Source organism: Variovorax sp. ZS18.2.2, from assembly GCF_024701975.1.
In the GTDB taxonomy this organism is placed as follows: Bacteria; Pseudomonadota; Gammaproteobacteria; order Burkholderiales; family Burkholderiaceae_C; genus Variovorax.
Window position 1 is genome coordinate 1 of the sequence record NZ_JANLNM010000014.1, and the last position, 56608, is coordinate 56608.

Below are 56608 nucleotides of genomic sequence, written 5' to 3' on the forward strand. Positions count from 1 at the left end.
ACCAACCGGCTTCTCAACTCTGCGTACTGCTCTGTCATCTCTACATGTCCATGTTGCTCTACATGGGCACGTAGCCTCACAGCTCATCGTTCACCGAACAAGGGCGTGGTTAATTGACCGCGTACGATCGTGTTGGAACGCCAGCTGCGGACGGGCAGTATTTGGATGACCTCATGTCAACGGATGAGGTGCTCGAAGAGATCGGCTTCGCCGCGTCACCCCAAGTATTCGCCGTCGTGGTGAGTTCGTTCTCCATTGAAAATTGGGTTGAAGCACCAGACGGGATCTGGGGAACGCTTCCTCTTAATCGAGAACTGGATGGCGCCTGGCTGAACTTCTGCAACGTAGTTCGACACCGAACTCGGTTTCATTTCCATCGACGCACCTCCACTCATCCTGAAGATGGGATTCAACCAGCCGACATGCTTTCGGCGATCGGACACGTCATCCGCAATGCAGACCTGGTGAAGGAAATACCACCCGGGCGGGAGTTCTTCAGAGGCCGTGTTCTGAGGCCCAACGATAGTTGGTCGCCCGATGCGAATAACCTGGGGGCACCGCCGGAAAGTGTCGCGAGGTCGGGGCGCATGAATCCCACAGGCATCCCATACTTGTACCTTGCCTTTGAACTTGACACCGCCCTCGCAGAAATGGGCCCGCTCGAGGCAAATGAAGTGATCCCAGTTGCGATCTTTCGCTCGGAAGCTCCTCTACGGATCGTCGATTTCACCGATATACCGCCCATTCCTTCGCTCTTTGATCCCGAGCACAGCGCCTCATACGACCAACTGGCCTTCCTTCGAAGCTTTGTCGATGAGATTTCGCAACCCGTCGACAGGCAACGCTTGCCGGACATTCACTACGTACCGACGCAAGTGATGTCTGAGTACCTCGCCCAAGGTTTCGAGACAACCGACGACCGCCCCCTTGACGGTGTGATGTACCCGAGTGCCGCGCGCCCACGCGGCCGAAACATCGCGCTCTTTCCCTCTAGGGCGACCCCTTCTGCCCCTTTTGGGGCGGTCGCATTTGCACAAGCACTGACGTGGGCCGAAGTCCTCGAACGAGCGCTCTTGCGCGAACCAACGGCACCTTGACGGCGCCTTCAGCCTGACCGCGGTCCCGCGCAACTGGTCAGCATTGGCGATGCAAGGCTTTGGCCGATGCGGCAAGAACGAAGACGCCGAGCTACACGAGAAGCCGGACCAACCTTCCGATCGGTGATCGGATTACATTTGTGATGTAACTCGCCAGCGTTACCTCGATAGATGAGAAACCGCGGACTAGGGGCACTGCCTCAGCGCGCGCCAATGCCGGTGGCGGGATCGGGAGCGGGAGGATTGCAAACTCGCGCATGGGGCGGTTTTACGATCACTCACGGCTCATTCCGACGGGGAATTCAGAACTATGGAACTTACGCGCAATTGATTTCCGCGCTCTCGCACCCGTTCCAATTTACCTGGAAGCTCGAACTCTCGAGGGCGGGGCGTTGACTTCTCATCGCGGTAGCGGCGACTCGCCGCTATCAGCGCAATCGGCAACAGCTCAAAGCATCCATTGAAGCGGAGGTGGTTCCTTGAATGTCAGCAACGAAGATTTTCGGCAATGCGGCAAGATCATCACGCCCCACTCAGGCGACTTGCGAGTTCGCAGTGATCCGAACAACAAGATTCTCAAGGATGGCATCTACATCGTATTGCCGCGATTGAACAATAAATGGATCATGTCCATCTACCGAGACAGGTGCCTTGGCACCAATGAGCTTGAAGTCACCGTTGATCCGGTGGCAATGGCACAAATGAGCAGTGTCACGGGGATTCAAGCCAACGTCTATGGCTGGTTGGAACACCAGCGAGACCAACTCCAGAACGAGACCGCCAGGAATCGAATAAAAGATTCCAGGATCAATACATTTGACATCGGCTTCACGCTCGCTGGAGCGCAAGAGTTCTTGCGCCGGCTCGCAAAGATGCTGGAATGGCCTTTCCCAACCTGGGAAATCGACCCGGCGCACACGCGGTTCACGGCCGCCCGAAAAAGCGCGGTGGACCACATGATGGAGATGGCTTACCAGGCGGCTGCGGCAAGCGGTACCCAGCGGGTTGAGGTGGCAAAGAAAAAAGAAGTGCGCTTCGAGTCCAAAGAACAGTTCCGCGCGCACATCGAGGTTCTGCTGCGTGAGCCCGTGTGTGCGATCACGAAACTGCCACTCGACATCAGCTTCGCAGACTTGGAACTTGCGCCCTCACTGGATCGGCGCGATTCCAATGGGCATTACGAGTTGGGCAATCTGCAGGTGGTTGCCCGCTTCGTCAATCGCTGGAAGAGTGACGACGATCAAGCCAACTTCCAGCGGCTCATTGACCTGGTGCGGGGAGGTCCGGAACCGGCACCCTCCATTTCCTAGACGCTAGTGTATGTGTAGCATGAGTTGATGCATGAGGCGATTTTTTCCAGGGAGAAGCTGTGTCGACCTACCGCTACAGGCAATACCGCGCCGCGCTGAAAGTTGCCCCATTCAACGGGATGTTCATGCCGTATGGCTGGGGAGCACTTCCCCAAACACTGCCGTTCGAATGGATGCCGTATGCCGAAATGTTCAAAGAGTTCTCCCAAGAACTCGCTAACGTCATCAACGATCTGACTCGTTATACGCACCAGTTGGCGGCTTGGCGCGACGTGGTGGACAAGCTTGACAACAATGGGAAGTTCGACGTCGCCCACGAGTTCGTCAACCCGCTCGCGACCATAGCGCTCAACTTGCCCTACGTCATTCGGTCACGCTTCATCTTTGCCGCGGCGCACCTCAGCCACCAAGCAAACCAGACCAAGCTACCAGAAGGGTGGGCGGACAACCTAGCCTTAGACGACAAAATCTACTTCGCGCAGGCAGAAGTGGTCGGAGGTCCGTGGAAGAAATGGAACAAACTCAAGACGAAGCTCGAACGGATCGGTGACAAAGGCTACCAGGCAAAGACCAAGAACTTCCGCCATACCTATAACCACCGCTTCTCGCCACGGATCATTGTTGGTCAAACCAACATCGTCACGCGTAAAGTCAACGTCGAGACCAACCGGGTGAGCTACGGGTTCGGAGGCACGGGGCCGCTGACACTGAAGCTGATTGTCGAACTGCTCGAGGAGGAGTGCCAACACTGCTACAAGGCCTTCCAGGCGTTCCAGAAGCTGGTTCAAGAGCAGGAGAAGGCCATCTCCGCTGCAGCATCCGCGACCCTTGCCGCGATGGCGGCGTTGGCCAAGTCTTAGGGCACGACCTTTCCTTTTGCTTAAGGGCGTCCCACGCTCCACCCGCGCTATCGCTGTTTCGGCAAGCTCACAGTGTTCTTGCACAGCGGGTATCGATTGCACGCGAGAAATGGCCCCCACTTCCCGGGCCGCTGGACCATCGCCCCTTTTTGACACTTTGGACACACCTGCGTCGACGCGGCTTCGCCGGTGAGCGAGACGGCCTTCAAGCCTTGGTCTTTCATCAGTTCAACCACGAATGGCGAAATCCGCCTGCGGGGCGCCACCAGCGTAACTCCCCGACGAGCCCGAGTAAGGGCGACGTAGAACAAGCGCCGTTCCTCTGCGTACTCGAAATCTTCGCCGTCAGGCATGGCCAGTCGAAGGACTGGGTCATCCAGGATGTTGCTCGGAAATCCCCTGATTCCCGAGGCCATTCTTGGCAGGATCACGTAGTCGGCTTCGAGCCCCTTGGAGCCGTGCACAGTCATGAAGTTGATGCGAAGCCGATCTGCCAATCCAGTCAACGACGGCAAGAAGTTCTTGTCCTTTTGATACCGCCCAAGCACAAGCACGCTCAGGATGCCATCCTTATTGGTCGCGATCGTCCCCTCCTTGAGGTTCTTATACAAACCATCGAGCCGTCGTCGAATCGCAGTTGCGATTTCCTCTTCGTCGCCGACCTCGACGACTTCCAACGTCGGCGCGTGCTCTGTGGCATCGGAACGGACTTTCTTTTTCAGTTGACCTGGGTGCTTGAGGACAAACTGGCCTGACGCGTCGCAAAGTGATTGCGGACAGCGGAACGTGCGTTCCAGCCGCAGCACTTCAGCTTTGCCAAACCATCGCTGGAACTGAGTCATCACTGAAAGATCGGCGCCCGCAAAACGGTTGATGCTTTGCCAATCGTCGCCGACGGCGAACAGACATCGCCCCGGCTGGGCCACGAGCGCCTGAACCAGTCGCGCCCGCGCCTTGCTCGCGTCCTGAAACTCGTCCACCATCACCAATTCGAAGGGGCTTTTCCAGCGGCCAACTTCAAGATGGTCGGCTGCCATGTTCAGCATGTCCTCGAAGTCGATGGCCTTTGCCTCGATTAGCCTGCGCTCCCATCCTTGGCGGATCGCATCAAACAGCCGCAGAAACAACGCGTGACGAAAGTGGAAGCGCCCAGACGGCTCGGTCGCCAAGCGGTCCTGCAGCGCGGCGGCGTCGAGTCGGTTGCTTTTCGCGTGGCTCAAAAAGGTGCGAACTGTTTTCAGCAGATCCCCGCTGTCAACGATGCGACGCCCCTGGACTGGGCGATCAGGATTGGGATCCAGCACGATGCCTCGTGCGGTGAGCTCTTGGGCCAGATGCTTGAACGCTTCGCCGGACCACAGCTGGGCCATCGTGGTTTCGATGAGCGCGGTGTTCTGGTCGCGATGCAGCTGACGCTTCCAGCGCATGCCCTCTGCGTAGTTCACGAAGGCGTCGGGTGGATTCCCATCGGCATCGACGGCCCAATGCTCGTGAAACACGTTGATCGTTGGGTAGTAGAAATCGGGTCTGTACTGCCGGTGCCTCGGGTCGGCGGTGTCCACTGGGTAGGCGGCTTCGTACTGGTATTCGACGCCGTTGTAGAACAACCAGTCTGCGATCAACCGTTCACCCTGACTCTTCACTACCTCCCCTTGCAGGGTTCTGAAGCCTGTCTTCGTGTTGTCTTGCTGGTCCCAGTCTTCCGGCGAATCTTCTTCCTTGCCAAATGCCGGCAGATCGCGCCCGAGGACCACACGGAAGAGATCCCATTCGGCACGAAACACGGGGTCGCGGTCCTTGAGCTCATCCACGATCTCCATAAGTTGATCGGCCTCCCGGCCTTCTTCCACCCACTGCGCAACCGAAGGGCGCTTGCCGGTTGCGTCTCCAATCACGTCAAGTCCGAAGCCGTGGAAGGTCCGGGCCACGATCCGGTCCGCGTCAAGTCCGAGTGGGGCGAGTCGTTGCCGAACGCGTGCCTGCAATTCTTTGGCCGCGCTGTTGTTGAAGGCCAGCAAAAGGATCTGATCGGGCTTCATCAATTGACGATGAAGGGCATACCCCGCCTTCGCCACCATCGTGGACGTCTTGCCCGACCCGGCCGACGCGATGACCTGCACGCGGTTGTCAAAACACACGACGGCCCGAGATTGCTCCTCGGTCAACGGCGTCTTCTCTACCCGGTCGAAAAAATCTTTGCAGGCTTCCAGTTCACGCGCGAGATGGCGGTCGTTGACCCCGGCTGCGAATTTCTCGAGGGGCTGCTGCCAAAGGCCGACACCGTTGCGAATGGCTTCTGGCTGCGCCGCCAAGTGCGTCTTAACCTCAGGAACGGTCAGGAGCTCGGTCAGGACACTCGTTGGCCGTGCGCCAACCCAGCGTGCCACGAATTCGGAAGTCAGCCAGCCCTTGTTTGAAAGCTGCGCTTTCGCGGCCGCAATGAGCTGCTGAGCCCATTCAACCACCGGCTGAATGGCGGCTGGGAACGCACCAAGCAGTTTTCGAACTTCGAGGTGCTGCCGATACGCCGCGCGGGCCTGTCCCAGGGCATGGTGCAAAGCGTTCGCAGCCTCTGCCGAGAGGCCATCGAGGCCCAATGCGGCACCACCAGGCAGGATGGCATTCAGACGCGACCAGATGAACCCTCGGCTGATGGTCCAGCCTTCGGAGACCATCACGTTCATGCGCGCCGATTGCTCGTCGACGTGAAGAACGACATCAGGCTCCAGCAGTTCCAATCGCCACGAAGGCGCAGAGGTGAACGTCTTGCCCCACCACGAGGGGGCCCACGTTGTGCGACTCACCGCCCTGGGCCTGAACCAAGACGCTCATTGCGCCCAAAGCCGGGGCGCACCCAAGCGCCCCCACTCGCAGGCTCGATCAACGCTTCCAGAAAATCGGTTCGGATCATGTTTGTTTTCTCCCTGCGACGGTCCAATTCAGAACGAGCATGCGATTCGAGTTCAAAACTGCACAGTACAAATTCGGCACCTGGTCACGGCGCGATCCGGGCCACTCCGAAAGCATACGGAAGCAGCCGGGTGATGTTCCGAGCATCGTCGATGCCGCGGTGGTGCGTGCCAGAAAATGTCAATCCAGCGAGGCGAATGGCGTCGCCAAGCCCCGGCTTTTTGGCCAACCCTTGCTTCTCCGTCAGAACCCGCTTCACGTTGACGTGAGGGGCACTGATTGGATACGGTACTTTGTGGAAATCGCAGTCTTGGCGCAGCTGCTTCAGGTCATAGTCGCCCCACGAGCAGAAGACAAAGCCGGTGTAGCGATAGAGCCAATGCTTGAACTCGGCAACTGCGTCTTTGAACGAGGGAGCGAGTTCGACGTCCCTCTGGGAAATCGACGTGAGGGCTATGCAGAAGGTCGTCAGCTTCGGGTGTCGAACAGGTCGAACAAAAATCTGAAACTCATCCTCGATCTCGAACGATCGCGCGTCCACCATCACGGCTCCGATTTCGATGATCTCCATGTGCTCACGGGGCACACTTCCCGTGTCGCAGCACGTGGCCTCAAAGTCGATGACCAAGTATCGATCTGCCTGCATTTTTCCCCCGTCGAAATGTGAACTTGTCTGCGGTTCGTCTTCGCGTGCCGTCTCGACGTTCGAATGATTGTGCCAACACTTCCCTGGGAAGCGCCGCTTTTTGGCCTCAGTAGGATGGCAGCAGCGGCGTCAGACAGTCTTCGAACCCGACATGCACGCGGTTCATCCGAGCTGCCAGAACGCGGTCTCCGGTCAGTATTGCCAGCATCATCGCAGCGATCGTGACAAGGCCGTTTGAGCATTCGATCAATTGCCAGACCAACTGCACCGGAAAGCCGTCTTGGTGACGTCGCAGTGCGTGCACGCCGACATGGACGAAGGAATTCAAGGCATGCCGCTGCATGTCTTCAAATCGACCCAGCATGGCTGCAGGTGCTGCAGCGGCCGGCACGGCAATCGACACTCCCCGCAGCTGCTTGATCATTTCTCGCGCTGCCGGCAGTTTCCGCGCAGCTTCGTCAGCTGCCGCGGTGAGCGGCGCCGCAGCCAAGGCCACTTGTCCATCTGAAGCCGCAAACAGCAGCCATGCCGAGCGCGTTGTCGATTCGAACTGAAGTCGCATCAGGGGCACCGCCGACGAGACAAACCCGTCGGCAATCAGCGATCGCAGCGCGCGTGCGTGGTCGATTGAGAGAGAGGCGGCAGTGACGCTGAGTGCCAATTTTTCCGCCCCTTCACCGTGCTCGGGGTAACGGTCGAGTTCGAGCATTCGAACGATGCTGTCGTCGAGTTCATCGGATCGGCGCAAGAGGTGTTCGATGTCCATGCACCAAGGCTCGCACAAGGAGTTGGCCACTGCAACCGTCGCTGCGTTGCGAGCTGGTTCGCTCGACAATCTACGTTGTTGACCGGTTGCGAAACTGCTTCAACCCACTCAACCCTTACATCGTAAGCGTACGGTCTGAACCACATTGCGATGAGCGCCTGAGCAGGCGAGCATGTGTCCACAATGTTGAACAGCGGACACACCCCAGACTGGACTGGCCCGACAGTGGAACGGGTCATGACCAACGGCAAGCGCATCTTCACGCTGGCGTTCAGGCGCTGGCTGGTTGAGCAGACGCGCCAGCCTGGCGCATCGGTTGCAGGCCTGGCGCTGCGGCACGGGATCAACGCCAACCAGTTGCGCCGTTGGATGTCGGTGGATCACAAGCTGGCGCATGGCAACAACGAGGTCGCCTTGCTCGCGGTCAACATCGAGGGTTCTACGGCCACGTCAATGGTGGCCGTCCCCGCCTCACCGCCGCCGCCAGGTCACATCGAACTCGAGGTCTTCGGCGCGCGACTGAAGTTGCATGGAGAAGTCGATGGCCTGCGCCTGCGCGTCGTGCTGGACGCATTGGCGCGGCGCTCATGATTGGACTGCCGGCCAACACACGTGTGTGGATCGTGGCAGGGCACACCGACATGCGTAAAGGATTCAACGGCCTCGCGGCGATGGTGCAGACGGCGCTGCAGGCCAATCCGTTCTGCGGTCACGTCTTCGTCTTCCGCGGCCGGCGCGGCGACATGCTGAAGGTCCTGTGGTTCGATGGCCAGGGTCTGCTTCTCCTGGCCAAGCGTTTGGAGCGCGGCCGCTTCGTCTGGCCGCAGGCTGTGTCGGGCAAGGTCTCGCTCTCTGCGGCACAACTTTCGATGTTGCTCGAGGGCATTGACTGGCGCATGCCCACGCGCACCGACCGGCCCATGCTTGCTGCCTGAGATCGTGTGAAATTCGTCCGTTAGAGGTCTGCGTCGTGATGGCCGGGCGAGGCGACATCGCACGGCGCACTGGCATAGTCGATGCCAGTGTCGAAGACCTCTAACATGCCTCCCACCGTTGACTCGCTGATGCGAGTCGTCGAGGCCCGTGACGCCGAAGTCGCACTACTGAAGCTGATGGTCGACAAGCTCAAGATGCAGTTGCTGCGGCAACTGCGCGCGCGGTTCGGCGCCTCCAGCGAGCAACTGAACGATCCGCAGATCGCGTTGATCGAAGGCCTGCCGGTGCACGAGTTGGCGGCGGTCGCGAAAACGCCAAAGGCACCTGCGGCCAACAGCGAAGGCTTCGATCGCAGCCTGCCGGCTCACTTGCCGCGCGAGGACAAGGTGTACAGGCCCCCAGCATCGAATGCACGGCATGATGCTGACGCCCAGGCCTGTGGCTGCAACGCCTGTGGTGGGCGTCTGCGTCAGATCGGCCAGGACGTCTCGGAGCAACTCGAATACGTGCCTTCGCGCTTCAAGGTGATACGGCACGTGCGCCCCAAGCTCGCGTGCGTTGCATGCGAATCCATCTTCCAGGCGCCGGCACCAAGCCGACCGATCGCACGCGGTGTCGCTGGGCCCGGGCTGTTGGCCCACGTGATGGTGAGCAAGTATTGCGATCATCAGCCCCTGTACCGCCAGAGCCGCATCTATGCCCGAGAGGGTGTGGAGATCGTGCGCTCCACCATGTCGGGCTGGATCGGCCAGGGCGAGAGGCTGCTGGACCCGTTGGTCGCCGCACTGGGGCGCTACGTGCTGGCCGGCTCCAAACTCCACGCAGACGACACGCCAGTGGCCGTGCTGTCGCCCGGGCGCGGCCGCACCAAGACTGGACTACTGTGGGTCTACGTGCGCGACGACCGCGCATCGGGGAGCGCTGACGCGCCTGCGGCGTGGCTGCGTTATTCCCCCGACCGCAAGGGCGAACATCCTCAGGCGCACCTGAAGGACTTCAAGGGCGTCTTGCAGGCCGACGCGTATGCCGGCTTCGCCAAGCTCTACGCTGACGGCGGCATCGTCGAAGCATCTTGCTGGGCGCATGCCAGGAGGCCCTTCTGGGATCTGCATGAGAGTCAGGGGCAAGTTCCCGACTCGATCGCCGAACAGGCGTTGCGACGCATCGGCGCCCTGTATGCGATCGAGGCCGACATCCGTGGGCGATCACCCGAGGAGCGATGTCATGAACGCCAGACCCGAGCGGGACCGTTGCTCGAGGAGTTGTTCGCCTGGTTGAGGGGAATGCTCGGGCAGGTCTCGGTCAAGTCGGAACTCGGACGCGCCATTGGGTACACCCTCACTCGCCTTCGGTCATTGACGCGCTACCGTGATGACGGGACCATCGAGATCGACAACAATGCCGCAGAGCGCGCTCTGCGCGGTGTGAGCCTTGGTCGCAAGAACTACATGTTCATGGGCTCTGACGCGGGTGGCGAGCGCGCCGCGGCAATTTATAGCCTGGTGGAATCGGCCAAGTTGAATGGGATCGATCCCGAGGCGTACCTGCGCGACGTGCTGTCGCGCATCGCCGACCATCCCATCAACCGCATCGACGAGTTGTTGCCCTGGAACATTGGCGGCCAGCATGTCGAGCGGCCCAAGGAACGACTGGCTGCCTGAAGACCTCGCGTCCGGCGCCGCAAACGCAAGGAGGACGACGAAGTGAATTCGCAAGGCCCCGACGCAAAGCTGATCGATGCGCTCAACCAGGCCAGCAGCCTACAGCTGTTCCAGCTGAGCGCCATCATCGATCGCATGCTGGCCGATCCACGGCGGGTCATCGCCGTGCGGACCCACATGAACCTCGGGCAGATCGTGCGCTTCATCGACTGGCGCGACGGCCAGATGCGCAGCGGCAAGGTGGTCGCCATGAGGGACACCCAGGTCACCTTGCACGAGGACAGCACGCGCAGAGAGTGGAAGTTGCCGTACGCGGCCATCGAGCCGCCGAATCCTGCGAGCCCAGTCGACACCACGTCGGCATCCGGCGCGGCACTGCCTCAACACAGGCCTGCGCGCGGCGACTTCCATCGCGGCGCGAGGGTCGCCTTCGACGACAAGTACCTCCAGCCTCAGGTGGGCATCATCGAGCGCATCAACCAGCGCACGGCCACCGTCGACATCGGCAGCGGGCAATCGTGGCGCGTCCCCTTCCACATGTTGCGTCAGGTCGTCGACATCTGATCGCCGCCCCGAGTCAAGAGGGTAATGGGCGAACGCTTACCTTACATCGCACGAATCTTTTTGCCGTTCCCTGCGCGAGGATCGACATAACCGGGAGCAAGCTCAGCTTCGCTCCCGTACAAATCCAACGGTTCCTTGAGCCACAGCGGAAAATCGCGAGCGGCAAGGCGGTGGTCTGGAGAACAGTCCACGCACCAGCGTCGGAGCATGTAGCCCGAATGCGCAGCTCGCACACGCACCTTGAGCACACCGTCCACCATTGGGTAGTCCATCTTGACGATTTCGGGTCTGGGATGGTTCGGGTGCGCGACCAGTTCCAGCTCGATAACGCGGTTCCACAGCACGTCTTGCTCTACGGTCTCTTCCTTGAGCACAGGGCGGTCATCCAGCACCTTGGGATCTTGCATGCGCGTGAGCACGTAGTCCCGAAACTGGCGACGCTTTCGGTCGAATGCCCTCACCTGCCACATCAGACCGATGTCGACCAGCGCCAGAGGTACCAGTTCCTTGAGGGTGCGGCCACTTGCGACGGATGTGCAGTGAAGCCGCACAGCCTGTCCCAAACGGATGGCCCCGGGTGATCGGCGCGATCACGGACGCCGCTGGCAGATTCAACGCAGTCGGGTATTCGCATCGCACCGTGGGCTGGGACTGAGCACCTAGGGTCAGAGATGGGCCGAATCCGACATCCAGTCGTTTGATCAGCAAGAAACTGTGTCGGCGACGACCGAACTTGAGCAGAGCAGCCCTATCTGGAAACCCAACCGATTGAACGGTGAGTCGTCTTAGCGCCAGACGTTCGTGATCGATTCGTCAACTTGTGTGAGCGCAGACTCACTAACTACCTGAAGCACATCGCACCTGCTCAACGCGCTTTCGACCTCTTCATGGGGATGGCCGTAGACGGAGCGCTTCGCAGGCGCAATAAACAATCGCACGCCCAAGCTAAAGCACGTCATCAGGGACAACAGCGGGCTGATGCCGTCAGTTGCATAGTTGTGCCTGGACCCGTGGTGAGGCACCAGGATAGTGGAGACTCGCGGCAGTTCCGCAAGAAAATGACTTGCAAAGTCCGTGACAACAGCTTGATCAGGGAAATGCATGTCGCCTGTGCCCAGCCAGCCCACACTTCTTGTCATCTGGACAGGCTGCAACCGTGGCGTCTCCCAGTCCGGCAGACCATGAACCTGCCTGGCGAAACTAAAGCGCCCATAGTCGTTCCCCCGCTCCCTCGGGCCCGAATACATGCACAGCGACGCGCTGTTGTAGTGCTCGAGCTCTGTCAACTTGTACAGAGCTCCAATCAGCGCCTTGAGTGTCATACCGCGTTTGGCCTTCTCGCCTGTCCTGACCTGCTCGAGTGCAGCGTCGCAGTCCGCCTCGCTGACAGACGTATTCAGCAACTTATTGACTTCGCCTTTCCATGACTTTATGCCGGTGCTGCCGCCCTTGCCCAAGTTTTTGATAAGCAGTTTTAGCGCATTGAGTACCGTCAAGTTCCAGATCACGCTAGCCTTAGCACTGTCCCACTCGCGGGAATAGAAGCGGAACTGCCAGTCGACCTTCGCCAAAGTAAAAGAAGTGCCATCACCCAGCGTCGTTCCCTCTTTGGCTGTTCGAAGAACCTCTCGTACAGTTGCCGGCAGTGATAGGGCCGGTGCCTGTTGTTGCTCGTCGCCAGGCCCGTCAGTCGGACCATGGATGATCATGACTGGCCGCCCGAAAGTGCCTTTGTACAGGCCGATTGCGGTGGTGATTCCCTCCTGAATCACGTCCGCATCGCGTCCCTGGGCCAATGCGACGAAGACCATCCAGTCAAAGTATTTCTGCCGCTCCTTTGCTTTCAGGTGTGGCAGGATGACATTGGCAAAAGTCTGCTTCGATGCGTGCAGTTGAGGGACGCCACTTATATGGTCCAGGTCTAAGTGCGAGATGACAAGCCAGTCATGCTCTCTGGGGCGTTCGTCCGCGAAGGCCGCAATCACGTCCTTACGATGCGTTTCGTTAGAGCCGCCACAGTCATAGACAACGCTGAAGCCTGGCTCCTCATGCCAGCAATGAATCTGCGTGTGGTGAAAGCCACCTTGCCCAATCGGATACTGCGTCCTGTCGACTTTGAAGTTGTACATCAATTCCCTCTTTGAAAAATACGACTCTATATCCACGGGTTGGAATTCACCGCGCGCTTACCAAGCACATCGTAGGTCTGAATGTGGCTTCGCTAGCGAAAGGCTTAAAGGAGGTTCTCATTGCACTCGCTCAGTCCCAGTACGGGGATCAGGTCAACCAGCATTGATCCTTCTGCCACGGCGCGATTGCGGTTGAGTCGCTGCCCCTTACCTGCCGCGCGTCGATTCACGGCGCCGCGATGGCCAATGAGTTCGGTCGCAGGCGACGAATCAACGCGAGGGCGGCCGGGACACTGCGCCTGCAATGATCATCTTCTGAATCTCTGACGTGCCCTCGTAGATGCGCAAGGCCCTGATTTGGCGGAACAGTTGCTCGGGCTCTGAGTCCGCAACGAGGCCAGCGGCCCCGAACAGCTGCACCACGTCGTCCACGACGCGCGAAGCGCCGTCCGTGGCATGCAGCTTAGCCATGCTCGCATGGGCCGCCACATCGCGAACGCCTGTGTCGAATTCCCAGGCAGCGCGCGCCACGAGCAGTGCCGTGGTGTCGAGGTGCAAGGACATGCCGGACAGCTTTTCGATGGTGAACTGGGTCTGGATCAGCTTCGAGCCCGCCACGTTGCGCTGTCGCGACCAATCCGTGGCGCAGCGCATCGCACGGCGGCAGAAGCCGAGTGCCGCGGCGCCCACACTCACGCGGTAAAGATCGAGGATCTCGGTGGCGTATATGAAGCCCTTGCCTGGCTCTCCGATGAGCGCCGTTGCAGGCAGCAGGCACTGACTGAAATGGAGACTGGAGAACGCGCGCGGCGCGAGCAGGTCGATGCGTTCGGTACGCAATCCCGAGGTGCTGGCCGGGACCCAGAGAAAGCTAAGACCAAGTCCACCTGGTCCTTCCCCGGTGCGTGCAAGTACCGCATGGTGGTCGGCAATAGGTCCGTTCGAGATCCAAGTCTTGGTGCCGTCAAGCACATAGCCCGCGCCCTCGCGCACCGCCTGCGACTTGAGCGCTGCGAGATTGGACCCACTCTCGGACTCGGACAACGCCAACGCACCGATGCTCCGGCCTTCGCGCATCGCAGGGATGACGCAGGCTCGTTGCTCGGGCGAGCCGTACCAGGCAAGCGGTGCAGCGGCGAGGCCCTGAATCGAGAACGCGAAATCGAGTAGGTCGTCGAGGAAGGCCAGCGCTTCGCGGATCAGGCACAGCGAACGCACATCGGGGCGTTGCCGGCCACTGTCCGCCTCGACCGCGTGCCGCAGCCAACCGGCCTCGCCGAGCAGCCGTGTGTAGACGCGCCCCTTTTCCTCGACATCTAGCGCGCGATGTTCGTGCGGCAGTTGCCGATGCCGCTCAACCCAAGCTTCCAGGTCGGCCGCGAGCGCGTGGTGCCGTTCTTCGTAGAAGGGTAGTCGCAGGATGGAGGGGTCAAACAGGGTCATGGCGTACAGGCTTCTCGAATAAGGGCGTCCGCGCACTTGGTGGCGGGCGGATGAAGGCCGCCGCGTTGGCGAGTGAGCGCGCCGGCCAATCCGCTTGGCAACCCGGGGAGATCGTTGAGGGTCCACCAGCCTGGTCGTCCTTCGGCATCCGATGCACGCAGGGTCACGGGTCCTGGCTCGCAGCCGACGCTCACCGAGGCCATCGACCGATGCAGGCCTGTGCCGATGGCCTTGAGCAAGGCTTCCTTGCGCGTCCAGAACTGCGCGAGTACATGCGTTGCACACGGTTCTTTGAGCTGGCTCCAGGCCTCTCTCTCCGCTGTAGAAAGAATCATCCGGGCCAACCCGTCCTTCCGACCCGCGAAACGATCGAGGCACTCGATGTCGATGCCCACGGCGCACTCACCGACGGCGGCGGCCCAATGGCTGTCGGTGTGGCTGAGGCTGAAGCGCCATGGCAACGCATCTAGCATCGGCTTGTCCGCCGGACCGGTGACGGCGAATTTCAGGTCCGCCGGCGGCATCTCGAGTCGCTCTCCGAGCCACAGCCGAAGCGCCGCATGGCTGGCGCGGAAACGCTCGGCATCGGCCTGCCGGATGAAGCGGTTCGCACGATCGAGTTCATCGGAGGACAGAATGCGCTCGCACACCTCCAGCGGCCAGGCCTCGACATCGATGGGACGGCACGTCCAAGCTTCGATGCGCACCCTCATTCTCCCTGTCCGAGCGGTAATTCCGTATCCGGTTCAGGTTCGAACTCACCGGCGTCGCATCCCACGAGCGTGCGCCGCGCGAAGTAGGCGAATGCGGCTTCCGAACGCTTGCCTGCCAGAATCCAGTCGTGCGCCTCCCTGGCCAGCGCAGGGTTGAGTTCCTTGATCGTTCCGACCGCTTCGGCCAGCAGCTGCAACCGGGCCGCGCGTTCGCATTGAATCGCCACGACGCAGGCCTCTTCGACCGAACGCCCGGTCGCCACAAGCCCGTGGTGCGCGAGCAGTGCCGCGCGTTTGCCGCCGAGCACGCCCGAGATCAATTCGCCCTCGCTGTTGCCGACCGGCACGCCCGGCCATTCGCCGAGGAAGGCGACGTCGTCGTAGAGCATACATGCGTCCATCTGCGCGATCTTGAGCGCACGACCGACCATCGACAGCGCACTGACGTGCAGCGGATGCGTATGGACGATGCACTGCACATCGGGCCTGGCGCGGTAGATCCAGCTGTGGAAACGGTTGGCAGGGTTGGCCATGCCCGATCCGCCGAGCACCTCGAGGTCTTCATCGACGACCAGCAGGTTGGAGGGCCATATTTCGTCGAAGCCGAGCCCGAGCCGCTGCGTGAAGTAAGTGCCCGGCTTGGGCGCGCGCGCCGTGATCTGGCCCGCCAGGCCAGAGTCATGCCCCTGGGAAAACAGGATGCGGCAGGTCAGCGCGACTTTCTGCCGCAAGCTCCAGCGAGGCGATTCGAGGTGCCGCTGCATCGACGCCTTGGCACGCAGCACCAGATCGTCCTTGCCGAGGGAGAAGGTCGTGGCCATGCGCGGTTCTTTGCCTGTTCTTTCTGCGTCAGTGCGTCGGCGCCGTGGCCCTGTCGGCCGGTGCCGTTCTTGTTTGACATTGCGCCTCGATCGACTCGAAGAAATCGAGCCGCGCGTCCACCAGTGCATTGCCCGCGCTGAGCATCCGCGCAATCTGGTCGGGATTCGTGCGCGCCAATTCGACCATGATGTTCTGCATCGTGTCGGCATGGCCGTCGTCGCATTCGACATGGATGCGGAAGAACTCCACCGCATCGTCGGTGACACCGGCGGCCTTGAAGCCCTTGAGCAGGTCGGTGTAGATTGAGGGCACGAGCGCCTCCGCGCCCAGGCACAGTGCGCCGAGGCCGCGTGCCACGTTGGCGTCGCGGCAGTGATCGAACATCGTGTCGATCAGCCGGCGGGTCCCGAGCAAGGGGCGCTGGCCTTCCTGAGAAAGTTCGAAATGGATCAGCATGTTGCGATAGAGCACGCTGTGCGGCGTGGCGCTGTCCTCGGTCAGTCCGAGTTCCTCGCAAAGGTTCTCGGCCAGCCGCGAGACCTGTGTGTTGCTCGGCAGATTGGCCATCAGCGCGCAGAGGTAGCGTGTGAAGTAGCTGCTGTAGATGCCCTGCTGCACTAGGAACAGCTTGAGTTCGTTGAGTTCGACCTCTCCCTGCCGGCAACGCACGAGGAACCTGCTGTCGCGGATGCGATGGACCAGCTTCGACTTGAAATCTTCCAGCAGGGATAAATGCTCTTCCATCTTGTGCTCCTTGGAATCAGATATGGTGGGTGATCGGCGCGCGGGCCAGGTACGCCGCCACGGCCGCCTGTAGGCTTGACGAGGTGTGCACGCCGAAATGGCCGCTGCCCGGCACGCCGCGAAAAAGGGCCCCCGGGATGCAGCGCGCCACGGCCTGCGAGGTCTGGGCATGGATGATCGCGTCCTCGTCGCAATGCAGGACCAGTGTCGGCGGCCGGATGCGCGCGAGATGGCGCGACCAGTCGACCTCGAGGCATGCGGCCTGAAGCTGGGCGTAGCGGTAGGTTGACTCAGCGGTATCGAAGGGAAGCCCGTTCAGCAGCGACAGCGCGGGATTGTCGTCGCCGCCTTCGGTGTCGGCGCCCTTTTGGAGCAGTGCACGAACCAGCGCGGCATAGCGGGTGCCGCCAGTCACCACCTTGGGCCACAGCGGCAACATGGTGCGCTGGTAGTCACTCTTTTCCAGCGCGTCGGGCAGTTCGATCGACGGACTGATGAGGCACAGGCGCTGCGTATCCAGCAGCCCATTCGCCACCGCGTACGCTGCGATGTTGGCGCCCGAGCAGAAGGCCACGATCGCATGAACGGCCTTGGCTGGGCGGGGCAAAACCGCCACCGCGTCGAGCGCCTGCTGCCGGATCGACAGATCGACTTCCGGATCGAAGGCATCGAAATCCGGCAGCCCGCGCGACTCCCATGTCACGACATGATGGTCGCGCGCCAGCCGCTTGGCCAGCGCCGCCATGAACAACACCGAGATGCCCAGCGCATTCACCAGCAGCACCGTCGGCTTGCGCTCGTCGCCGGCTTCGAACACTGCGAGCCGCACGTCGTCATCCGTGGTCGCGGTGCGTTGGCGAAAGACACCCGCGCCTTCGACGACAACGGCGAGCGAGCGATGCGCTTCGCAAAGATAGGGCAGGCGATGGGTCTCGAGGGCCATGCGCGGCTTTGGCCTAGCGGACCAGTTCGGCGAGCTTCCCGGACACCGAAGCCCAGCGCTCCGCATCCGGCAACGGGTCTTTGCGATCGCAGATCATGGGCCAACTCTGCGCAAGCTCGCGGTTCAATTCCAGGTACTCGATCTGACCCGCATCGAGGCGGTCATGCGGCAGGATCGCCTGCACCGGGCACTCGGGTTCGCAGACGCCGCAATCGATGCAGACATCTGGATCGATCACGAGGAAATTGGGCCCCTCGTGAAAGCAGTCGACAGGGCACACAGACACGCAGTCGGTGTGTTTGCATTGGATGCATTTCTCGGTCACCACGTAGGGCATCGTCGTTCTCCTTGTTCAGACGCTGGAAAGGGTGCTCGGTGCACCGCGCGCCGGTTGCGATGTGGCCGCGCGCTGCCGGATCGCGAAGCGTCCCAGCAACGGATGCATCACGACGGCACCCACGGTGCACTCGCGCCGCATGTCGCCATTTCCTTCGACATGCAGAGGGGGCGTTTGCAGGAATGCGAAGCAGGCAGAGGCCGTCGCATCGGTCCCAAGCGAACGCAGCGCCGTCGTGCAGGCTTGTTCGCGTCGCAGCGACGAGGTGCGAGCAAACGGATTCAACTCGTCGCGCGAATGAAAATCGGGATGCAGGAAATGATTTGCGTGAACACAAGAAGTCTTGTGCTCGGTGACGCGTACCGAATTGAGGATGTATTCGACCACCACCAGACGGCGACCATCGGTGATCATGAGCGCGCGCGAACTCGCGAGCGGCAGTTGCCGCAACAGTGCAATGCATTCGTCCACGCTCGCGCATTCGTCGAGCAGGTGCCGTATCGCCATGTAGCCCGGAATGCCAGGTTGCCAGTCGCCGCCCAGCACAAGGTTGAGGCCGATCGCGAGGCCACGGTCGTTCATCCCTAAATAGCCGAGCAGGCCGGTGAAGCTCGCCATCAACAGTCGCCTACCGGACGCCGCGTGAGTCAAGTCCAGCACGCACAGTTCGGCATGGAGGTCGCCATTGAGGTCGATGGTTTGGCCCAGCACCGTCGATGTGCCGCCGAGACGGCCGAAGGTCGTGCAGTCTCCGGCGGCGGGCCGCACAGACTGGTAACCGGTGAGTTCGCGCCGCAGCTGCAGCAGATAGGCATCCGACACCGAGATTTCCGCGCCGTGCGCGAGGCCATTCAGTTCCTGCGCCATACCGGGCAGCGATCGCTCGATCACCCGCATGTGGCGACCGATCTCGCGCCGTAGCGCCTGCACATCCCCCACATGCGCGGCAAGCACCTCAAGCCCAGCGAGGCGGCGGCCGAGGAAGCGGTGGATCGCGCCGCGTTGCGCGGTGCCGATCTGCACGCCCAACTCGAAGCGACTGCCGCTCGCACGCACTAGCGTGCCCGGCGCAAGTTCCGACGCGACAGACAGCAGGGGAGCCGCCAGCGCACTTTCAGTCACCGAATCGCTCCGTGCGCAACCGCGGCCACTCGGATTTCAGGATGCTGTAGTAAACCGCATCGCGTCGGCGCCCGCTTGGCATGTAGTTGAAGCTGCGGAAAGTGCCTTCCTCGGTCGCACCGATGCCTTCGAGACCACGCCGGGCGCGCGTGTTGAGGATGTCGGTCTTGAACTCCACGCGCTCACATTCGAGCGCACCGAAGGCGTGTGCAAGCAGCAGGCCTTTGACCGAGCGATTGAGGCCAGTTCCGCGGTAGGCCTCGCCGAGCCAGGACCAGCCGATTTCCAGCCGACGGTCAGCGCCCGCGAGGTTGCCGAACGAAGTGCTGCCCGCGATCTGGCCGCTGCGCTTGTCGATGATCGAGAACACGATGCGCGTGCCGTTGAGCGTCTCCTGGATGCCCTTCTCAACAAAGGCGTCGAGGCTCGCCTCATCGGTGATGGTGGAGACGAAGTAGGTCCAGATGCCGGGGTCGAAGGCAATCCGGGCATAGCCCGGTTTGTCGTCGATCGCGATGCGGCGCAACCGCACGATCTCGTTCTCGAGCGTTGCGTCGCGCAGTGTCTGGTGGTTCCAATCCATGGGGGCTCCCTTCAAGTGGTGGTTCAGGCAGTGGCTCTGGTGGACAGCGTGACGAGGATGTCGCGCGGCGTCTTCATCTTTCCGATGTCATCCTCGGCGAGCTCGGTCAGGGGGATTCCGGCTTCCGCGCAGGTGCTGCTCATGAGCATGATCATGTCGAGCGAGGTCAGGCCGTAGCCGTACGTCAAGTCCTCGTCCATGTCCAATTGAAAGGCTGGGTTGTCCGCCTGCTTGAGCGCCTTGGTGAGGTTGGAGCGGACGATGGCTTCGAGGTTGTGATTCATGGGACGGCTCCGTACAGGTTCTCGATGTCGCGTTGGAAAGACTTGTAAATTTCCTTACGACGGGGCTTGAACTGTGAGGTCAGCAAACCGCTCTCGACAGTGAGCGGCTTCGGCAGGATCAAAGTCTTCATGACGCGCTCGTCAGGCGCCAGCGTCTCGTTGATGGCACGCACATGGCGGTGGATGGCCTCGCTGTCGGCGGGCGTGACCGCCGGCGACACCACGGCCACGAGGTAGGCCTTGCCGGAGCCGTACAGCACGCACTCGGCGACCTCGCCGTTTTCCTTGATGCGCTCCTCGACCTTGCGTGTGGACACGTTGCGCCCGTTGGCCAGCACCACGAGGTCGTCGGCACGCCCGAGGATGTAGAGGAATCCGTCCTCGTCGATGCGCGCGAGATCGCCGGTGCGCACCTCGCCGTCGGGCATGAAGATCTTCTCGCTGTCGCCTGGCTCGCAGTATGCGTAGGCGGTGTTGACAGGATGATCGCTGCCGACGACCAGCACACCGTCGTCGTCGATCCGGACGCGCTTGCCAGGCAGTGGCTTGCCGACGCTGCCTACCCGCTCGCTACCCGGATGGTTCTTCGAGACGATGCAGGTCTCATTCATGCCATAACCTTCGTAAAGCGGAAAGCCGACTTCGTTGAAGAACTGCAGCGTCTGCGGGTTGGCGGGCGCCGAGCCGGTCCACATGTAGCGCACTTGCCGGCCGAGCACGGATTCGATCTGCGCGCGCCGCGCCGCGGGGTCACCGGCCTCGAGGCATTCGCGCTCGATCAGCCGCCTCAGACTTTCGTAGAAGCCCGGCACGCCCATCACGACGGTGGGATCGGTCCTGCGGGCCGCATCCAATGCGAGTTCGAAAGGCACGACCGTGACGTCGTGGCCGAACGTCAGTGCCGAGTAGATCCAGTAGCGCTGCTGCAGCAGCGACAGTGGCATGAAAACCAGGATGTTGTCGCCGTCGCGGTGGTGGTACATCGCCTGCACCGCAGAGAGCGAGGCATCGATGCTGCCGACAGTGGCTTCGAGGCCCTTGGGCTCGCCGGTGCTGCCGGAGGTGAACTTGATCGTCGTGATGTCCTTCTGCGCGTAGACTGCGGTCTGCTCCCCGCGGTGCGGCGACGGATCGCTCTCGCCCACGCGCAACAGAACTTCCGCGAGCAACGGACGAAGGTCGCGCGTGCCGGCCAAGTCGATGGCGACATCCGCCGGCGCATCCGAATAGAAGCCTTTGAGCCTGTAGCGATCGGCAAGCGGTGCAACGGAAGGAAACTTGCCAAACTCGAAGCCCGCCGTCACCAGACCGAGCTTGATCGACGCAAGATCGAGCAGCACCCATTCGATGCCGTTGCGAGCCAGCACGCCCACGCGGTCGTGACGCTGGAAACCCACGTCCTGCAGGGCACGGGCCAGCCGCTGGGCTAGCGCATCGAGTTGCGCCAGCGTGAGGTCGACGAGCGCACCCTTGCGGAAGTAACGGATGTGATGCTTCACGCTCTTGTCGCCCGTGCGCGCCACCGCACCGACCGCACCCACCAGCGGAACGCTTTCGCCGGAGGCAGCCATTAGGCCTGGGCCGCCATCAAGGCGGTCTTGGCGTCGGAGACGGGGGACGTCGCGCGGATCTGCCCGCCGCTCGCGCCCGACTGCACAGCCTGCGGCGCGGGAATGTCCCAGTAGGTGCCGGCCTGGAAGCCTGTCCGCACCAACCGTTCAGCCCCAGGACTCATCAGGTAGTGCGACAGTGCGGCATAGAGGGCCTCGAGCCACAACGTACGCCGACGTACGCGCAGGATGTCGCCGATCTCGAACTCGTCGCCCTCCATGCGGACCACCCGGACGTCGTAGAAGCCCCGGTAGTAGCGGCTCGCGATGTTCAGCGATGGGCGCGACATGTCGGGCCCCGGGCTGCGGATCGAATACTTCACGCGCGCCCGGTTGTGCGCCGCGCGATGCATGTCCGAATGGATCGCGATGTCGGGAATGAGTGGCGGGTAGTACCAATGGCGCGACTTGAGGATCAGCGGCCGGTCGAGGTTGCCGGGAATGAAATGCCAGCGGTTGAACTGCATGCGCTTTTGCACCGACGAGGCGATCACTCCGGCCTCGGCTGTGCCCACGCGCTCGACCAGCTCACGCGAAACGAAGCAGGTGAAGAAGTCGGCCGGCGTCATCGCATGGATGCTCGCGATCAGCGCATCGTCGTCGTAGGTGACGAGCCGGCCGATGTCTCGTATCGAGCTCGACATGCCGTAGTCGGCCGAAGCGGCAACGACGGCGGAGCCGACGATGCGCTCCATGAGGTATTCGACCCAGCCTGTCACTGCGACGCTGCCACAGTTGCATCGCATACCGGCCGCGTCTCGCGCAATGGCGGCCTGCGCCAGTTGGGACATGCCAGCATGCTCCGAAGGAACGAAGGCGTCCGCGGGGCCGACCATTAAGCGGTAGTCATTGCGAAACTCGGTCCACCAGACGTCGACCGGTTCGTCCGACTCGGAGTGCTCGAGGATGCGCTCGACTTTTTGGAAATTAAGGCCGTAGATCCACCGGTAGCGCAGCCATGGCTTGCCGACCGCATGCAGTGTTTGCTCGCGAATGCGTCGAGCCCGATCGAATAGACCCAAATCGGGCGGCACCTGGATTTCGTTGCCGGCGGCGCTGTAGGCCTGCGCCAGTTCGTCGAGTCGCTGCAGCAGCCGCTCGGCGGCCAGCAGCGTGCCATTGAATTCCTCGAAGCGCACCGAACGGCCCGAGAGGAAGAGCGCATGCAGCGAGGCGACCGCGAGCGACTCCTCGGTCGTCCACTGTTCGAAATTCTTCTCGCGCAGCAGGCTCAGGAAGCCGCGGCTGCGTTTGTCATCGATGAGATTGGTGTAGCGGTCCATCAGTGCGAAGAATCGGTCGCCGAGGTAGAAGCAGACCGACTCGACGTGCTCAACGTGGTCGATGACCTCATCGAGCACGTGTGCAATTTCGCCGCTGCGCTGCAGTTCTTCCAGCGCTGCTCGAATGACGCCATGAGCTTCAGCCTCGCGCTGTTGAAGCAGCGTGTGCGCAGCCTCGATCTCCTCGAGGACCGCCGCGCCAGCGTCGATGAACCCCAGGTCTTCGCAGTGATCGCCGGCCTCGTAGCTGATGCGCTCCTGCGATGCCGGTCGCAGATGCAGCCTGCCCAGCGTGTTGACGTAGAGTACCAGCGATGCTTCGGTGGGCTGGATCTGCAGTTCGCGATGGCGCTCGAGCACCGACAGCGCCGCGCGGTCGCGCAGGCCGATTGCGTTGATGGCATGTTCGATCGGATAGATGCCCCCATGGGTCAGCGCGCGCACCGCCGCATCGTGCGCACAGCCATGAGTGGGACTGTCCGCGACCACGTAGTGGCGCATGTCGAAGCCATAGAGGCTTCCCGGTTGGCCCTGCTGCGTCGGCGCATGCGCTCGTGGATCCATTGCCGTTTCTCCGTGGGTTGAGGTGCGGATATGGCACGGAGCGATGACTCTCTCCGGCACCGATGAATCCATCCACCAGACTGCATTTCATGGGGGACGGCCGCTTCGTACAACTACCAAGTTTCGTAGGCGATGCGTTTGAATGCTTTTTCAGATTTTTTCCGCGTGCGCGTTGTGCGCGGCTCGCCCTTCGGCAGCCACCGTTGCAGCGGCTGAGACTGCGTTGGCTAGCTCAAGAGCCCGAGCATTGCCGCGCGCACCACTGCGGCCGTCTTGTTTGGCACGCTGAGCTTGGTCAGCGCGTTCTTGACGTGGAAGTTCACCGTATTCACCGAGATGATCAGGATCGTCGAGATCTCGTCAGAAGTCTTGCCATCGGCCGACCACTTGAGGATCTCGATCTCGCGTTCCGTCAAAGTCTGCGAGGGTGGCTCCGGAAGATCGGCCGTGAGCACGCGCGAGAAGGCCTGGTGCGCGATGTTGGCAAGCCAACGCATCTTGATTTCGTTCGCGTCGAGCTCCGCGGCCGTGAGTTCCCCAGTCGAACGCGCGAGCGTCAGCATGCCGCGCATGGCGCGGCTGTCGAGGCTCGATTGCGCCCACCCCACGCGCAGACCAAAAGATCGTGCCTCGTCCCACAGCGCGGGCGCACCGGCGAACAGCACATCGCTCCAGACTACCGGGCTGAGTCTGTGCAGGCCGTGCGCCACTGTGGGGTCTTGCCGCAGGTAGTCGGCCTCGGCATAACGCGCCTGCCATGCCACAGGATAATCGTTGCGCATCACCGTCTTGGGACGCGACAGGGGCAACGACATCCGCATGCCATACGCGCAGTAGTCGAAGCCTAGGTCGCGCGACACGGCGGACAGTCGGTCGAAGACCGACTGCTCATGCTGCGCGCCTTCGAATCCATCCAGCCATTCACGCGCCCAATCCCTCATGCTTTTCTCCCAGGACTATCGACGTTCGTTGGTCTTGCCGCTCACAACACCGGGTCGCGGCATCGTAGTGAAAGTACCCGTTCTCGCGTCCTCTATGCCTGCGCGTCGCAGGGCCATCACGCCAGAGCCGGTCTCGGAGTCTTGCGAATTTCAGTACTGCCAAGTGTGTGAGGACGTGCTCTTGTTTATGAGTCGGATCTCCGTTCGCAGGTTCGTGGCACAAGGCCCTAGCTTCGATAGACCGGCTTCAGCGCTTCATAGGCCGCCACGTAGCGCCGCATCATTCGTCGATAGCGCCCGGCCATCGATGGGTCGGGCACGAACACGCGCTCGACGCGCACCAGGCGCTGCACTCCCTGCGCGAGGGAATCGAAAATGCCGGCGCCCACGCCGCCCATGATCGCGGCCCCCACCACGCCGGTGTCGAGGCAGGCCACGCGCTGCAGCGGCACACCGAGCGCATCGGCGCGAAGCTGCGACCAGAAGTCCGAGCGCGCGCCGCCACCGCCGAGAAAGAGCTGGGGGCAACGAGCGCCCGCGGCCATCTGCAGTGCATCGAACACCAATCGGGCCGAACAGGCCACGCCCTCGAGCGCCGCGAGCGCGAACTCGGGCATGCCGGTGCCGGCGTTCATGCCCAGAAAGCTGCCGCGCGCAGCCATATCCCACAGCGGCGCACGCTCGCCTTGCAAGTGCGGCAGGAACAGCAGCTGCTCGTGCGGCTCGCGCGAGGCCGACTCAGCAGCTTTGAGCACCGCCTCGGGTGTCTGCCGCAACAGCGTCGCGAGCCAGCGCAGCGTGTCGCCACCGCTTTGCGTCGGTCCGGCCTGAACATGCAGGCCGTCAACCGGCAGGAAGCTCACAATACCCGGCGCGCCGCTCGGTGCGCTGCTGATCTGCGCCAGGATCTCGCTGGTGCCGCTGGTGTAGGCTCCCTCGCCCGGCATCGATGCGCCCGCGCCGAGCAGGCCGCTGAAGGCGTCCATGGTGCCGGTGACGAACAGCACTGATGAACCCGCCAGCCGCGCATGCGTGCCGAACCCCACCACCGCGCGGTAGGGCGACAGCGGCGGCAGGCGCTTGGCCGCGCCGGGCACCAGAGCGATCAGTGAGTCGATGGCACAGCCTGCGCCGTCAACGAAATCGAAGCAGCTCAACGGATCGGCGGTCCAGCGGCCCGTGAGATGGCGCAGCACGAAGTCCTTCGGCGACACGACCATGGCGGTACGCTGCCAGACGTCGGGCCGATGCTTACTCATCCACTCCATACGCGCGAGCGTGTGGCTCGCACTCACCGTCATGTTCGACTTCCACCAGCGCTCGCGCTGCGCAGGGTCGATCTGCGCGTCGAGCGCCGCCGCCGCGTCAGTGGCGCGCGTGTCCTGCCAGACGATGGCCTGCGCCAGCGGCCGGCCATCGGCATCGACGAAGGCATGGGTGTTGACCTGGCTGCAGGCACCCACGGCGGCCACGTCGCGCCACGAAAGACCATGTGCGAACAGGCGATCGACCACGGTCCACACGCCGTCGAGCCAGTCCTGCGGATTTTGTTCGACGTGACCAGGGTGCGGCCGTGTGGTGGGATAGGCGACGCTGGCCAGTGCGATCGCTTCACCCGATGCACTGAACAGGCCGCCCTTGATCGACGTGGTGCCGATGTCGATGCCCATGAGGCAGCCCTGCAGCGGCGTCTTGCGGTGGGCCGTCTCTTGCATCACGCGCTTCCGTTGCTTCTCGCTGCCATCACGCGCCGACCAGCCGCAGCAGCAAGGCGTGCAGCTGTGCCGCTTCCTTGTCGTTGAGTGCCGACTGAATCGCGCGGTCGGAACTGGTGGCCGCGCGCACCAGCCGCGTGAGCAACTTTCTGCCCGCGGGTGTCACGTCGACGAGGTAGGCACGGCGGTTGTTGGCGTCGTGCCCGCGCTCGACCGCATCGATCTTCTCGAGTTCGTCGATCAACAGCACCATCGTCGTGCGGTCGAGCGCAAGCGCACTGCCGATCGCAGTTTGCGACTGCGGGCCACGCTCGGCCAGATAGCACAGTACGGTGTAGTGCTTGGCGTTGATGCCGTGGGTCGTGAGCCGCGCGCGAAAGTCGTCGCGTGCCACGGCGGCGGCCCTCCCGAGCAGGAAACCGGTGGATTGCATCAGCACGGGCGGCATATCGAGAGGATTCACGCTCGTCCTTCAGGAAACGGCAGGCGTCGTGGGTTCGTTCGATTGGCTGCATACAGCGGGTTTGCCGCGGTTGCGACCGACACTTTTCATCTTTATTATCAGCATCGCTGACGATATAGACAAGATGACATTCCTTCCCCCTCCCATCGAAGTCGACACGCGCCTGTCGATGGACATTGGTGCGGGTGCCGGCGCATAGCGCGTCCCCGCATCAATCGGGCCGCACCATGTCGCTGCACGTTGCCGATGTCAGCAAGCGCTTCGGGCTGACGCAGGCACTCGACGCGGTCACGCTCGACATTCCGGCAGGTTGCGTCACGGCATTGATCGGCGAGAACGGTGCCGGCAAATCGACCCTCATCAAGATACTGACAGGCGCCTATGCAGCCGACAGCGGTGCCCTGCGCTGGAGCGGCCGGCCCCTGAACCTGCGCGGCCCGCTTGACGCGCGTGCGGCGGGCATCGCGGTGCTGCACCAGGAGCCGCAACTGGTTGATTCGCTCGACGGCGTCGAGAACCTCTTCATGGGCCGCAGCGATTTCGGCCACTGCGCCGGCATCCTCTCGCGCCCCGCGCTGCGCCGCCGTGCGCAAGCGGTGCTCGATCGCCTTGGCTTTGCACTGCCGCTTGATCGGATGGTGCGCGACATGTCGCCGGCGCAGCGCACGCTGCTCGCGCTCACACGGTGCCTGCTCGAGACGCCAGTGCTGCTGATTCTCGACGAACCCACGGCTTCGCTGACGGCCGTCGAAGCCGCGTGGCTGGCGCGCGCGGTGGAGGGAGTGCGTGCCAAGGGCACTGCCGTGGTGTTCGTGTCGCACCGGCTCGACGAGGTGCTGGCGATGGCAGACCGCGTGGTCGTGATGCGCAACGGCCGCGTGGTGACGGCGCTTGACTGCGCGGGCCAGACCCACGATTCGCTGATAGCGCTAATGTCGGGTCCGCAGGCTGCCGCGTGCCACGGCGCCGAGCCGCGGCACGCAGGTGGCTTCGGCGCCTGCCGCCTGGCGGTCGATGCGCTCGCCACGCGCGATGGTCGCGTGCGCGGCGTTTCGCTGCGGGCTCACGCGGGCGAGATCGTTGGCCTCTATGGGCTTGCAGGTGCAGGCCGCACCGAACTGCTCGAAGCCATCTACGGCGCGCGCACGCTCGCCGGCGGCATGGTCGAGGTCGATGGCCAAGTACAGCGGCGCATGTCGCCGTCCGCGTCACTGCGTGCTGGCATGTGCCTCATCCCTGAAGACCGCAAGCGCCATGCGTTGATGCCGCAGCGCTCGCTGTTGCACAACTTGAGCTTGTCGCACATCGGCCGCTTTGCGCGCGCCGGCCTCGTGAGCACGCGGCGCGAGCGCGCGGCCGGTGATGCCGCCGTGGCGCGCCACCAGATCCGCGCCACCAACCTCGAACAGCCAATCGGCGAACTCTCGGGCGGCAACCAGCAGAAGGCAGTGTTCGCGCGGGCCATTGGCATCGCGCCCGGCGTGCTGCTGTGCGACGAGCCCACGCAGGCGGTCGACGTGCTGACGCGGCGCGCGATCCACGGGCTGATCCGCGAACACGCCGCGCGCGGCGGCACTGCGCTGGTCGTGACCTCCGACCTCGACGAACTGGTGGGCCTGGCCGACCGCGTGCTCGTGATGCGCGAAGGCCGCATCGCGCAGGCGTTCGATACGGCGCCTTTTTCCACAGCATCGATCCTCCACGCCTGCTTTGCCGCGAACCGCGCGGCGCCCGGAGCCACTTCGCCATGACCCCCTCGACGACTTCCGCCGCGGCGACACGGGGCGCGCTGCAGCGCCGCCTGCGCGCCTACAGCGCGCTGATTGCGCTCGCGGCGATCTGCATCGTGTTCGGCGTCCTGAGTCCCGACGGCTTCGCCACCCTCGGCAACGCGGCGAACGTGCTGCGGCAGATTTCGTTCCTGGTGCTGGTTGCGGTTGGCGCCACCTTCGTGATGTCGGTGTCGGAGTACGACCTGTCGGTGGGCGCAACCGCCAGCCTGGGCGGCGTGCTGGCCGCCAAGCTGGCGGTAGCCGGCGTGGGCGTGCCCGCGCAGCTGGCGATCACGCTGGCGGCCGGTTTCGGGGTCGGCGTGTTCAACGGGCTGGTGGTCACGCGCTTTCGGGTGTTGTCGTTCATCACGACGCTGGCCACGGGCACGCTGATCGGCGGCGCGATCTTCTGGATCACCGACGGCGCCACGGTGTTCGAGAACATCCCCGATGCCTTCGGCGTGCTGGGCCGCGGCGAATGGTTGTCGCTGTCGTATCCGGCGTGGATCATGCTGGCCACTGCGGCCGGGGCCGCCTTTACGATGCGTCAGACGGTGTTCGGCCGCCAGCTGCAGGCCATCGGCGGCAACACCCAGGCCGCCTTCCTGGCCGGCATCCACGTGGCACGCTACAAGACGCTGGCCTTCGGCCTATGCGCGGCGCTCTCGGCGCTGGCAGGCCTGTTGCTGGCCTCGCGCCTCGGCTCAGCGCAGCCAACGGGCGGCAATGCTTTGTTCCTGCCGGCCTATGCCGCGGTGTTCCTCGGCGTTGCAGCGAGCCGCGAGGGCGTGCCCAACGTGGGCGGTGCGCTGGTGGGCGCCGCAATCCTCGGCGTCCTGGCCAACGGGCTCACGATCCTCAACAGCCCGACGTACCTGCAGGACATGCTGACCGGCGCAATCGTGATCGGCGCGGTCATCTTCCAGCAGATTGGACGCGAGCGCTGAAGAACAGCACGACTCGCCGCCTTCCCACCACCCTTTGAGGAGTCGTCTCATGAAACGCCACAGTCTCGACCGCAGAAACCTCGCCTTGCGCCTCGGCGCGGTGCCGCTCGCCATGCTGGGCGCCGCATGGTCGCTTCCAGGCTTCACCGCGCAAGAAGGCAAGCGACTGGCGATCATCACGCCCTACCAGTCGTCGCCCACCACCACCGAGATGATCAAGTCGGTGGTGGCCTATGGCGCTACGCAGGGCTGGAAGACCAACGTCGTCGACACGCGCGGCGACATGGGCCAGATGGTGGCGCGCTTTGAGGACGCGGTGTCGTCGAAGGTCGATGCCATCGTCGTCGTGAGCATCGACGCAGCGCGCATCAAGGCCCAGGTGAAGGCGGCGCAGGCCGCGAAGATCGCGGTGTTCGGCTGTGATTCCACCTACGTGACCGGCATGACCGCCACCGCGGTAAGCGACGACGCGGCCATGTCGCGCCTCATCACCAACCGACTGTTCGAGGCCATGGGCGACCAGGGCAACGTGGTGGTGTTCACGCACCGGCCGCATCCGGGTGTGCTGCTGCGCACCAACGAGTTCTTCGACTTGCTCAAGCAGCACCCGAAGATCAAGCTGCTGACCGAGAAGCACGTGGACGTACCCGGCCCGATCGAGAGCGCGCGCAAGTCGATGGAAAGCCTGTTGCTCGCCAACCCGCAGAAAGGCTCGATCGTCGGCGTGTGGACCGCCTTCGACGACGCGGCCATCGGTGCCACGCAGGCCATCATGGCGGCCGGACGCAACGAGATCGTGGTGACCGGCGTCGACGGTGCCACGCAGGCGGTCGACCTGATCCGCAAGAAGTCGCCGCTGGTCGCGACCGTCAAGCAGGACTTCGTGGAAATGGGGCGGCGCGTCGGCGAGCAGATCACGCGCAGCTTTAACGGCCAGCCGGCCACGGCGACCCGCATCGATGTGCCGGCCAAGCTCTTGACGGCGGCTAACCTGTCTTGAATCTGCGGCCCCGGCCGGCGCCTCGCATCCGCCCTGCCTACCAATTCTGGTAGTTACGCTACACAGGCCAAGCCTGTGCAATGCGCCGACGTCTGTCACAAGGGAGAGGCGCCGTGGAAATTCTTGCAGGTAGGGCCGATGCGCTGGCACCGGGGCTGATGAGCGGGCTTGCGCGCTACCGCCACCGCGTGTTCGTCGAGAAGCTGGGCTGGAATCTCGCTTGCCCCGACGGCGCCGAACTCGACCAGTTCGATCGTGCCGACACCCTTTACCTGGTCGCTCGCCGGGACGACGGCGAACTGGTGGGCACCGCACGGCTGCTGCCGACGCATCGCCCTTATCTGCTCGGCGATGTGTTCCCACAGCTCATGGGTGCCTCGCCGCTGCCGAACACGCCCGACGTGTGGGAGCTCTCGCGCTTTGCGGCGGTTGACTTCGATGCCAGAGCCGCCGGCCCACTGAGCCAGTTCTCGTCGGTGATCACGATCGACCTGCTGCGCAAGGCGCTGTCGCTGGCAGCGCGCAAGGGCGTGCGGCGGCTGATCTCGGTTTCGCCACTGGGCGTGGAGCGGCTGCTGCGCACCGCCGGTTTTCGCGCGCGGCGCGCGGGGCCGCCGCTGGTGATCAACGGACAGTCGATCTTCGCGTGCTGGATTGAGGTGCAGGGCCAGCCATTGAACGATTGATCGCGCCACGGTGCGCCGCGCTCAGGTCTTGCCGCGTACCATTCCCAGTGCGATGCCACCGAGAATCAGCGCCATCGCACCGAGCAGCGTGGCGCCGACGGTTTCGCCCAGTGCCAATGCCGAACACACGATGCCGATCACAGGTACGCCCAGCAGGCCGAGCGAGGTGGTGGTCGCGGGCAAGGCGCGGTTGACCATGGTCACGGCCCAGTAGGCCAACGCAATGCCGAACAGGCCGCCGTAAAGCAGCAGCGCACCGAGTTCGAAACTCCATGCGATGCGTGGCACGCCCTCCAGGGCCCAGGCCATCGGCAGCAGCAGGAGGCTGGCGAGTAACGCCTGCCAGAACACGAGTTCGAAAGGCGGCGTCACCCACTTGTGGGCGCGTACGTAGAGGATGCTCGCAGCCCAGCAGAGCGCGGCCAGTAACACAATTGCGTTGCCGATCACCGCGCGCCGGTCGTGCCAGTCGAAGGTCAATGGATTGAAGATCAGCAACAACCCCACAAGACCGACGGCGATACCGAGCAACCGCCAGCGCGTGGGCGTCTCGCCCAACAACAGCCAGGCGCCTGGCACCACCCACAGCGGCGTGGTGTAGGCCAGCACCACCGAACGCCCAGCGCTCACGTGCTGCAGCCCGATGCTGCACAGCACGGAGAAGACCGTCATGTGCAGCACGCCGACGCTCAGGATCACCGGGACGTCCGCGCGCCGCGGCAACACCAGCCGCCGGCTCAAGAGGCAGAGCACCAGCAGCGCCAGCGCACCTAATGTGGAGCGCAGCGCAACGGTCCACACCGGCGGCAGGTAGGCGAGCGTGGCTTTCCCGATCGGCCAGTTGATGCCCCAGGCGAGCGCGACAGCCGCCAACAGCCAGAGCGCTTGGCGCGGGCGCATCGGCGCGGCGGCGATGAGGGCCACAGGGTTGGGGGGGCTGTGGAGTGCTGTTTTCATTGGACCTCGACAGTCTGGGTTCTAGTTTTTGCAGAGACTCGAGGATTCGCCCGCTGTTTTCCTGGCACGTTCATAGTCCGCGAGCATGGCCGCGCCCGCCGGGCCGGCCTGAGTCTTCCAGTTTTCGATCACGCTGCCGCCGGCCTCCTGCAGCTCGCGGCGGATCTCCGGCGCGGCCACGGCATGGACGATCACGCCGTTGGACGCCATCGCGCGGCGGTTAGCCTGGGCTCGATCACGCATGACGTCCCACAGAGCGGTCTCAGTGTCGGCCGCCGCCCGGTCCACCGCAGACTTCAGCGCCTGCGGCAGCTTGTCGTAGGCCGTCTTGTTGACGACTGTGAAGGACAGGGGCGCCGCGTAATTCAGATCGGTGAAGTGCGGCAGGTGCTCCCACAGCCGCCGGCCCGCGCCGCCGTCGCCTGAGGACATCACGGCCGTGATGTCGCCGCTCTTGATACGCGGCATCGCCTCACCGAAGGGAACGTTGACTGCGTAGACACCAAGCGAGCCCATCAGCGCCGCTGAGGTCGCGTCGTAGGTGCGCACGCGCAACCGCTTCAGATCGCTCATCGTATCAACAGCCCAGGCAGACCAAAGACCAGTGGCTGGCCACGGTGTGGAGTACAGCAGGTGCACGCCCTTGGCCTCGAAGGCGCTCGCATAGGTCTGGCGCGTCACGCTCTGCAGGCAGCGGGTATCAGTGGCCGACGAAGTTACGAAGGGCAACGACACCAGATTGAACACCGGCTCGACTTCACCGAGTGGCCCACCGTGGACATCTCCCACCTGGACTTCGCCCGCGGTCACGGCCCCCAGCATCGCGATTGCGCCGAGCGGATGGTCGTAGTGGGGCTTGATCTGCAGCGCGCCCTTCGAATGCTCGGCCAAGCGCTTACCGAAGGTGTCGAGGCCGACGCCGGGCATGGTGGTTGCAGGGTATTCGGAGCCCGCGACCCAAGTGACACCGTCACTGCCGCCGCCGGAATTGCCAGCGCTGTTCGCAGGTTGGGCGCCCGCCATCGAGGTCACGAGCATAGAGGTCATCATCAGGAGAGAACTATTCACCGAGCCACCTTGGATCAAAGAAAGAATAGACGCCCCGGGATGAGTCGCGGGAAGCGCCTCAACTGTCACAACAGCGGCGAGAGAACCTCCGCCAGTGTAGACGCCATGGCAGGCTGGCCCAGTCCCAGGTGGGTGCAGGCCAGCTCGACGGTGATCGGATCGCTCGACAGCAGGAGTGACCAGTCGAAAGATTCTCCCACCATTTGCAGCCCCGGCATGGGCACCGTCGCGCGCACGTAGAGCATTTGCACATCAATGGGCTGGGGCACGTAGCGCCGCCCGATCGAGATGCAGTTTCGAACCAGGCGGGCCAGCCTTTGCGCATGCGCGAGATTGAACTCGGCCGGCACCGCGCGCTCGAACTGCGCGACGCGTACCAGGTCTTCGAGCGTCGCGATCTCCCCGCGCACGTCGCGATGCGGCGATGCGGGGTCGAGCAACTGATTGGCGAGTGCCTTCACCGCCGCCGCGTCGCCGGGCGGGCCATGGTCTTGCGAGGGCACCGGTGTATCGAGCAACGCAAGTAGTGAAATCTCCTCGCCCTCGCTTTCTAGCTGGGCTGCAAGCTCGTAGGCGACCAGCCCACCAAAGGACCAGCCCAACACCCGGTACGGCCCATGTGGCTGGACGGCGCGAATCGCGCTCTTGTAGCGCGATGCCATCGCCTCGACCGAACTCGCGAGGGTCTCGCCGGCTTCCAGCCCGGAGGCCTGGATGCCGAAGACCGGAACGTCGACAGGCAGGCGATCGGCCAGCGCCTTGTAGCGAAACGCGGTGCCGCCCACAGGGTGGACGCAATACAGCGGCGGTACACCTTCGCCCTGCTTCAATGTCACGAGCGGTTCGTAATGCGGATCGACTTGCGGCGCGCGCAGCCTTGCGGCCAGCGCCTCGATGGTCGGATGCTCGAACAGCGTGCGGACCGGCAGTTGCGTGCCGAATGCTCGATTGACTTGCTGCACCACGCTGGAGGCGGCTAGCGAAGTGCCTCCACTCAGGAAGAAGTCGCTGCGCCGGCCGATGGCCGGCGCAGCGAGCACCGCGCCCCAGATGCGCTTCAGTATGACTTCGACGTTGTCGCCGCTGGCCGGGTCGACATAGTCGTCTTCCTCTTCCTCCTTCACCGCGATGTTGGAGGGCTTCGGCAGGCCTTGCCGACTTACCTTGCCGTTCGGCTCTACCGGCAGGGCATCCATCACCATGATGCGCGACGGCACCATGTAGTGCGGCAAGTGGCGCCGCAGATGGGTTAGCAGCTCGGGCACCAGCGACGAGCTCGCCTTGTCGCTAGCGACATAACCCACCAGCCGGCTTTGAGCGTTGGCCTCCCAGACCGTCGCGACGGCCTGGCGCACATCGCCATGTCGCATCAGCGTCGCCTCGATCTCGCCGATCTCAATGCGATAGCCGTTGAGCTTGACCTGATGGTCGATGCGGCCGAGGAACTCGAGGCTGCCGTCGTCGAGCCAGCGGCCCAGATCGCCGGTGCGATAGATGCGCTCGCCGGTCGATGCAAGGCCGTCGACAAACTTTTCGGCCGTCAGCTCCGGCCGATTCAGGTAGCCGCGCGCCAGTTGAACGCCGCCAATGCAGATTTCCCCGGTGGCATCGCCTTCGACCCGGTGGAAATTCTTGTCGAGGATGTAGATGCGCACGTTCGAAATCGGTGAACCAATCGGCACGATCCCATCGTCGCGCGCCGTCGCATGCCAGCACGTCACGCCGATGGAGGCCTCGGTCGGTCCGTAGACGTTGTGCAGTGGGGCGTCGCTCTGCTGCATGAAGGCCTCGACGGTGCGCGGAAACAGCGTCTCACCGCCGCAGAACGCATGGCGCAGCGAGCGAAAACCGCGTACCCCCCCCGTGTCCAGGAAGCGCTGGAGCATCGAGGGCAGGAAGTGGCTGATGGTGATGCATTCGCGCTCGATCAGTCTCGCCATATAAGGCGGATCGAGATGCCCGTCGGGTTTGGCAAGAACCGCGCAGGCGCCACTTATCAGCGGCAGAAACATCTCCCAGATCGAGACGTCGAAGCTCGCGGGCGTCTTCTGCAGCACCCGGTCGGTGGCTGCGACGTCGAAGGTTTCGCGCATCCAGCACAACCGATTCATGATGCCGGCATGCGTGCACATCACTCCTTTGGGCATGCCGGTGGAGCCCGAGGTATAGATGACGTAGGCGAGGCTCGGCGGATTCTCTCCGGCATCAGGCATGGCCGCAGCATTGCTGTCTTCGTCGATTCCGTCGCTTTCGTCGCAACCGATCAACAGCGCGCGAGCCTTGCTGCGCGGCAGGTCGGGCAACAGTGCGGCATCCGTGATGGCGATCTCCGCGCCTGAATCCTCGAGCATGTAGGCGAGTCTCTCGATCGGATAGGACACGTCGAGCGGCAGATAGGCGCCGCCGGCCTTGAGGATGGCGAGCACGGCGACGATGAAGTCGATCGAGCGGTTCAGGTAGACCGCCGCAATGCGCGGGGCGCAGGAGTCGGATGTGTCAAGCGCGCCGATGCGGCGCGCAAGCGCGTCCGCGCGCCGTTCGAGTTCGCCATAGCGGATGGTGCCGTGCGGGTCCTGCACGGCCACGGCATCGGGTGTCTCAGCGACTTGTCGCGCGAAGGCGCCGTGCAGGGTCTGCGGCTGCATGCGTCCGTCCGCCCGCGCTAGCGCGCGATCTCCTGCCGGTCCAGCAGACCTGATAGCCATTCGGACGACTCGTTTAGGATTTCTGCGGTGAAGCCGTGGCCGATGCCGGGGCGCTCGCGATAGTCGATCTCGACCCCGAATTTTTTCAGTCGGTCGCGTGTCGCACGCGCCATCGGCAAAGGCACGATGGGGTTGTCTATGCCGTGGTATTCGAGCAGCTTCATGCCAGCCAACGCCTTGCGTGAGTCCTCCGAGGGAACCACCCGCGACAGCGCGCGCCCGTTGATGTTCACGAGCCCCTGGATCAGTCTCGGCTTCGACAGCAGCACCGACAACGCCATCGTGCCGCCCTGGCTGTGCCCGAGGATGTACATCGCGCTGGGCGCGCGTTCCACAGCCAGCGCATCGAGGTAGGCCAGCAGTGTTTTCAGGCTGTGCGTCTCCTCGTCCTCGCTGACGATCGGCCCGTCCGGCGTGCGTTCGAAGTAGAACCACCTGTGGGCGCCCGGCCCTATTCGCAGCGGCGCGCGCGGAGCGACAACCGCAAAGCGCGGATCGAACAGTGCCTCGTGCCTGAACAGATGTTGTTCATAGGAAGCGAATCCATGCAGCAACACGAGCAGCGGCACGTTTGTCTGGCGACCAAGCGAAGACTCGCGCGCGACCTGCAGGAGGGAGTCGTCGGCCGACATCAGTGCTCTCTTGCGAGTGTTTCGCGCTTGCCGAAGCTGGCGCCAAGGAAGCGCACGAAATCGCCCACGGTATGGAACTTGGCGTTGAATACCTCGCTGTCGTCGAAGCTCAGCCCGAAGCGCTCCTCGAGCGCGACGAAGGCATGCAGGAATGTGACCGAGGAGATGCCGAGGCCTCCGGCAGCGAGCGGCGTCTCGTCGGAGACATCCGCAGGCTGCGGCGAGTCGACTTTTCTGCCCAGACAGAGCGCTTCGATGGCGGCAGTGCGGATTTCGAACTCGGTCATGAAAGCTCCTGGGCCACGGCTTGGGATTCGTCGATGTCAGGCAACAGCGAGCGCGAACGCTGGATTTCTTCTTCGCTGACTTCCACGTTCTCCATGCTGCCGTCGAGGTATTCGGCATAGGCGGCGAGATCGAACATTCCATGGCCGCTGAGGCAAAACAGGATGGTCGGGGAACGCCCTTCCTCGCGCGCTCGGATTGCTTCCTGGATTGCGCCATGCACCGCATGCGCGGACTCGGGCGCAGGAAGAATGCCTTCCAGCTGTGAGAACAGCACGGCGCTTTCGAACACATCGCGCTGCGCGTAGGCCACCGCGTCGATCTGCTTGTGGTGATAGAGCGCGCTGATGAGCTTCGAACAGGCGTGGTAGCGCAAGCCGCCTGCATGCATGCCCGCAGGCTTGAACTGGTGCCCCAGCGTGTACATTTTCTGCAGCGGCGTCACGCCGGAACCGTCGGTGTAGTCGTAGCGATAGACGCCGCGCGTCAATTTGGGACAGGCCTGCGGCTCGACGCTGACGCAGCGCACATTCCGCTCGCCGCGCAGGCGCTCTCCGAGGAACGGAAAAGCGATGCCGCCGAAGTTGCTGCCTGCACCCAGCGAAGCAACCACGATGTCGGGGGGGTGCCCGAGCTCGAGCAGTTGCTGGCGCGCCTCGATGCCGATCACCGTGGAATGCAAGATCGAGTAGTTCTCGCCGCTGCCGACGCTGAGTTGCGAGCCCTCGTTGGCGTGGGCGTCCTCAAGCGCCTCGGTCACAGCGAAGGCGATGTTGCCGGAGTCCATGCCGCTGGCCGCAAGCCGGCTGCCGAAGTGGGTCTGGGTACTCGGGCTCGACAGCACGTTGGCGCCATAGAGTTGCATGATCGTACGGCGGTAGGGCTTGGCGCGATAGCTACTCCCCACCATGTAGACACGGCAGTCCATACCGAAGGCACGGCAGCCGATGGCCAGCGCGGTGCCCCACTGGCCGGCGCCAGTGCCGGTCGTGAGTCGCGTCGCACCGGCTGCCTTGTAGTAGTGGGCCTGTGCGATGGCGGTACTGAGCTTGTGGCTGCCGCTCGCGTTGCCGCCCTCGTACTTGAAGTAGATGCGTGCGGTGGTGCCCAGGTGCGCCTCGAGGTGCAGTGCGCGCTTTAGCGGCGTGGTGCGCCAGGCACGGTAGTGGTCGAGTACCTCGTCAGGGATCGGGATGTCGCGCTGTCGCGTGGTGTTCTGCCGTACCAGCGACAGCGGGATCTGCATCTTCATCCCCGACTGCGTGGCCTCCTCGCTGCGCGGCGGTTGGATGTCGGGCGGCAACTCGAACGGCAGGTCGCCGATGATGTTGTACCAGTGGGTCGGAAGACCCTTCGCATCGACGCGGAAGCTCATTGGCGGCACTCCATGTGGGTTGTCCGTTGCGTAGCGGCGTTACGGTGTCCACGCGGACATTGGCGTGGATGCCATCAAGGTCCGCACTGCGCGAAACCCGATGCCGGCACCCGGCCAAGATACGGCAAGAGTGCGATCTGCCCACCTGCCAATAGTGGTAGTTACGCGGAGTGCGACGGTAGCGATAGAACTGGACCCACGCTCTCACCAGATAAAGGAAACACATGCCGACGCGCACATGGGCCCTGGCGTTCGCCAACGACTGGTGCGACGCGTGGAATCGCCGCGACCTCGACGCGGTGATGGCTCACTATGCCGACGAGGTAGAACTCAACTCACCGCTGGTCGTGCGCCGCTGGGGCATCGAAAGTGGCTGGCTGCGTGGCAAGGATCGACTGCGCGAGAATTTCGCGCGCGGCATGCAGACGCCAGGTCTGCATTTCACTTTCGTCAACGTGCTGCTCGGAGCGCAATCGCTTTGCGTGATCTACCAGCGCGAGACCGGCGCACTCGTGACCGATCTGATTGAACTCGACGCCAGTGATCTTGCCGTGCGGGTAGTCGCCTGCCACGAGAACGGGGTACCTGCGCCCCAACAGCAGCCGACCTTGGCCGCCAGTGAGGGCACGTCGGTCGGTCGCGAATAAGCGCATTCGGCAGCCCTAGCACACGCTCGAAATCTCGGCGCGAGGCTTCGCGGCAGACCGCCTCTGCTAGTTCGGTTACGTGGGTGCCTGCACGCCTCACTTGAGCATCAGGAAGCGTTCGCAAGCCGTGACACTCGTCGATCACCGCCTTGCCCACGGAGGCGACATGGGAGACGGTAAAAAAGCCCTAAGATGACAAGTTGCTGGCTGGCTGGCTGTGCTTGTTCTGCCACAAAAGTAATTGATCCTGTCGCAAAATTCGCACTACGCATTCGCCTGATAGGAGCGAGCTGCGGGTTGACGAAACGTATCGAACTTGGGGAGTTTTATCTTTATTAGCGGGCATTGCCCCGTTCTCGTGATTGACCATGTTTTCTGTTTTTACTCAAGTGAAGCATTCGGCCATCGGCAAATCTGAAAACCGCGTCCGTCTTGGCGAATTTGAAATCGCTTTCAGCGACGAAGTGTTGGTCATCGAAAGCCGTAACCTGACGCACGTGTCGTCTCGCATCACGCCGAAGAAAACACGCATCGTGGTCCGCGACGACGACCTGCTGATCGACTTTTGGGAAGAGAGGGGCGGTGCCATCAGCATCGGAGCGACCAGCGACGAGTTGATCACCGCGCAGGTGTACTTTCGCGATCACGGCTTCGCGGTGTGATCTAGCTGGTGTAGCAATAGGTTCTGGTCAAGAAGCAGCTCAATGCTGCAATCGTGGTTCCACCGAATAAGTCGAACACCTCGAAAGACTTCGGTAAGCCAGGAGCGCTGCAATGCAGTGTCAAGGCATTCGACGAGATGGGGTAGAGCGACCAAGAAGAAAACCTCGGTCTTCTGGTATCTCTCGTTCATGCTCGGAAAGGACTCGTCCGAAGAAGCGCTCGCGCAAGCCGTGGCGTATCTATAGAGAAACGCGGCATCATGGCGATTCATGGCGACAAGGTGACTCACCACTCCAGCAAACCGCCGCGCGAAAAAGCTCCGACGGGTCGGTCAAGATGTGCGTTGGACGCGCGACTACGGCCCCGATCGCACCAGCAGGTGCGAAAACGGGAAGCGTACCGCCTGCTCAACCGGGTGAAGCGTCTATCGGTACTGGCCGGACGAGCAACAGGCTGGGGTCGACCTCCAGGCTTTCTGCCAGTTTTTCGATGTTGTCCACGGACACGTTGACTGTGGCGCGTTCGACTTGGCTGACGAAAGTGCGATCCAGATCCGCCGCAAAGCCAAGGCGCTCTTGAGAAAGCCCTTTCTCGACTCGAAAAACGCGAACGTTGAAGGCAACGACTTCGCGCAGTGATCGCAGCGGCTTCGAATGATCGGGACCTTTTAATGGAGGTGGCACCCCCCGATGCTTCCGATATGATGCGAATGCATCTACGGATTTTGCGTCACCTATTGATCGAATCTCGGGCGCGGTGCCTCGGTCCTCTATCAGCCGGGCCTCATGCAACTTCTTTTCTGACCATCACGGCTCTTCCACAGCCCGCGCTCGCGAAAAATGCAACCTTCGAGACCGCGTCTCCCAAACGTAGACCCTCGTCAACCAGAGGCCACCGGGCGGGACAACCAAGAGATTCCGTACATGTTCGCGGTAACCGGGGCCCTGACCCTGGCCATTGCATTGGTGATTGGTTCGACAGTCGCGATCGCGCGTGGAGCGCCGCTCACCTCAAACCTGCTTCGCGCTGGCCTCATCGGCGTCTGCAACTGGCTCTTTGTCGCCGCCTTGGCTTGGCCAGTCGCAATGCGGCGGGCTCGGCTTGGCCGGCAAGCCCAAGTGCTGTCCGGCTGGCCTTACTTGGTACTCGCCATCGTTGTTGGAACGCCGGCCGCCTTCGTTTGCGGTGACACGCTAGCGACATGGTTGCTTGGCAGTTCTGCGCCCACCCTCCTCCAACGCACAGTTGCCCAAAATCCGGCTCTTCTGTACGTTGTGTTTTTGCCCTGCATCGTGGTGACGTTGGTGTTGGCCGCGCTGCAGACGATCGCGGAACGTAACGGCGCAGCGAGATCGGCGCGGTTTCTCGCCATGGAGGCCGAGCTCCGACTCCTGGAATCCCAACTCGACCCGCACATGCTCTTCAACTGCCTGGCCAGCCTGCGAGAGCTGATGGACTCCGACCAGCAACAAGCCCATCTCATGTTCGAAAACCTCATCCGTTTTTTGCGGGCGAATCTCTCCGGATCCCGGCGCGCGCTGCATCTTGTCAAGGACGAGTTCGCTCGCCTTTCGGACTTCCTTGAGCTCATGAGGATGCGCCTGGGTGATCGGCTTTCATTTCGTCTCGATCTGCCAGAGGCTCTGTCAGACGTCCAGATGCCGGCGCTTCTTCTGCAGCCACTCGTCGAGAACGCGCTCCGACACGGAATCGCGACCTCGGTCACCGGCGGCCACTTGCACGTGAGTGCGGTGCAGGAAGGCACACATTTGGTCCTCAGCGTTCGTAATTCAGGCGCTGATTTCAATGGCGGAGGAGACGCTTCCGATGGGTTCGGCCTTCACCACGTTCGTGAGCGCCTGCAGGCCATCTACGGCCCTCAGGCTCTATTCGAGATCACGTCGGAGAGGATCGGTCAGCCTGGTGCGATTGCGACGGTACGCTTGCCCATGGAGCATCGACCATGAGGGCCACCGCGCTCATCGCCGACGACGAAGCGTTGCCAGCAGCAAGACTCGCGCGCGAACTGCGACGCTGCTGGCCTGGGCTCGAGATTGTGGACACAGTGGCGAATGGAATCGCTGCGGTGAGTCAAATCAAGCGCCTCCGGCCTGACGTCGTCTTTTTGGATGTTGAGATGCCTGGGCACCGCGGGCTGGAAGTTGCCGCAATCATTGCCGAGGATTTGGGCCCCGATTCAAAATCGCCGTTGACGGTCTTCGTCACAGCCCATGACGACTTCGCTGTCGAGGCATTCGAGCACGCGGCTTTCGACTACGTTCTCAAGCCGATCGAGCGCAACCGGCTTGAGCGGACGTGCGCGCGTTTACGGGAGGAACTCAGGTCCCAGAGCGTCCTCGATGACGCGCTGCAACGCATCGATCCGAGCGAGCCTTTGCCAAAGCTCGATCGAATTCAAGCCGCCGAGGGGTCGGTCGTGCACATGGTCCCGATCGAAGACGTGCTCTATTTTGAGGCCGCCGACAAATATATTCGTGTCGTCACGAGCAAGCGTGAACACCTGATCCGAAGCACGCTCGCCGAACTGTTTGGCCGGCTTGACCCGGCGGAGTTCTGGCAGGTGCGCCGCGGGACCGTTGTGCGAGCGGCGGCCATCGTCACAGCAGAACGGCAACCGTCCGGAACTCTCGCTTTGACGCTCCGAGGCCAGACACGGAAGCTCATCGCGACGAGGCAGTTCGCGCATCTGTTCCGTTCGATGTAGGTGCCTCCGAGCAGTTGCATCGGAATTCGCGGCGGGCACGTGTGAGTTCGCGCCACTTCTGCGACGACTCGTCGCAATCCGATGGCCGACTTTTAGAGCGCTTGGCAAAGTGGCACTGAGGACGCCGGATCTCGCCGAGATCAGGTCTGACCTCGGCGTACCAAGAGATCGAACTGATGCTTTTCTTTCGACTGAGCCGAATGTGCGGCTCGAAGTTTCCCTCCACGTCGATTGCGGTCGCGTTGATTGCCGTAGCCCATGCAGTCACTGCGCTGGCTCACCCCGGCGCGGAGCTGCGAATCCCTCCTCCGAAGCCAGTGATGAGCTATGTCCAACTCAAGAAGGAGACATGGAGGCTCGCGTCCGACCGCAACGAGCTCGTCGATGCCGTCGTGGCCCGCCGGGTTCGATTGAATTTGCGGCCCTTCGGCGGCGGCAGCGATGCGTTCTTTGTGGACAGACAAGACCAGATCGGTTTTGTCTGCCGCAGCAAGTCACGCGGCTTTAAGGGTGGCGCGGTGGTCAGCGTGATCATCACGTACGAAAGTGGCGGTGACCAGGGCGACTTCTTCACGCTGGACCACTGCGAGGTTTCTCGCTAAACGAAGTTCGCCCCGCCAGGTCATGCCTCAAACACCTCATGAAACAGAACACCTCATTCTCCCAGGCGCATCGCGGCTTCGTGGCTGTCGCACTCGCTTCGTTGACGGCAACATTAGTCGGCTGCAGCGGTGAACCGTCTGCCGGCGACATCGACAAGACCGTGCGCTCCTACATGTCGGAGAGCCAGACGCAACTGCAGAAGCTCAGCGGCACGAAGAACAGCCTCGGCGAAATCCACAACGTCAAGAAGCTCGGTTGCAAATCTGATACGGACGCCTCTTGGCGTTGCGACGTTGAACTCGATGTCACACAGTTTCAAAATCGGACGAAAGGGCCTGCTTCGTTTCGCTTCATAAAAGGCTCTGACGGCTGGACGTTGGCCCGGTAGGCAAGGAAAGGGTCACACGCGTGCCGATCACAACCATCGTTCTCCCCGGCAACCGGCGGATCTGGCTCGAGGTTAAGCAGGGAATCGTCATCGAAGCGACTGAGTCGTTAGTCTCGCTCGTTCATGAGGGCCGAGACCGGCGCCAGTTCGTCGGAGGCACAGCGACCATTCGTCCAGGACGCTTGCATTCAGAGTTGGTGTCCGTTCACAAAGTGTGGCTGCGCGATGCCAATGGTCAAGAGTCGGCGCATGACCTGACCCACTTCCCCGTGGATTCGCGCGTAGGCCACTCTGTGGCACTGGTGTATGGCGCCGCACAGGGGGTCGAGACCGGCGAGTTTTTTGGCGCACTCAATGTCACAACCGGCAAGTTCAACTTTGACGAGTCGATCCATTGTGATCGTCTGCGGAAATTCGGCCTCTACCTTCCATCGAAGTTCTATCGGACGCGCCTGCAGTGGGGCCTGGCTATCGGCGCCGCCATAGGTCTGCTGTGCAGCTTCTCCAACGGCATGGACTTTTCCTTTTTCATTGCCGGGTCGATCCTCGGTTTCATCTTGTCGTTGGCAGTCGCGCTCGCGCAAGCGGTGGTCAAACAGGTTCAAGGCCAGCGGCTTGTTCCCCAGCTGAATCACCGTGCGTTGGCGATTCTCCTGAGCAAGAGCTAGTCATCACGCACAACCCATTCATGCCCAGCATCAAGAAAAGGCGGCTCTTGAGTTCGGATCCTGAGCCTCTGCCAGGCGCGTCTGAAGACCGGCCGAAGATCCTCTTCTTCGGGGATCCCCACGGCGACTTTGAGCCCGTGCTTGAAGCCGTTAAATGCCAGCAGCCCGACGCCATCATCCTTCTGGGAGACCTGCAAGCGCGGCGACCTCTGCACCTCGAACTGGCGCCGATCCTCGACAAAACGGCGGTATGGTTCGTCCACGGCAATCACGATACCGACAGCGACGAGGACTTCGACAATGTCTTCCATTCGGAGCTCGCAGACCGAAACCTCGATGGGGAGGTTCAGACCATCGCGGGGTACCGAGTCGCTGGGCTGGGCGGCGTCTTCCGAGACAAGGTTTGGAACCCGGCCATGCCACTGGAACAGGCGGCCTTTGCCTCGGACCGGGCGATGGCTTCTCATGCGCGAGGCGGCAGGTCTGGCATCGAGGTTGACTTGAAGTCGACTTGGCGTGGCGGCATTTTGCGTAAGCACCATTCGAGCATCTTCCCGGACGTCTATCAGCGGCTTTGCACGCTGAGAGCGGACATCCTGGTGACACACGAGGCGCCCGCGGCCCATGCCCACGGATTCACTGCCATCGACGAACTGGCCAACCGCCTCGGTGCCACCTTGGTGGTGCATGGTCATCACCACGAATCGATCAACTACCTCGAAGCCGGCCTCATCACCGTCGATTCGCCATTTCTTGTGCATGGTGTCGACAAGGGTGACTTCCTCGCGTGGCCGCCGAAAGCCCCGGAATGACGTGGCTCGTTCTTTCCGATCTTCATCTCGACTTCGGGCATTTTTTTGTGCCGGACGTTGACTTCGACGCGGTCGTACTCGGAGGCGACACGAGGCAGCAATGCATCGGGTCGAATGGCGACATACGAACTCGGCTCAGCATGCCCGCGACGGCGTACTGCGGGCCCCGATTAATTGACCGATTGAGGACGACAAATGGCATTGGACACGAACGAGCCGACGCAGGATGACGAACAGCTGATGGCACTGTGCGCTTTGAAAGCGCGCCACCTTTACATGTTCAACGGTCAGCACATTGGTCTCGCTTTTTACCGAGGGTGGTTACCTGATTTCATCGGCGCATGTGCTGAGATCGATCGGCTTCTGGGGAGCAACAAGCGAGGCTTTCATTTCCGCCAGATCAAAGAAAAGTATGGGTGGGCCAGGTACTACTGGGCAACGGACAACGTAACTCCCGTTCGCCTGAGTGTCGTCGCAGGCAGCAGTGTGCTGGAGCGTCAGCTCGGCGTCGACGGTGGCGATGACGTGAACGAACAGATCAGCAAGATCCTGCAGATTGCCGAGGAGCTGTCAAGACAAAAATGCATCGTGTGTTCAGCACCCGCCGAGATACGCTCGTTTGCGGGATGGCTCGTCTGTGCCTGCGAGCGGCACAGTCTTGACCACATGCCGAGAGATCGTTTCTTCGCCGCTGCTCACCTGCACGAGGCCGCCGAGTAGGCCGGCACTGAAGATGTACTGGAGTTTGCGGAACAAGACCGAAGACATCGACCGCGCGCTGGCGGCATGCAACACTCGGTGGGCGCGAATGGCTGCGCTCGAGCTCGGTGTTCGCCTCTCGCACACGTCATCCGCTCTGCGGCTGCAGGCGGGCAGCATGGGTCCCGAGGAACAAGCAGATGCCGACGATCAGCCGACTGAAGAGATTCTCTTCATATTCGAACAAGAGCTGGAGCGATTGCTCGATCTCCTCAAAGAGAATCAGGCGGCGGGCGCGTCCGAGGTTGTACAGAAGTTGTTCCTGCTTCTTGACGCGCTCGACCACAAAGGCGGCCAGTGACGACGGACCGCAAGCACGTGGATGGCCCACAGGTTCTTCATTTCGAACGCAATCGACAGGGCCGCGACTTTGTCGTGGGTGACGTGCATGGTTGCTTTGGCGCTCTGCAGGAAGCGCTCGATGCAATCGGTTTTATGCCCGAGTGCGATCGGCTGTTCTGCACAGGCGATCTGGTAGATCGAGGCCGAGAATCTCATTTGGTTACTGCGTGGCTTGACCAACCATGGTTTGCTTCAGCGTTGGGTAATCACGACCTGATGGCGTTCGAGTACGCGCTATGTGAGCCGAGCGCACTATCGAGTTCGAGCCTTGCTAATCACGGAGGTGGTTGGATGCTTGAATTGCCGAAGGCCGAACAGACCCGAATCGGAGAACGACTTCGTGCTCTTCCGTTGACGATCGAAATCGAAACCGAAGCTGGTCCAGTTGGTCTCGTTCATGCCGATTTCCCGTTTGACGATTGGCGAAAGGTTGAGACGCTCTTTAGCGAAGACGATAGGCAGATCTGTTTGTGGTCGACGATGCGTTTCGACCGCGTGTACCGGAAAGCAGTCGCCAATGTTCGGGCTTTGGTGCATGGCCACCTGACCCTCTCGACCGCGCAAAAACTCGGGAACGTTCATTTCATCGACACAGGCGGGTGGTTGGTTGGCGAAGGGCATTTCACTTTCGTCGAACTCGAGTCCCTCAATCTGATCAAGGGACCAGGCCCAAACGCTTCGTTTGGAGCTCCACGGAATCGTTGAGCGACGGCTTCTGAAAAGGAAAAGCGATGCACGACGCCGCAAAAGAAACGGAGACCGCGTGCATGCGCTGCGGTGCATCCGCCCAGATCAATCGACATGGTCGGTGGTACGCATGTCTTTGCGAGGTCCATGCTGAACAGCCGCGGTCAGAAGATCGCAGACGAGGAACGAAGAAATGACGCTTCCGTACGAACGTCGAAGAGCGCTGCAGTGGGCTGGTGAGACCCTTCGCGATCTGCGCTCCCCCCACAAAGACGTCGAGCTCTGGGGAGCTCCCGTGCCCGAAAAACTGCGGCAGTTGGCTATTCGGATTCTTCGTCACTACCCTGAACCTTGGCAGATCGCCGCGGCAACCCGGATGGACGACGTTGCCGTCAGTGATTGGATCGCCGGAGAACCGGATCGTTGAGGGAGCAGTCGAGCAGGCAGTCATCAATGACGGTGGTGCGCAGCTCTTTGTAGCGCAGCGGCTGCGGCATCCCCAGTCTGCTCATAGGCAGACCAAGGTCGAGATGGAGACCGAGTGGTCGATCAGGCAGAGCATCGATGCGAGCGCGAAGCTCCAGACGTTGCAGATGGAACGCGCGGATGACCATCACCGGAAGTTGATCGACAGCATCGCGCAGACGGTCGAGGAGTCCAGTGCATTCGCACAGGGCAGAAAACTGGCTGAGCGTCACCCATTCCTGAGCTACTGGGACCGTCGATTGTTCGGACGGTGATGGACAAGGCCCAGCGGGGAAGTAAGCTCCGTCCTCAACGGAGGGTTGTCGCCAGACCTTAAATTCAAACAGCCTCTCTGCTCATTGATTCCAGTTGCATCTCACTTGCCAGCAAGATGATCGTCGCGCCATAGACGGGTTCAACAACAAGTAGCTTCAACGCACCCGAACTGATCAACCCGAGTTTTTCCTTCAAAGGCTCCCACTCAAGGTCCGAGGGACTTGGGTTTTTGCCTCGCATCAAGAAAAACAAGTTATCGGTGATTGCGGATACGTTCTCTTGAAAATCTGCTGCAGCGAAGCAATGGACTCTGTCAACAATGTTCGAGAGCCTTAGCTCATTCGCAACGAAGTCTTCCACTCCGGAGACGGTGATTTTCTTTCGTTCTTTACCTTCCCAGGCGCAGGTAAGCTCGATACAGACTTTCCTGTCTTTAGCCGAGACATGAACTGAGTCAACAGTCGACTCGACAAGCGTTTCCAATCCATTCATATCAGTTTCCTCCTTGTGGCCACGGGGAGTAATCACGTCCAGGATGCTCTCTGGCGCCGCCATCCCATTCGTGAACATGCGGGCGCTCATGGCCTTGATGCGGCTTGTCGTAATCTCTGGCCGGCTTTCCATCTGGTCCATATTCTCGCGTGCGATGATTGCCGTCGATGACTGAGCCAGGATCAGCGCGATTAGGCACATCCTTCGCTCGACCGCCATCTGAGAACATCCGATCTCTCAACCAGTCCGTAGCTTTGATGCAAGCATCAACCACAGGTTGTGGCAGAAGTTTCGGCCATGGGATGTATTTCGGCCTAGATGGTCCAAAGTCAGGGTCCAATGGCGGTGTCGGCGCCGAACTGCATGCAATCCCTCCTGGGATCGGACGACATCCTTGAAGGCCACTTGGATCGACGTAGCCCAAGGGATTTCCACCCACATAGCCAAATCGATTCCAGCCTCCATCAAGCCCGATAGGGTCACCCTGCGTATAGCGACCAACTCTCGGGTCATACGTCCGATACCCGTTGTAGAACAACCCCGATTCCTCATCCGCATACTGCCCCGGATACCGCAGGTTGAACTTCACCTCCGAAATCCCCGTCGTGCCCGGATTTGGCATCGTCTCCAGATTCGCAAACCGGTTCTTCGCAAGCGTCGGCTTGTCTTCCCCGAACGCGCTGTAGCTCCATTGCCAGACGGCTTGGCCGCTTGCGTTCGTGAGCCTGCGCGGCGTGTTCAGGTGATCGCTGTGCACCGCATACGTCGCGCCATCGATCACCACCGCAATCGGCAACGGCCCATTGGCCGTTGGCAGGTAGATGTACTGCGCCTGGCCCGCGCTCTGCGTACCGCCACTGCCCACCTCCGCGATCAGCGTGCCCTGCTCGTCGTAGACATACGCATAGCCCAGTTGCTCTGCCTGCGTGGTCGACGGGCTCCACAGCTTGGTGAAGAACGCGATCAGACTCTGCATAAAGCCCGGGTCGGCCTCGTCACCCTGGCTGGGCGGGTACAGCGGCTCGGTCTTGAAAACGCGCTGGCCCAGCGCGTTGTGCGCGTAGCGCGTCGTCGGACTGACGTCGGTGGCACCCGTCGTGGCAGTGCTCAGGCGCCCTTCGGCGTCATAGCCGTAGCTGCGCAGACCATCGCCGACCAGATCGCCATTGGCGTTGTAGCCGTAGACCACATTGGTGGCGGTGCCACCCGCGGTCTGACTGAAGTCCGCAAGGCGATTGCTCCCAGACGCAACGCTGTAGCTGCGCGCAGTGGTTAGTCCGCCCAGCGTGCGAGTGCTGCTGGTCCGATTGCCGTTGGCGTCGTAGCCGAATCCAGCCGTGTTGCCCGTCGCATCGAAGCTCGCGATACGCCCGACACTGTCATAGCCCACGCTCCAGGTGACGTTGGTGCCGGCGATGGTGTCGTGGGTCGGGTCGGCGTCGGCAGGGCCGTACAGGTACTGGGTGAGACTGCTGATGCGTCCCGCAGCGTCATAGACGTAGCTCCCCGTCTCGGTCGCCGTCAGGCGACCGGCAGTGTCGTAGCTGCGGCTGCCTGAAAGCTGCGGACTCGCAAAGGCCCAGGTCCAGGCCGTGGGCTGCCCCAGCGGATTCCAGGCGACGCCAGTCACCAGCGGACTGCCATTCCAGTTCAAAGTCGACAGGCGGCCGGTGGCGTCGTAGATGTAGGCGAGTGTCGCCCCATTGGGATAACCGATGCTCGCCAGCGTGGCGCTGGGGTTGTAGGCGTAGCTGACCTGCTGAATGCTGCCATTGGCAAGCGTCTGCTTCTTGAGCGTGACACGTCCGAAGACATCGCGCGTGTACTCGGTGGTGCCGCTGCGGTCGATGATCTCGGAGAGATAGCCTTTGCTGTTGGCGGTGAGGTCGTAGCGCAGGGTCGTGGTCTTGCCATCGGCGAAGACGAGTGCCGTGGGGCGCCCCAGGGCATCCCGCGTGATCGTGGTGGCTTGCCCGAGTGCATCGACGATCTGGCTGGGCAATCCCAGGCTGTCGTACTGCTGGCTGCGGGCACCGCTGTCCGTGCTGGCTTCCGACGTCGCGTTGCCCAAGGCATCGCGGTTGTAGGTGGTGGCAACCGCCTTGAAGTCGCTGGCCTGGGTGACGGCATCGAGCGCGTTGTAGCCCAGGCTGGCACTGGCGTTGGCGGCATCGGTGACGGTCTTGACCCGCCGCAGCGCGTCCAGGCTCCAACTCGTGCTCTGGTTCAGCCCGTTGGTCTGCGCGATGCGATCGCCGTTGGCGTCGTAAGCAAAGCTCTCGTTTTGGTTTCCTCCCTCCGTCTGGGTGGCGATGCGGTTGAGCTTGTTGACGGTGCGCGCGGTCGTCCATGCCACGGCGCTGGAGCCATTGAGGATCTGCTCGGCCAGCCGGTTACCCGCCGCATCGAGGGTGTAGACGCCGCTCTCGCCGCGGCTATTGCTCCAGCCCGTCAGGCGCTGGGCCGCGTCATAGGTGTAGCTGGTGACCAGACCCGCAGGCAGCGAGATCGTCGCGAGCGTGCCCGCAGGGTGATAGGTGAAGGCCGTGGTCTGAGCGGCAGCGCTGCCGACGGTGCGCGACAACAGGCGGTCGAACGCATCCCACACGAAGGTGGTGACCAGACCATTGGGGTCCGTCTGGTTCGCGAGGCGGTTGGCGGCATCGTAGGTATAGGCCGTGACATGACCCAACGCGTTGGTTGCGCTCAACACGTTTCCGCGTGTGTCGTACGCGTAAGTGGTGATAGCCCCGTTGGCTTCGGTGTACGTCTGGACCCACCCTTCGGGCGTGTAGGTCCGCTGGCTGGTGCGAGCGGCACCCGATGTGCCGCCGGTGTCTGCCACCGTTTCCGTGAGCAGCTTGCCCACCGTGTCGTAGGTGTAGCTCACATCCTTGCCAGCCTGGCTGAGCAGCGTCGGTACCGGCAGCGCGGTATCCCAGGTCGTGGCGATGGCCCGCTGCTCGGGCGTGCCGAAAGCCTCCGTTCGCGTGGCTTCCAGGCCCCGTGTGTTGTAGGTGAAATTGGTGACGCTGCCGGTCGCGTTGGTCTGGCTCGACAGCAAGCCGCGAGTGTCATAGGTGAACGACGAGTTGCTGGCGGGGCAGCCCGGTGCCGGCTCGCCCTGGATCTGGGAGATACGCTTGACGCCATTGACGATGACGTAGTGGTACGTCGTCGCGCGCCCGACCGAATCGGTCACGGTGGTCGTCCCGTTGGCGTTGTAGGCCACCTGCGTGAGTTCGGCATTGCCGGCGTGCGTGGTGCTGATGGCCCGGCCCAAGGTGTCGTAGGCGTAGGTGGCGTAGCGCGTGCCCGACTCGTCGCTCACACCCGTGAGAAAGCGCGGATACGTGGTGTTCTCGTAGTGATAGGTGCGGGTCTTGACATCCGCACCCGCCGTCTTGACGGCAGACGTGAGCCGGTTCTGTGCGTCGTAGTTGTAGGCAACGCTGAAGTTGGGGGTCGTCAGCGAGAGCGGCTGCAGGTGCGCGTCCTCGGTGAAGCTCAGGCTGTTGCCGAAGCCATCCGCCACGGTGACCGCGCCATTGGCACCATAGGTCAACGTGTGTGCCCAGCCGTACGGATGAGTCTGCTTGGTCAGGCGACCGCTGGCATTGAACTCGTACTGCGTGTTGTCCGGATCGACGTAGCGCCAGCCTGCGCCGTTCTGCGACAGCGTGCCCAGTTCATCGGGATCGGCCGTGATGGTCGAGCCGCTGCGTGCGAACGGTGACTCCCGGCCGTTGGCGTGCAGCAGCACGACCTCGCTGGCGGTGACCCGCAGGCGCGTGGCGTACCGACGCGTAGCTCCATAGCCCGAAGAAAGACAGGTCGGCAAGCTTCGCCAGCTCTCGCTCCCCGGGTGTCGTTCCTTCTCTTTTGTAAATTGGCTTCAACATCGTGGTCGGTGCTCCTTCTCAGGCATGTGACTTCACCAAGACGGTGCGGCTGTCACGCGTGCGGCATTGACGTTGTCGGCAATGGGTAGGTCATGCGAATGGCGCTCGGCCGAAGCTCGCCTTTGCTTGCACGAGCACGAGGCAGCGCTCCCTTGCGCGCGTCACAGCGTTGTACAGAAGCCGACGTTTCTGGTCGTCGCTGCCCCCAATGGCCGCCGGCCAAAGCACGATCACGTTGTCGAACTCTCGGTTCTTTGCGCCATGAACCGTCATGCCTCTCCAGCCTTTTTCATCCTCTTTTCGTGTCCGGCGCCGCTGCGCAAATCCTTGCTCAATCGCCTGTTCAATCTCGTACTTGGAAAAAGTGGCCTTGCCCCGAGCTCTCCTTTGCGTGGCCATCCAATCAGAAAGATCCCTTGTGGCTCGGAAGTCACCCGCAGCATTCAGAAGAGCGACGACAGATGGAATGTCGTTCACATCGCGAAGAGCAATCTTGGCAAGAAAACTGGCGGCGGCCTTTGCCTCCGTCTCCTCCCACAAGATCGAATAGGGGCCAGATCCCTTCGTTGTCTTGTTCTGAGCAGCCCATGCCACGGCTGCCTGAGCAAACGCGCCCAAAGTGGGTGTGATCACGGCGACACTCTTGCCCCCACCGTACCACTGCAGATTCCCATTGAGCCAAGCGCCCGCGAGCGGTGGTTTCGAAGTCAATGTGACCTTGAAAGCCTTACCCGATTCGGGAGGCTCTCCTTTCCGAATTGCAGCGGCTGCATCAAGTAACTCAGCGATGTTTGTGCGTCGCGGTTGAATGAGCTCCTCTACAGGACACACCTGAGCGAGCCATGCGCATGCAGGATTAGGGCGCAGTTCCTCCTTTAGGCATTGGAACTCGTCCGCGGCAGCAAAGACCTCCAATCTGCTTGCCAAGCCTTCGACTATGCGAAGGCGGTTTGCCGTCATGTCTTGTGCCTCGTCCAGCAAGAGGATTGGAAAGGTGGCGGCCACCCAACCGCAAACCTCTTTGATCTGCAAGAGTGCCCCAGCTGCATCACACACTCGTTCGTATTGATCCTGTTCAATGTCAGCGAATCCAAGCGTGGCAGCGAGAGACGACCATCTCCGAACCAGGCGCCGAGCAAAGCTGTCGATCGTCGAGCAATCTGTTCGCCCTCTCAGGGCTTTCAGTCGTCCCAGCCGTTCTTCCAGACGTCGGCGAGAGCCGTGCATGAACGTCAATGCCAACACTTTCTGCCCGTCCCTCAGAGGCGTTCCATTCAAGTGGTCGTCCAGCGATTGCATTAACTGATGCGTCTTGCCACAACCGGCGCCACCGCTGAATGCTCGAACTGTCACGGCTGAAAGACCCACACCCCATTGGCGTCGCGGACGAACCGTTGTGTCGCGGTGGACCCCGCACAGGCGCACGCAAGGCCGCTGAGCAGGTCGGCAGCGCGAGCCCGACAAGCTGGCGTGCTCGCGATTCCCTCCGCCACGAGTTCGTAAGCGATGATGTCGACCTTTTTCGTTTTAAGGTAGGCAACGACGTCAGCGGCGGACGTAAGAGGTGCCTGAGACAACTCAGTGAGCTTGGCGACGACTGCAACTTCATCTGCGGCCAGAATCCAGCCCACCGTGTCCTCAATCATTGCCCCATCGTTCCAACGAATCACCGCCGCCGGTGGGATTGGAGTTGCCACCAGACGTCTCACATAGAGAAGTCCTTCTCCGTCCCCATCGACAAGGCAAGACACATTCCTGTGCAGTCTGGCCATCAGCTGATGGGTCTCAACCACCTTGGCGTCCTCGGTTGGAACGACCCCGACCTCGATGCCGAAGGGGCGGGTCATGGAGTCGATCCAGCCAGCGGTCATCATCAGCGGCTTCAAGATGCATCGAAGCAGTTGGAAGTCGGCTCTTCCTTCGGGAATGAGCAGAGATGGCTGCATCAGCGCGCCGAGCACATCGGTCCGGCTGTGTTGAAAGAATTTGCGTTGCCAGTTTTGGGCCGCAGCCGGAAGAGGCGCCTCAAGAAACGGTTCGGCGGATAAAACACCGTCGTGCTTCTTCAAGACCAGCACAGAGGTGGGGTCCGCCATGCTTGCCACCAGAGGCGAATGGGTTGTCACAAACGTCTGTGTCGAGAGCGCCTGCACACGATGGACCAGCCGCTGCTGAGCCGATGGAGGCAGATGAATTTCTGGTTCTTCCAAAGCCATCAGAAACTCGCCCCCTGCCGTTGCGCGCGCGCGCCCCAGTTCGAGCAGCAGGAGCACGCCTTGCATCGAAACCAGTCCACTGCCCTGCCTAGAGGCGGGGATGCTGATCCCATCCGCCGAAGCGAAATGGGCTGACACGGCCTCCATGACAGAGCGGCTGTCTGTCCCCGTCAGTCGAAGCTGAACTTGCGGCGCGTTTGGGAAGGAAAGGGCCAGTTCCTTGTTGAGGTTCTGAATCAATGGTTCGATGCCAGGATCGGTATCGATTGGCTGGTCCGGCGCGCGGAGACGATCGCGTTCGGCCAGCAGGGCACCAGCAGGTTGCGCAGCCGCCGCAAGGACGGCACGCTTGAACAACTCATTGCCCCACGAGAAGACTTTGTCCCAGGTGCGGCTTGCTCGAACAAGATAGAAGCTCAGCTCTTGAATGAGTTTTCCCGGTACGACTGCCGGGGTGTCCTCTGCGAAGGGGTCGACGGGGTCATCATGATCGTGAAAGTAACGGAGCATCTCCACGGCGAGTGACTCATGGTCGAACCTGGCCTGGACAGCAATCTGGCAGCACAGCTTCCAGGCTTGGTTGTCCCGAAGCGGATGTACCGTGCCGGTCATCTCGTCCAGCCATTTGACGACCGCTCTTCCCTCCCGAAACCACTGACTACTTTGTTCAGGGTCGTCGTTGGAGAAATCAGTGATGGTGGCAACGAGCTTGATGCGATCCGCCGGCAGAGGGCAGGATCCGTAAAAGTCATGCTCGGTTAGCTCTCGAACAAGTCGATCTCGCCCCAGAACAAGGGTCAGCGCTTCGATCAGTGTCGTCTTACCGGTGTTGTTGTCTCCAACAAGAACTGGGTGCTTTCCGAAGCGAACAAAGCCGTTGCGAATCCCGCGAAAATTCTCGATCTTTATCGTGGCCACTCTCATCTGATGCTCTTTTCATATGACGCCCGACGCGGGCGTACGGCGTCTTCATGACGCCCTACACGGTCGCTTGCGACTTGCGTCCGGCAAGGTACCCGTCGAGCGCTTCTACCCGACGGAACGTCTTCTTGACCGCCGGCAACGTTATCGCTTTTGAATCAAGCAGCAGACCGACCTGGTCCTCCCAACGCACGACTCGCTGGGCACGAATCGCGTCCATCAGCTCGCCGTAGGCGACGTCGCCTGGAGGCAGGTTGTCAGAGCCGGGAACGTACATGTCGCACGTTTGCACTGTCTTCTTGTCCCTGCCTTCAACGTAGCCCACGCCGAACACGGCTATGAGGTGCTTGAGAAGCGTTTGCTCCTTACCGAAGAAGCCCATGCCCGTGACGTTACGAAGTCCTTCCGCGACGTCAGCACCGTGCGTCCCGCAGATGAACAGGACATCATCTGCATAGGCGCCGAGCAACTCGATGTCCGAATGCACCGGCGCCACAATCATCCGGCGATAGCCCTGTGCATAGGCCGTTTCGATGGAAGGCAGGAACGGCAGCGCTTTCACCGGGTCCGGGACCATGAAGTCTTTGGCCGGTGTGCCGCGCTTGCGCGGCATGATGCGACAGGCCATGCCCATATCCTGCGTTACGGCGAGGAGCGAGGTGACGAGGTCGATGGCCCACCAATGGTCATCGATGACCGAAGTGCCCGCCACGAGCAGGCCTGCCTGGCGGCCGCGAAGTGCGCGCCGAAGATGAGGCAGGACAATGGCAGGAATGGCGTCAGTAGTGGCGGTGTTCGGAACCGGGGTCGGCCAAGGCCGCGGCGGCGAGAACGGCTCCTGGCGCAGCAGTTCACCGTCTTCAGTCACGATGCCCATGAGCGCTTCGGTGCAGTCCTCGCCCTCTTCTTGACGCATGTCGACCGCCAACTGAACGTCGGCCAGCAAATCCTCTGGTGTCGGGGTGTCCATCAGGACGGCGACGCGATGACCCGAGTCGAGCGCGCGGATACAGGCCATCCGAAGCCGCGACGCGCAGTCGTCCCAAGATTGCTGGTTCAAGTGCAGCGGGCCCAGCACCAGGAGCGTTCCACTGGGAACGCGCTGCAGTCCACGGGACCACAAGCCTTGCTCGTCCAGGTCGATGCTGCCTTCCCAGTGGTCGCCCGCGCGCTCGGCGTAGACCAATGCACCATCGGAAGCTTCGCTGTAGTTGGCAAGCAGTGCGTTGATTGCATCCTGCGATGTGGCGATGTACACACCAGCCCGCGGGCCGGAAGGCCAGATTTCCGGCGGCGCCTGCGCCTCTTGTACATCCGGCGGCGCCAGCGCTTTGAGTAACGTACTTGGCGCAAGGTCCAACTGGTAGCGACTCTTCAAACGGTATGCGAGCCGGATGGTCGACGTCGTGTTGAGTTCGGTGGCAACGACTCGGTCAGGGAACGCCATCACCTCGGGCCAATTGCGCAGGCCAGGCAGCGCCGCGATAACGTCGAGGGATTGCGAGTGCCCGATGGGCACGTTGTGCTGCTCGAGCAACCCGCGAACGAGACCAGCCAGCAGCTTCAGCTGTGGGACATTCATGTTTCACTCCTCGGGCGGTCTCTAGCCGGTGCACGCGTTGCGGGCCGCCCGATGGAAAACACAAATGGGGGGAGGCTCGGTACTTCAATCCGTCTTCGTCGTACCCCGGAGGGCGCGTGCGGCAGGCGACGGCAACCAAGCCAAAAGATAACACGTAGACGCCACCTGCGGCTAGAGATCGTCAGCCCGTGTACTGCGCAGGTCTCAACTGCGACCATCCCCTGTTCTAGCGCCGGACTTCACCCATGGGGCCATGATCCTTGCGATCATGGGCCGACAACTTCGGCGCGGCGGCCTTCGCTGATCGAGCGACACCGAGACGTCGTCGCTTTCGAAGATGGTCCGACTCCGGCGTCCCGCCGGCGCGGTCCGACTTTTCCGTGATTGCAGACAGGATGCATCCGAGCACGCTTTACAGCAAGTCCTGGAGGATCGCGCGTCGCCAATCTAGAACGTGGCCGACGACACGGGCTAACCCCGAATCAACGGCTCGTAGTTTGGCTCGATTTGGAACAGCCAAAGACGGAGAACCTCACCGCGGTACGCGTCGTCAAAGCCAGGCGCCAATTCGGCAGGTTCGAGTTGTG

The 56608-nt window shown here is 62.2% G+C and carries 56 protein-coding genes and 1 pseudogene (1 of these 57 cut by a window edge); 24 read left to right on the forward strand and 33 right to left on the reverse strand.

Annotated features, from left to right (window positions below; genetic code table 11):
• Positions 1-113 precede the first annotated feature (113 nt).
• From NU688_RS32165 to NU688_RS32175, 3 genes are all read left to right on the forward strand, one after another.
• Positions 114-1097 carry an RES domain-containing protein gene (locus tag NU688_RS32165; protein WP_257864983.1) on the forward strand — a complete coding sequence of 328 codons (984 nt, stop codon included), beginning with the start codon at positions 114-116 and terminating at the stop codon, positions 1095-1097.
• A gap of 479 nt (positions 1098-1576) precedes the next feature.
• Positions 1577-2407 carry a hypothetical protein gene (locus NU688_RS32170; protein WP_257864984.1) on the forward strand — a complete coding sequence of 277 codons (831 nt, stop codon included), beginning with the start codon at positions 1577-1579 and terminating at the stop codon, positions 2405-2407.
• Positions 2408-2466: 59 nt separating this feature from the next.
• Positions 2467-3267, forward strand: coding sequence for a hypothetical protein (locus NU688_RS32175; protein ID WP_257864985.1), 801 nt, complete (start codon positions 2467-2469; stop codon positions 3265-3267).
• 47 nt (positions 3268-3314) lie between these two features.
• Here NU688_RS32175 and NU688_RS32180 read toward each other — a convergent pair whose 3' ends face one another.
• From NU688_RS32180 to NU688_RS32190, 3 genes are all read right to left on the reverse strand, one after another.
• Positions 3315-6071 carry a UvrD-helicase domain-containing protein gene (locus tag NU688_RS32180; RefSeq protein ID WP_257864986.1) on the reverse strand — a complete coding sequence of 919 codons (2757 nt, stop codon included), beginning with the start codon at positions 6069-6071 and terminating at the stop codon, positions 3315-3317.
• Positions 6072-6262: 191 nt separating this feature from the next.
• Positions 6263-6823, reverse strand: coding sequence for a 3'-5' exonuclease (locus NU688_RS32185; protein WP_257864987.1), 561 nt, complete (start codon positions 6821-6823; stop codon positions 6263-6265).
• Between the two features lie 106 nt (positions 6824-6929).
• Entirely contained in the window at positions 6930-7589 is a 660-nt protein-coding gene (locus NU688_RS32190; RefSeq protein ID WP_257864989.1) for a hypothetical protein, read from the reverse strand.
• A 237-nt stretch (positions 7590-7826) separates the two neighbouring features.
• On the opposite strand from NU688_RS32190, the gene NU688_RS32195 reads away from it, so the two are divergent.
• The 4 genes from NU688_RS32195 (at position 7827) to NU688_RS32210 (ending at position 10750) form a co-directional block, all read left to right on the forward strand.
• Positions 7827-8180: a transposase gene (locus NU688_RS32195; protein ID WP_257864990.1), complete on the forward strand. Its 354-nt coding sequence runs from the start codon at positions 7827-7829 to the stop codon at positions 8178-8180.
• The gene (tnpB, locus tag NU688_RS32200) at positions 8177-8524 is read left to right on the forward strand and encodes an IS66 family insertion sequence element accessory protein TnpB (protein ID WP_257864991.1); all 348 of its coding nucleotides are present in this window, start codon (positions 8177-8179) and stop codon (positions 8522-8524) included. Before NU688_RS32195 ends, tnpB begins: the two co-directional genes overlap by 4 nt.
• Positions 8525-8605: 81 nt before the next feature.
• Positions 8606-10186, forward strand: coding sequence for an IS66 family transposase (locus NU688_RS32205; RefSeq protein ID WP_257864992.1), 1581 nt, complete (start codon positions 8606-8608; stop codon positions 10184-10186).
• Between the two features lie 42 nt (positions 10187-10228).
• The gene (locus NU688_RS32210) at positions 10229-10750 is read left to right on the forward strand and encodes a hypothetical protein (protein WP_257864993.1); all 522 of its coding nucleotides are present in this window, start codon (positions 10229-10231) and stop codon (positions 10748-10750) included.
• Positions 10751-10791: 41 nt separating this feature from the next.
• Here the strand turns inward: NU688_RS32210 and NU688_RS32215 are convergent, their stop codons facing one another.
• From NU688_RS32215 to NU688_RS32290, 17 genes and pseudogenes are all read right to left on the reverse strand, one after another.
• Positions 10792-11157: a hypothetical protein gene (locus tag NU688_RS32215; protein WP_257864994.1), complete on the reverse strand. Its 366-nt coding sequence runs from the start codon at positions 11155-11157 to the stop codon at positions 10792-10794.
• 3 nt (positions 11158-11160) lie between these two features.
• A pseudogene (locus NU688_RS34120) lies at positions 11161-11301 on the reverse strand (WYL domain-containing protein); the annotation flags it as partial.
• Between the two features lie 234 nt (positions 11302-11535).
• On the reverse strand, positions 11536-12879 hold the full coding sequence (locus NU688_RS32220; protein WP_257864995.1) for an MBL fold metallo-hydrolase: 1344 nt from the start codon (positions 12877-12879) through the stop codon (positions 11536-11538).
• Between the two features lie 270 nt (positions 12880-13149).
• Positions 13150-14322, reverse strand: a complete 1173-nt coding sequence (locus tag NU688_RS32225) for an acyl-CoA dehydrogenase family protein (protein WP_257864996.1) — start codon at positions 14320-14322, stop codon at positions 13150-13152.
• Positions 14319-15029 (reverse strand): 4'-phosphopantetheinyl transferase superfamily protein, encoded by a 711-nt coding sequence (locus NU688_RS32230; protein ID WP_257864997.1) that lies wholly within the window; start codon positions 15027-15029, stop codon positions 14319-14321. The genes NU688_RS32225 and NU688_RS32230 overlap by 4 nt, the downstream gene beginning before the upstream one ends.
• Before the next feature lie 2 nt (positions 15030-15031).
• Positions 15032-15856 carry an aldolase gene (locus NU688_RS32235; protein WP_257864998.1) on the reverse strand — a complete coding sequence of 275 codons (825 nt, stop codon included), beginning with the start codon at positions 15854-15856 and terminating at the stop codon, positions 15032-15034.
• Positions 15857-15884: 28 nt separating this feature from the next.
• Positions 15885-16601, reverse strand: a complete 717-nt coding sequence (locus tag NU688_RS32240) for a TenA family transcriptional regulator (RefSeq protein ID WP_257864999.1) — start codon at positions 16599-16601, stop codon at positions 15885-15887.
• Between the two features lie 16 nt (positions 16602-16617).
• Positions 16618-17544, reverse strand: coding sequence for an alpha/beta fold hydrolase (locus tag NU688_RS32245; protein ID WP_257865000.1), 927 nt, complete (start codon positions 17542-17544; stop codon positions 16618-16620).
• A gap of 13 nt (positions 17545-17557) precedes the next feature.
• Positions 17558-17881: a ferredoxin FdxA gene (gene fdxA / locus NU688_RS32250; protein WP_257865001.1), complete on the reverse strand. Its 324-nt coding sequence runs from the start codon at positions 17879-17881 to the stop codon at positions 17558-17560.
• A 15-nt stretch (positions 17882-17896) separates the two neighbouring features.
• Positions 17897-19003, reverse strand: coding sequence for a C45 family peptidase (locus tag NU688_RS32255; protein ID WP_257865002.1), 1107 nt, complete (start codon positions 19001-19003; stop codon positions 17897-17899).
• A complete protein-coding gene (locus tag NU688_RS32260) occupies positions 18996-19586 on the reverse strand; it encodes a GNAT family N-acetyltransferase (RefSeq protein WP_257865003.1) in 591 nt (196 codons plus the stop codon). Before NU688_RS32260 ends, NU688_RS32255 begins: the two co-directional genes overlap by 8 nt.
• A gap of 23 nt (positions 19587-19609) precedes the next feature.
• Entirely contained in the window at positions 19610-19870 is a 261-nt protein-coding gene (locus tag NU688_RS32265; protein WP_257865004.1) for a hypothetical protein, read from the reverse strand.
• Complete coding sequence (locus NU688_RS32270; protein WP_257865005.1) at positions 19867-21441, reverse strand: AMP-binding protein; 1575 nt, start codon at positions 21439-21441, stop codon at positions 19867-19869. The genes NU688_RS32265 and NU688_RS32270 overlap by 4 nt, the downstream gene beginning before the upstream one ends.
• The gene (locus tag NU688_RS32275; protein ID WP_257865006.1) at positions 21441-23327 is read right to left on the reverse strand and encodes a hypothetical protein; all 1887 of its coding nucleotides are present in this window, start codon (positions 23325-23327) and stop codon (positions 21441-21443) included. The genes NU688_RS32270 and NU688_RS32275 overlap by 1 nt, the downstream gene beginning before the upstream one ends.
• A gap of 227 nt (positions 23328-23554) precedes the next feature.
• Complete coding sequence (locus NU688_RS32280; RefSeq protein ID WP_257865007.1) at positions 23555-24268, reverse strand: autoinducer binding domain-containing protein; 714 nt, start codon at positions 24266-24268, stop codon at positions 23555-23557.
• Positions 24269-24495: 227 nt separating this feature from the next.
• Positions 24496-25983 (reverse strand): FGGY-family carbohydrate kinase, encoded by a 1488-nt coding sequence (locus tag NU688_RS32285; protein ID WP_257865008.1) that lies wholly within the window; start codon positions 25981-25983, stop codon positions 24496-24498.
• A gap of 28 nt (positions 25984-26011) precedes the next feature.
• Positions 26012-26446, reverse strand: coding sequence for a MarR family winged helix-turn-helix transcriptional regulator (locus NU688_RS32290; RefSeq protein ID WP_257865010.1), 435 nt, complete (start codon positions 26444-26446; stop codon positions 26012-26014).
• A gap of 227 nt (positions 26447-26673) precedes the next feature.
• On the opposite strand from NU688_RS32290, the gene NU688_RS32295 reads away from it, so the two are divergent.
• The 4 genes from NU688_RS32295 (at position 26674) to NU688_RS32310 (ending at position 30851) form a co-directional block, all read left to right on the forward strand.
• Positions 26674-28197 carry a sugar ABC transporter ATP-binding protein gene (locus tag NU688_RS32295; RefSeq protein ID WP_257865011.1) on the forward strand — a complete coding sequence of 508 codons (1524 nt, stop codon included), beginning with the start codon at positions 26674-26676 and terminating at the stop codon, positions 28195-28197.
• On the forward strand, positions 28194-29165 hold the full coding sequence (locus NU688_RS32300; protein ID WP_257865012.1) for an ABC transporter permease: 972 nt from the start codon (positions 28194-28196) through the stop codon (positions 29163-29165). Before NU688_RS32295 ends, NU688_RS32300 begins: the two co-directional genes overlap by 4 nt.
• Positions 29166-29214: 49 nt before the next feature.
• Positions 29215-30165, forward strand: a complete 951-nt coding sequence (locus NU688_RS32305; RefSeq protein WP_257865013.1) for a substrate-binding domain-containing protein — start codon at positions 29215-29217, stop codon at positions 30163-30165.
• Between the two features lie 113 nt (positions 30166-30278).
• A complete protein-coding gene (locus NU688_RS32310; protein ID WP_257865014.1) occupies positions 30279-30851 on the forward strand; it encodes an acyl-homoserine-lactone synthase in 573 nt (190 codons plus the stop codon).
• Positions 30852-30872: 21 nt separating this feature from the next.
• Here the strand turns inward: NU688_RS32310 and NU688_RS32315 are convergent, their stop codons facing one another.
• From NU688_RS32315 to NU688_RS32340, 6 genes are all read right to left on the reverse strand, one after another.
• Positions 30873-31808: a DMT family transporter gene (locus tag NU688_RS32315; protein ID WP_257865015.1), complete on the reverse strand. Its 936-nt coding sequence runs from the start codon at positions 31806-31808 to the stop codon at positions 30873-30875.
• Between the two features lie 21 nt (positions 31809-31829).
• Positions 31830-32855, reverse strand: a complete 1026-nt coding sequence (locus tag NU688_RS32320) for a TRAP transporter substrate-binding protein (RefSeq protein WP_257865016.1) — start codon at positions 32853-32855, stop codon at positions 31830-31832.
• An 86-nt stretch (positions 32856-32941) separates the two neighbouring features.
• Positions 32942-35521, reverse strand: coding sequence for an amino acid adenylation domain-containing protein (locus tag NU688_RS32325; protein WP_257865017.1), 2580 nt, complete (start codon positions 35519-35521; stop codon positions 32942-32944).
• A 17-nt stretch (positions 35522-35538) separates the two neighbouring features.
• Positions 35539-36213 carry an alpha/beta hydrolase gene (locus NU688_RS32330; protein ID WP_257865018.1) on the reverse strand — a complete coding sequence of 225 codons (675 nt, stop codon included), beginning with the start codon at positions 36211-36213 and terminating at the stop codon, positions 35539-35541.
• Positions 36213-36500 carry an acyl carrier protein gene (locus NU688_RS32335; RefSeq protein WP_257865019.1) on the reverse strand — a complete coding sequence of 96 codons (288 nt, stop codon included), beginning with the start codon at positions 36498-36500 and terminating at the stop codon, positions 36213-36215. The genes NU688_RS32330 and NU688_RS32335 overlap by 1 nt, the downstream gene beginning before the upstream one ends.
• Positions 36497-37873 (reverse strand): TrpB-like pyridoxal phosphate-dependent enzyme, encoded by a 1377-nt coding sequence (locus tag NU688_RS32340; protein WP_257865020.1) that lies wholly within the window; start codon positions 37871-37873, stop codon positions 36497-36499. Before NU688_RS32340 ends, NU688_RS32335 begins: the two co-directional genes overlap by 4 nt.
• 224 nt (positions 37874-38097) lie before the next feature.
• Here NU688_RS32340 and NU688_RS32345 point away from each other — a divergent pair, with 224 nt between their 5' ends.
• The gene (locus tag NU688_RS32345) at positions 38098-38520 is read left to right on the forward strand and encodes a nuclear transport factor 2 family protein (protein WP_257865022.1); all 423 of its coding nucleotides are present in this window, start codon (positions 38098-38100) and stop codon (positions 38518-38520) included.
• A 368-nt stretch (positions 38521-38888) separates the two neighbouring features.
• Positions 38889-39182 (forward strand): hypothetical protein, encoded by a 294-nt coding sequence (locus NU688_RS32350; protein ID WP_257865024.1) that lies wholly within the window; start codon positions 38889-38891, stop codon positions 39180-39182.
• A gap of 408 nt (positions 39183-39590) precedes the next feature.
• On the opposite strand, the gene NU688_RS32355 is transcribed toward NU688_RS32350, so the two are convergent.
• On the reverse strand, positions 39591-39866 hold the full coding sequence (locus NU688_RS32355) for a helix-turn-helix domain-containing protein (protein ID WP_257865026.1): 276 nt from the start codon (positions 39864-39866) through the stop codon (positions 39591-39593).
• A 240-nt stretch (positions 39867-40106) separates the two neighbouring features.
• On the opposite strand from NU688_RS32355, the gene NU688_RS32360 reads away from it, so the two are divergent.
• The 11 genes from NU688_RS32360 (at position 40107) to NU688_RS34130 (ending at position 46907) form a co-directional block, all read left to right on the forward strand.
• Positions 40107-41150, forward strand: coding sequence for a sensor histidine kinase (locus NU688_RS32360; protein ID WP_257865027.1), 1044 nt, complete (start codon positions 40107-40109; stop codon positions 41148-41150).
• A complete protein-coding gene (locus tag NU688_RS32365) occupies positions 41147-41908 on the forward strand; it encodes a LytTR family DNA-binding domain-containing protein (RefSeq protein ID WP_257865028.1) in 762 nt (253 codons plus the stop codon). Before NU688_RS32360 ends, NU688_RS32365 begins: the two co-directional genes overlap by 4 nt.
• Positions 41909-42084: 176 nt before the next feature.
• Positions 42085-42510, forward strand: coding sequence for a hypothetical protein (locus NU688_RS32370; RefSeq protein WP_257865029.1), 426 nt, complete (start codon positions 42085-42087; stop codon positions 42508-42510).
• A gap of 38 nt (positions 42511-42548) precedes the next feature.
• Complete coding sequence (locus tag NU688_RS32375) at positions 42549-42899, forward strand: hypothetical protein (RefSeq protein WP_257865031.1); 351 nt, start codon at positions 42549-42551, stop codon at positions 42897-42899.
• 20 nt (positions 42900-42919) lie between these two features.
• Positions 42920-43567, forward strand: coding sequence for a hypothetical protein (locus NU688_RS32380; protein WP_257865032.1), 648 nt, complete (start codon positions 42920-42922; stop codon positions 43565-43567).
• A 20-nt stretch (positions 43568-43587) separates the two neighbouring features.
• Positions 43588-44379 (forward strand): metallophosphoesterase, encoded by a 792-nt coding sequence (locus NU688_RS32385; protein ID WP_257865033.1) that lies wholly within the window; start codon positions 43588-43590, stop codon positions 44377-44379.
• A gap of 195 nt (positions 44380-44574) precedes the next feature.
• Positions 44575-45099, forward strand: coding sequence for a hypothetical protein (locus NU688_RS32390; protein ID WP_257865034.1), 525 nt, complete (start codon positions 44575-44577; stop codon positions 45097-45099).
• Positions 45100-45112: 13 nt separating this feature from the next.
• On the forward strand, positions 45113-45439 hold the full coding sequence (locus tag NU688_RS32395; RefSeq protein ID WP_257865035.1) for a hypothetical protein: 327 nt from the start codon (positions 45113-45115) through the stop codon (positions 45437-45439).
• The gene (locus tag NU688_RS32400) at positions 45436-46185 is read left to right on the forward strand and encodes a metallophosphoesterase (protein ID WP_257865036.1); all 750 of its coding nucleotides are present in this window, start codon (positions 45436-45438) and stop codon (positions 46183-46185) included. The genes NU688_RS32395 and NU688_RS32400 overlap by 4 nt, the downstream gene beginning before the upstream one ends.
• Positions 46186-46360: 175 nt before the next feature.
• Positions 46361-46594 (forward strand): BPSL0761 family protein, encoded by a 234-nt coding sequence (locus tag NU688_RS34125; protein ID WP_374684717.1) that lies wholly within the window; start codon positions 46361-46363, stop codon positions 46592-46594.
• Positions 46554-46907, forward strand: a complete 354-nt coding sequence (locus NU688_RS34130) for a hypothetical protein (RefSeq protein ID WP_374684718.1) — start codon at positions 46554-46556, stop codon at positions 46905-46907. The genes NU688_RS34125 and NU688_RS34130 overlap by 41 nt, the downstream gene beginning before the upstream one ends.
• A 64-nt stretch (positions 46908-46971) precedes the next feature.
• Here the strand turns inward: NU688_RS34130 and NU688_RS32410 are convergent, their stop codons facing one another.
• From NU688_RS32410 to NU688_RS32435, 6 genes are all read right to left on the reverse strand, one after another.
• A complete protein-coding gene (locus tag NU688_RS32410) occupies positions 46972-47400 on the reverse strand; it encodes a hypothetical protein (protein WP_257865038.1) in 429 nt (142 codons plus the stop codon).
• 1 nt (position 47401) lies between these two features.
• Positions 47402-51163: an RHS repeat-associated core domain-containing protein gene (locus NU688_RS32415; protein WP_257865039.1), complete on the reverse strand. Its 3762-nt coding sequence runs from the start codon at positions 51161-51163 to the stop codon at positions 47402-47404.
• A gap of 229 nt (positions 51164-51392) precedes the next feature.
• Complete coding sequence (locus tag NU688_RS32420; RefSeq protein ID WP_374684719.1) at positions 51393-52601, reverse strand: ATP-binding domain-containing protein; 1209 nt, start codon at positions 52599-52601, stop codon at positions 51393-51395.
• Between the two features lie 50 nt (positions 52602-52651).
• Positions 52652-54442, reverse strand: coding sequence for an ATP-dependent endonuclease (locus NU688_RS32425; protein ID WP_257865041.1), 1791 nt, complete (start codon positions 54440-54442; stop codon positions 52652-52654).
• Between the two features lie 55 nt (positions 54443-54497).
• On the reverse strand, positions 54498-56021 hold the full coding sequence (locus tag NU688_RS32430; protein WP_257865042.1) for a hypothetical protein: 1524 nt from the start codon (positions 56019-56021) through the stop codon (positions 54498-54500).
• Between the two features lie 471 nt (positions 56022-56492).
• On the reverse strand, positions 56493-56608 hold the 3' end of the coding sequence (locus NU688_RS32435) for a hypothetical protein (RefSeq protein ID WP_257865044.1). Its footprint extends 928 nt past the window's final position; 116 of the gene's 1044 nt are visible here — the last part of the coding sequence; its start codon lies beyond the right edge, outside the window; the stop codon is at positions 56493-56495.

What these genes read in the sequence shown, in the direction of transcription:
- NU688_RS32185 (WP_257864987.1), bottom strand. Translation starts at nt 6,823, where the DNA reads ATGCAGGCAGATCGATACTTGGTCATCGACTTTGAGGCCACGTGCTGC.
- NU688_RS32190 (WP_257864989.1), bottom strand. Translation starts at nt 7,589, where the DNA reads ATGGACATCGAACACCTCTTGCGCCGATCCGATGAACTCGACGACAGC.
- NU688_RS32195 (WP_257864990.1), top strand. Translation starts at nt 7,827, where the DNA reads ATGACCAACGGCAAGCGCATCTTCACGCTGGCGTTCAGGCGCTGGCTG.
- tnpB (WP_257864991.1), top strand. Translation starts at nt 8,177, where the DNA reads ATGATTGGACTGCCGGCCAACACACGTGTGTGGATCGTGGCAGGGCAC.
- NU688_RS32205 (WP_257864992.1), top strand. Translation starts at nt 8,606, where the DNA reads ATGCCAGTGTCGAAGACCTCTAACATGCCTCCCACCGTTGACTCGCTG.
- NU688_RS32215 (WP_257864994.1), bottom strand. Translation starts at nt 11,157, where the DNA reads ATGCAAGATCCCAAGGTGCTGGATGACCGCCCTGTGCTCAAGGAAGAG.
- NU688_RS32220 (WP_257864995.1), bottom strand. Translation starts at nt 12,879, where the DNA reads ATGTACAACTTCAAAGTCGACAGGACGCAGTATCCGATTGGGCAAGGT.
- NU688_RS32225 (WP_257864996.1), bottom strand. Translation starts at nt 14,322, where the DNA reads ATGACCCTGTTTGACCCCTCCATCCTGCGACTACCCTTCTACGAAGAA.
- NU688_RS32235 (WP_257864998.1), bottom strand. Translation starts at nt 15,856, where the DNA reads ATGGCCACGACCTTCTCCCTCGGCAAGGACGATCTGGTGCTGCGTGCC.
- NU688_RS32240 (WP_257864999.1), bottom strand. Translation starts at nt 16,601, where the DNA reads ATGGAAGAGCATTTATCCCTGCTGGAAGATTTCAAGTCGAAGCTGGTC.
- NU688_RS32245 (WP_257865000.1), bottom strand. Translation starts at nt 17,544, where the DNA reads ATGGCCCTCGAGACCCATCGCCTGCCCTATCTTTGCGAAGCGCATCGC.
- fdxA (WP_257865001.1), bottom strand. Translation starts at nt 17,881, where the DNA reads ATGCCCTACGTGGTGACCGAGAAATGCATCCAATGCAAACACACCGAC.
- NU688_RS32260 (WP_257865003.1), bottom strand. Translation starts at nt 19,586, where the DNA reads ATGGATTGGAACCACCAGACACTGCGCGACGCAACGCTCGAGAACGAG.
- NU688_RS32265 (WP_257865004.1), bottom strand. Translation starts at nt 19,870, where the DNA reads ATGAATCACAACCTCGAAGCCATCGTCCGCTCCAACCTCACCAAGGCG.
- NU688_RS32270 (WP_257865005.1), bottom strand. Translation starts at nt 21,441, where the DNA reads ATGGCTGCCTCCGGCGAAAGCGTTCCGCTGGTGGGTGCGGTCGGTGCG.
- NU688_RS32275 (WP_257865006.1), bottom strand. Translation starts at nt 23,327, where the DNA reads ATGGATCCACGAGCGCATGCGCCGACGCAGCAGGGCCAACCGGGAAGC.
- NU688_RS32280 (WP_257865007.1), bottom strand. Translation starts at nt 24,268, where the DNA reads ATGAGGGATTGGGCGCGTGAATGGCTGGATGGATTCGAAGGCGCGCAG.
- NU688_RS32285 (WP_257865008.1), bottom strand. Translation starts at nt 25,983, where the DNA reads ATGCAAGAGACGGCCCACCGCAAGACGCCGCTGCAGGGCTGCCTCATG.
- NU688_RS32295 (WP_257865011.1), top strand. Translation starts at nt 26,674, where the DNA reads ATGTCGCTGCACGTTGCCGATGTCAGCAAGCGCTTCGGGCTGACGCAG.
- NU688_RS32300 (WP_257865012.1), top strand. Translation starts at nt 28,194, where the DNA reads ATGACCCCCTCGACGACTTCCGCCGCGGCGACACGGGGCGCGCTGCAG.
- NU688_RS32305 (WP_257865013.1), top strand. Translation starts at nt 29,215, where the DNA reads ATGAAACGCCACAGTCTCGACCGCAGAAACCTCGCCTTGCGCCTCGGC.
- NU688_RS32315 (WP_257865015.1), bottom strand. Translation starts at nt 31,808, where the DNA reads ATGAAAACAGCACTCCACAGCCCCCCCAACCCTGTGGCCCTCATCGCC.
- NU688_RS32320 (WP_257865016.1), bottom strand. Translation starts at nt 32,855, where the DNA reads ATGACCTCTATGCTCGTGACCTCGATGGCGGGCGCCCAACCTGCGAAC.
- NU688_RS32325 (WP_257865017.1), bottom strand. Translation starts at nt 35,521, where the DNA reads ATGCAGCCGCAGACCCTGCACGGCGCCTTCGCGCGACAAGTCGCTGAG.
- NU688_RS32330 (WP_257865018.1), bottom strand. Translation starts at nt 36,213, where the DNA reads ATGTCGGCCGACGACTCCCTCCTGCAGGTCGCGCGCGAGTCTTCGCTT.
- NU688_RS32335 (WP_257865019.1), bottom strand. Translation starts at nt 36,500, where the DNA reads ATGACCGAGTTCGAAATCCGCACTGCCGCCATCGAAGCGCTCTGTCTG.
- NU688_RS32340 (WP_257865020.1), bottom strand. Translation starts at nt 37,873, where the DNA reads ATGAGCTTCCGCGTCGATGCGAAGGGTCTTCCGACCCACTGGTACAAC.
- NU688_RS32345 (WP_257865022.1), top strand. Translation starts at nt 38,098, where the DNA reads ATGCCGACGCGCACATGGGCCCTGGCGTTCGCCAACGACTGGTGCGAC.
- NU688_RS32350 (WP_257865024.1), top strand. Translation starts at nt 38,889, where the DNA reads ATGTTTTCTGTTTTTACTCAAGTGAAGCATTCGGCCATCGGCAAATCT.
- NU688_RS32360 (WP_257865027.1), top strand. Translation starts at nt 40,107, where the DNA reads ATGTTCGCGGTAACCGGGGCCCTGACCCTGGCCATTGCATTGGTGATT.
- NU688_RS32365 (WP_257865028.1), top strand. Translation starts at nt 41,147, where the DNA reads ATGAGGGCCACCGCGCTCATCGCCGACGACGAAGCGTTGCCAGCAGCA.
- NU688_RS32370 (WP_257865029.1), top strand. Translation starts at nt 42,085, where the DNA reads ATGCTTTTCTTTCGACTGAGCCGAATGTGCGGCTCGAAGTTTCCCTCC.
- NU688_RS32375 (WP_257865031.1), top strand. Translation starts at nt 42,549, where the DNA reads ATGAAACAGAACACCTCATTCTCCCAGGCGCATCGCGGCTTCGTGGCT.
- NU688_RS32385 (WP_257865033.1), top strand. Translation starts at nt 43,588, where the DNA reads ATGCCCAGCATCAAGAAAAGGCGGCTCTTGAGTTCGGATCCTGAGCCT.
- NU688_RS32390 (WP_257865034.1), top strand. Translation starts at nt 44,575, where the DNA reads ATGGCATTGGACACGAACGAGCCGACGCAGGATGACGAACAGCTGATG.
- NU688_RS32395 (WP_257865035.1), top strand. Translation starts at nt 45,113, where the DNA reads ATGTACTGGAGTTTGCGGAACAAGACCGAAGACATCGACCGCGCGCTG.
- NU688_RS34125 (WP_374684717.1), top strand. Translation starts at nt 46,361, where the DNA reads ATGACGCTTCCGTACGAACGTCGAAGAGCGCTGCAGTGGGCTGGTGAG.
- NU688_RS32410 (WP_257865038.1), bottom strand. Translation starts at nt 47,400, where the DNA reads ATGAATGGATTGGAAACGCTTGTCGAGTCGACTGTTGACTCAGTTCAT.
- NU688_RS32420 (WP_374684719.1), bottom strand. Translation starts at nt 52,601, where the DNA reads ATGCAATCGCTGGACGACCACTTGAATGGAACGCCTCTGAGGGACGGG.
- NU688_RS32425 (WP_257865041.1), bottom strand. Translation starts at nt 54,442, where the DNA reads ATGAGAGTGGCCACGATAAAGATCGAGAATTTTCGCGGGATTCGCAAC.
- NU688_RS32430 (WP_257865042.1), bottom strand. Translation starts at nt 56,021, where the DNA reads ATGAATGTCCCACAGCTGAAGCTGCTGGCTGGTCTCGTTCGCGGGTTG.